General features: G+C 74.1%; 50 protein-coding genes and 1 riboswitch. Of the genes, 31 read left to right on the top strand and 19 right to left on the bottom strand.

Going from position 1 to position 41,031, the window contains the following annotated elements:
- The 6 genes from QWY28_RS21510 to QWY28_RS21485 all read left to right on the top strand — a co-directional run.
- The coding region (locus QWY28_RS21510) for a formate/nitrite transporter family protein (RefSeq protein WP_300954916.1) at nt 1-681 on the top strand (681 nt) is incomplete at its 5' end.
- Nucleotides 678-1,958, top strand: coding sequence for a hypothetical protein (locus QWY28_RS21505; RefSeq protein ID WP_300954915.1), 1,281 nt, complete (start codon nt 678-680; stop codon nt 1,956-1,958). The genes QWY28_RS21510 and QWY28_RS21505, both read left to right, overlap by 4 nt.
- Before the next feature lie 137 nt (nt 1,959-2,095).
- The gene (locus tag QWY28_RS21500) at nt 2,096-3,223 is read left to right on the top strand and encodes an ABC transporter permease (RefSeq protein WP_300954913.1); all 1,128 of its coding nucleotides are present in this window, start codon (nt 2,096-2,098) and stop codon (nt 3,221-3,223) included.
- Nucleotides 3,220-3,903, top strand: coding sequence for an ABC transporter ATP-binding protein (locus tag QWY28_RS21495; RefSeq protein WP_300954912.1), 684 nt, complete (start codon nt 3,220-3,222; stop codon nt 3,901-3,903). The genes QWY28_RS21500 and QWY28_RS21495 overlap by 4 nt, the downstream gene beginning before the upstream one ends.
- A gap of 83 nt (nt 3,904-3,986) precedes the next feature.
- A complete protein-coding gene (locus QWY28_RS21490) occupies nt 3,987-4,595 on the top strand; it encodes a TetR/AcrR family transcriptional regulator (RefSeq protein ID WP_300954910.1) in 609 nt (202 codons plus the stop codon).
- A 9-nt stretch (nt 4,596-4,604) separates the two neighbouring features.
- Nucleotides 4,605-4,946 (top strand): DUF2200 domain-containing protein, encoded by a 342-nt coding sequence (locus QWY28_RS21485; RefSeq protein WP_300954908.1) that lies wholly within the window; start codon nt 4,605-4,607, stop codon nt 4,944-4,946.
- A gap of 54 nt (nt 4,947-5,000) precedes the next feature.
- On the opposite strand, the gene QWY28_RS21480 is transcribed toward QWY28_RS21485, so the two are convergent.
- Nucleotides 5,001-5,552, bottom strand: coding sequence for an AAA family ATPase (locus tag QWY28_RS21480; protein ID WP_300954907.1), 552 nt, complete (start codon nt 5,550-5,552; stop codon nt 5,001-5,003).
- Between the two features lie 103 nt (nt 5,553-5,655).
- Between QWY28_RS21480 and QWY28_RS21475 the strand changes: the two genes are divergently transcribed.
- Nucleotides 5,656-5,901 carry a hypothetical protein gene (locus QWY28_RS21475; protein ID WP_300954906.1) on the top strand — a complete coding sequence of 82 codons (246 nt, stop codon included), beginning with the start codon at nt 5,656-5,658 and terminating at the stop codon, nt 5,899-5,901.
- A 5-nt stretch (nt 5,902-5,906) separates the two neighbouring features.
- Here the strand turns inward: QWY28_RS21475 and QWY28_RS21470 are convergent, their stop codons facing one another.
- Nucleotides 5,907-6,470, bottom strand: coding sequence for a dihydrofolate reductase family protein (locus QWY28_RS21470; RefSeq protein ID WP_300954904.1), 564 nt, complete (start codon nt 6,468-6,470; stop codon nt 5,907-5,909).
- A 139-nt stretch (nt 6,471-6,609) separates the two neighbouring features.
- Here QWY28_RS21470 and QWY28_RS21465 point away from each other — a divergent pair, with 139 nt between their 5' ends.
- The 4 genes from QWY28_RS21465 to QWY28_RS21450 all read left to right on the top strand — a co-directional run bounded on the left by QWY28_RS21465 (nt 6,610) and on the right by QWY28_RS21450 (nt 9,647).
- Nucleotides 6,610-7,263, top strand: a complete 654-nt coding sequence (locus QWY28_RS21465) for an RNA polymerase sigma factor (RefSeq protein WP_300954903.1) — start codon at nt 6,610-6,612, stop codon at nt 7,261-7,263.
- A complete protein-coding gene (locus QWY28_RS21460) occupies nt 7,260-8,252 on the top strand; it encodes a CU044_5270 family protein (RefSeq protein WP_300954901.1) in 993 nt (330 codons plus the stop codon). Before QWY28_RS21465 ends, QWY28_RS21460 begins: the two co-directional genes overlap by 4 nt.
- Nucleotides 8,253-8,338: 86 nt before the next feature.
- The gene (locus QWY28_RS21455; protein WP_300954899.1) at nt 8,339-8,905 is read left to right on the top strand and encodes a dihydrofolate reductase family protein; all 567 of its coding nucleotides are present in this window, start codon (nt 8,339-8,341) and stop codon (nt 8,903-8,905) included.
- A gap of 13 nt (nt 8,906-8,918) precedes the next feature.
- A complete protein-coding gene (locus tag QWY28_RS21450; RefSeq protein WP_300954897.1) occupies nt 8,919-9,647 on the top strand; it encodes a DinB family protein in 729 nt (242 codons plus the stop codon).
- 55 nt (nt 9,648-9,702) lie between these two features.
- On the opposite strand, the gene QWY28_RS21445 is transcribed toward QWY28_RS21450, so the two are convergent.
- Both QWY28_RS21445 and QWY28_RS21440 read right to left on the bottom strand, forming a co-directional pair.
- Nucleotides 9,703-9,966, bottom strand: a complete 264-nt coding sequence (locus tag QWY28_RS21445) for a hypothetical protein (RefSeq protein WP_300954896.1) — start codon at nt 9,964-9,966, stop codon at nt 9,703-9,705.
- Between the two features lie 19 nt (nt 9,967-9,985).
- On the bottom strand, nt 9,986-10,879 hold the full coding sequence (locus QWY28_RS21440) for an alpha/beta fold hydrolase (protein WP_300954895.1): 894 nt from the start codon (nt 10,877-10,879) through the stop codon (nt 9,986-9,988).
- 83 nt (nt 10,880-10,962) lie between these two features.
- On the opposite strand from QWY28_RS21440, the gene QWY28_RS21435 reads away from it, so the two are divergent.
- The 6 genes from QWY28_RS21435 (at nt 10,963) to QWY28_RS21410 (ending at nt 16,677) form a co-directional block, all read left to right on the top strand.
- Complete coding sequence (locus tag QWY28_RS21435; protein WP_300954893.1) at nt 10,963-13,182, top strand: acyl-CoA dehydrogenase family protein; 2,220 nt, start codon at nt 10,963-10,965, stop codon at nt 13,180-13,182.
- Nucleotides 13,179-13,697 (top strand): FAS1-like dehydratase domain-containing protein, encoded by a 519-nt coding sequence (locus tag QWY28_RS21430; protein ID WP_300954891.1) that lies wholly within the window; start codon nt 13,179-13,181, stop codon nt 13,695-13,697. The genes QWY28_RS21435 and QWY28_RS21430 overlap by 4 nt, the downstream gene beginning before the upstream one ends.
- Nucleotides 13,694-14,104 carry a Zn-ribbon domain-containing OB-fold protein gene (locus tag QWY28_RS21425; RefSeq protein ID WP_300954889.1) on the top strand — a complete coding sequence of 137 codons (411 nt, stop codon included), beginning with the start codon at nt 13,694-13,696 and terminating at the stop codon, nt 14,102-14,104. Before QWY28_RS21430 ends, QWY28_RS21425 begins: the two co-directional genes overlap by 4 nt.
- A gap of 1 nt (nt 14,105) precedes the next feature.
- Nucleotides 14,106-14,507 (top strand): MaoC/PaaZ C-terminal domain-containing protein, encoded by a 402-nt coding sequence (locus tag QWY28_RS21420; RefSeq protein WP_300954887.1) that lies wholly within the window; start codon nt 14,106-14,108, stop codon nt 14,505-14,507.
- Entirely contained in the window at nt 14,507-15,673 is a 1,167-nt protein-coding gene (locus QWY28_RS21415; RefSeq protein ID WP_300954885.1) for a lipid-transfer protein, read from the top strand. The genes QWY28_RS21420 and QWY28_RS21415 overlap by 1 nt, the downstream gene beginning before the upstream one ends.
- A gap of 86 nt (nt 15,674-15,759) precedes the next feature.
- Nucleotides 15,760-16,677, top strand: coding sequence for an aminoglycoside phosphotransferase family protein (locus tag QWY28_RS21410; RefSeq protein ID WP_300954883.1), 918 nt, complete (start codon nt 15,760-15,762; stop codon nt 16,675-16,677).
- 32 nt (nt 16,678-16,709) lie between these two features.
- Here the strand turns inward: QWY28_RS21410 and QWY28_RS21405 are convergent, their stop codons facing one another.
- On the bottom strand, nt 16,710-18,170 hold the full coding sequence (locus QWY28_RS21405) for an MFS transporter (RefSeq protein WP_300954881.1): 1,461 nt from the start codon (nt 18,168-18,170) through the stop codon (nt 16,710-16,712).
- 74 nt (nt 18,171-18,244) lie between these two features.
- Between QWY28_RS21405 and QWY28_RS21400 the strand changes: the two genes are divergently transcribed.
- Nucleotides 18,245-18,754 (top strand): MarR family winged helix-turn-helix transcriptional regulator, encoded by a 510-nt coding sequence (locus QWY28_RS21400; protein ID WP_300954879.1) that lies wholly within the window; start codon nt 18,245-18,247, stop codon nt 18,752-18,754.
- A 15-nt stretch (nt 18,755-18,769) separates the two neighbouring features.
- Here the strand turns inward: QWY28_RS21400 and QWY28_RS21395 are convergent, their stop codons facing one another.
- The 3 genes from QWY28_RS21395 to QWY28_RS21385 are packed head-to-tail and all read right to left on the bottom strand — an operon-like array spanning nt 18,770 to nt 20,948.
- Nucleotides 18,770-19,372: a nucleotidyltransferase domain-containing protein gene (locus QWY28_RS21395; RefSeq protein ID WP_300954877.1), complete on the bottom strand. Its 603-nt coding sequence runs from the start codon at nt 19,370-19,372 to the stop codon at nt 18,770-18,772.
- Between the two features lie 33 nt (nt 19,373-19,405).
- Nucleotides 19,406-20,587 (bottom strand): WD40 repeat domain-containing protein, encoded by a 1,182-nt coding sequence (locus QWY28_RS21390; protein WP_300954875.1) that lies wholly within the window; start codon nt 20,585-20,587, stop codon nt 19,406-19,408.
- 4 nt (nt 20,588-20,591) lie between these two features.
- On the bottom strand, nt 20,592-20,948 hold the full coding sequence (locus QWY28_RS21385; protein WP_300954873.1) for an ArsR/SmtB family transcription factor: 357 nt from the start codon (nt 20,946-20,948) through the stop codon (nt 20,592-20,594).
- A 56-nt stretch (nt 20,949-21,004) separates the two neighbouring features.
- Here QWY28_RS21385 and arsM point away from each other — a divergent pair, with 56 nt between their 5' ends.
- From arsM to QWY28_RS21370, 3 genes are read left to right on the top strand one after another with little or no spacing between them, the layout of a single operon-like run.
- Entirely contained in the window at nt 21,005-21,829 is an 825-nt protein-coding gene (gene arsM / locus QWY28_RS21380; protein WP_300954872.1) for an arsenite methyltransferase, read from the top strand.
- Nucleotides 21,826-22,905: an ACR3 family arsenite efflux transporter gene (gene arsB / locus QWY28_RS21375; protein ID WP_300954870.1), complete on the top strand. Its 1,080-nt coding sequence runs from the start codon at nt 21,826-21,828 to the stop codon at nt 22,903-22,905. Before arsM ends, arsB begins: the two co-directional genes overlap by 4 nt.
- Nucleotides 22,902-23,360: an arsenate-mycothiol transferase ArsC gene (locus tag QWY28_RS21370; RefSeq protein WP_300954868.1), complete on the top strand. Its 459-nt coding sequence runs from the start codon at nt 22,902-22,904 to the stop codon at nt 23,358-23,360. Before arsB ends, QWY28_RS21370 begins: the two co-directional genes overlap by 4 nt.
- A 21-nt stretch (nt 23,361-23,381) precedes the next feature.
- Here the strand turns inward: QWY28_RS21370 and QWY28_RS21365 are convergent, their stop codons facing one another.
- Entirely contained in the window at nt 23,382-23,696 is a 315-nt protein-coding gene (locus QWY28_RS21365) for a DMT family transporter (RefSeq protein ID WP_300954867.1), read from the bottom strand.
- Nucleotides 23,697-23,707: 11 nt separating this feature from the next.
- A riboswitch (guanidine-III (ykkC-III) riboswitch) is annotated at nt 23,708-23,772 on the bottom strand.
- A 66-nt stretch (nt 23,773-23,838) separates the two neighbouring features.
- On the opposite strand from QWY28_RS21365, the gene QWY28_RS21360 reads away from it, so the two are divergent.
- Both QWY28_RS21360 and QWY28_RS21355 read left to right on the top strand, forming a co-directional pair.
- Nucleotides 23,839-24,669, top strand: a complete 831-nt coding sequence (locus QWY28_RS21360; protein WP_300954865.1) for a sulfurtransferase — start codon at nt 23,839-23,841, stop codon at nt 24,667-24,669.
- 15 nt (nt 24,670-24,684) lie between these two features.
- A complete protein-coding gene (locus tag QWY28_RS21355) occupies nt 24,685-25,110 on the top strand; it encodes a VOC family protein (RefSeq protein ID WP_300954864.1) in 426 nt (141 codons plus the stop codon).
- A 192-nt stretch (nt 25,111-25,302) separates the two neighbouring features.
- On the opposite strand, the gene QWY28_RS21350 is transcribed toward QWY28_RS21355, so the two are convergent.
- The 3 genes from QWY28_RS21350 to QWY28_RS21340 form a co-directional block, all read right to left on the bottom strand.
- Nucleotides 25,303-26,079 carry an SDR family NAD(P)-dependent oxidoreductase gene (locus QWY28_RS21350; protein WP_300954863.1) on the bottom strand — a complete coding sequence of 259 codons (777 nt, stop codon included), beginning with the start codon at nt 26,077-26,079 and terminating at the stop codon, nt 25,303-25,305.
- A 92-nt stretch (nt 26,080-26,171) separates the two neighbouring features.
- The gene (locus tag QWY28_RS21345) at nt 26,172-26,927 is read right to left on the bottom strand and encodes an SDR family oxidoreductase (RefSeq protein ID WP_300954861.1); all 756 of its coding nucleotides are present in this window, start codon (nt 26,925-26,927) and stop codon (nt 26,172-26,174) included.
- 106 nt (nt 26,928-27,033) lie between these two features.
- Complete coding sequence (locus tag QWY28_RS21340; protein ID WP_300954860.1) at nt 27,034-27,450, bottom strand: nuclear transport factor 2 family protein; 417 nt, start codon at nt 27,448-27,450, stop codon at nt 27,034-27,036.
- Between the two features lie 71 nt (nt 27,451-27,521).
- Here QWY28_RS21340 and QWY28_RS21335 point away from each other — a divergent pair, with 71 nt between their 5' ends.
- The 3 genes from QWY28_RS21335 to QWY28_RS21325 all read left to right on the top strand — a co-directional run bounded on the left by QWY28_RS21335 (nt 27,522) and on the right by QWY28_RS21325 (nt 28,436).
- Complete coding sequence (locus QWY28_RS21335) at nt 27,522-27,692, top strand: hypothetical protein (protein ID WP_300954858.1); 171 nt, start codon at nt 27,522-27,524, stop codon at nt 27,690-27,692.
- A gap of 80 nt (nt 27,693-27,772) precedes the next feature.
- Nucleotides 27,773-28,162 (top strand): hypothetical protein, encoded by a 390-nt coding sequence (locus QWY28_RS21330; RefSeq protein ID WP_300954857.1) that lies wholly within the window; start codon nt 27,773-27,775, stop codon nt 28,160-28,162.
- A gap of 37 nt (nt 28,163-28,199) precedes the next feature.
- A complete protein-coding gene (locus QWY28_RS21325) occupies nt 28,200-28,436 on the top strand; it encodes a hypothetical protein (protein ID WP_300954856.1) in 237 nt (78 codons plus the stop codon).
- 36 nt (nt 28,437-28,472) lie between these two features.
- Here the strand turns inward: QWY28_RS21325 and QWY28_RS21320 are convergent, their stop codons facing one another.
- Nucleotides 28,473-29,207, bottom strand: coding sequence for a dienelactone hydrolase family protein (locus QWY28_RS21320; RefSeq protein ID WP_300954855.1), 735 nt, complete (start codon nt 29,205-29,207; stop codon nt 28,473-28,475).
- A 27-nt stretch (nt 29,208-29,234) separates the two neighbouring features.
- Between QWY28_RS21320 and QWY28_RS21315 the strand changes: the two genes are divergently transcribed.
- Entirely contained in the window at nt 29,235-30,731 is a 1,497-nt protein-coding gene (locus tag QWY28_RS21315; protein WP_300954853.1) for a cryptochrome/photolyase family protein, read from the top strand.
- Nucleotides 30,731-31,234, top strand: coding sequence for a 2'-5' RNA ligase family protein (locus QWY28_RS21310; RefSeq protein WP_300954851.1), 504 nt, complete (start codon nt 30,731-30,733; stop codon nt 31,232-31,234). Before QWY28_RS21315 ends, QWY28_RS21310 begins: the two co-directional genes overlap by 1 nt.
- A 203-nt stretch (nt 31,235-31,437) precedes the next feature.
- On the opposite strand, the gene QWY28_RS21305 is transcribed toward QWY28_RS21310, so the two are convergent.
- The gene (locus QWY28_RS21305) at nt 31,438-31,641 is read right to left on the bottom strand and encodes a cold-shock protein (protein ID WP_300954850.1); all 204 of its coding nucleotides are present in this window, start codon (nt 31,639-31,641) and stop codon (nt 31,438-31,440) included.
- A 223-nt stretch (nt 31,642-31,864) separates the two neighbouring features.
- The gene (locus tag QWY28_RS21300) at nt 31,865-32,935 is read right to left on the bottom strand and encodes an SPL family radical SAM protein (RefSeq protein WP_300954848.1); all 1,071 of its coding nucleotides are present in this window, start codon (nt 32,933-32,935) and stop codon (nt 31,865-31,867) included.
- A gap of 51 nt (nt 32,936-32,986) precedes the next feature.
- On the opposite strand from QWY28_RS21300, the gene QWY28_RS21295 reads away from it, so the two are divergent.
- Entirely contained in the window at nt 32,987-34,213 is a 1,227-nt protein-coding gene (locus QWY28_RS21295; protein ID WP_300954846.1) for a DUF480 domain-containing protein, read from the top strand.
- 3 nt (nt 34,214-34,216) lie between these two features.
- Here the strand turns inward: QWY28_RS21295 and QWY28_RS21290 are convergent, their stop codons facing one another.
- The 3 genes from QWY28_RS21290 to kstD all read right to left on the bottom strand — a co-directional run bounded on the left by QWY28_RS21290 (nt 34,217) and on the right by kstD (nt 38,310).
- A complete protein-coding gene (locus QWY28_RS21290; RefSeq protein WP_300954844.1) occupies nt 34,217-35,548 on the bottom strand; it encodes a dicarboxylate/amino acid:cation symporter in 1,332 nt (443 codons plus the stop codon).
- Nucleotides 35,549-35,656: 108 nt separating this feature from the next.
- Nucleotides 35,657-36,538 (bottom strand): enoyl-CoA hydratase ChsH3, encoded by an 882-nt coding sequence (chsH3, locus tag QWY28_RS21285; protein WP_300954841.1) that lies wholly within the window; start codon nt 36,536-36,538, stop codon nt 35,657-35,659.
- Entirely contained in the window at nt 36,538-38,310 is a 1,773-nt protein-coding gene (gene kstD, locus QWY28_RS21280; protein WP_300954839.1) for a 3-oxosteroid 1-dehydrogenase, read from the bottom strand. Before kstD ends, chsH3 begins: the two co-directional genes overlap by 1 nt.
- A 71-nt stretch (nt 38,311-38,381) precedes the next feature.
- Here kstD and QWY28_RS21275 point away from each other — a divergent pair, with 71 nt between their 5' ends.
- Both QWY28_RS21275 and dmpG read left to right on the top strand, forming a co-directional pair.
- The gene (locus QWY28_RS21275) at nt 38,382-39,290 is read left to right on the top strand and encodes an acetaldehyde dehydrogenase (acetylating) (protein WP_300954837.1); all 909 of its coding nucleotides are present in this window, start codon (nt 38,382-38,384) and stop codon (nt 39,288-39,290) included.
- A 1-nt stretch (nt 39,291) separates the two neighbouring features.
- On the top strand, nt 39,292-40,380 hold the full coding sequence (dmpG, locus tag QWY28_RS21270; RefSeq protein ID WP_300954835.1) for a 4-hydroxy-2-oxovalerate aldolase: 1,089 nt from the start codon (nt 39,292-39,294) through the stop codon (nt 40,378-40,380).
- A gap of 366 nt (nt 40,381-40,746) precedes the next feature.
- On the opposite strand, the gene QWY28_RS21265 is transcribed toward dmpG, so the two are convergent.
- The coding region (locus QWY28_RS21265) for an HNH endonuclease signature motif containing protein (protein ID WP_300954833.1) at nt 40,747-41,031 on the bottom strand (285 nt) is incomplete at its 5' end.

Raw genomic sequence — 41,031 nt, 5'->3', positions numbered from 1 at the left:
TTCACGCTCGGCCTGATCCTCGTGGTCGTGGCCGGCTCGGACCTGGCGACCGGCAACATGATGCTGGTGCCGCTGGGCGCCCTCGAGGGCAAGCTGTCGATCGGCGACGTCGCCCGCAACCTGACCTTGGTCCTGCTGGGGAACCTGCTCGGCGCGCTGTTCGTGGCGTTCTTCCTCGCCGTGCAGAGCGGCGTCATCGGCAGCTCCTCGGCCGACCCCGGCAGCGCGGCGGCGATGACCTTCGACCGGCTGGCGGGCATCGCCCACGGCAAGGCGACCGACCACACCGCCTGGGAGACCTTCCTGCGCGCGGTGGGCTGCAACTGGCTGGTCTGCCTGGCGGTGTGGATGTCCATGGCCGCCACCTCGGTCGGCGGCAAGATCCTGGCCATCTTCTTCCCGATCATGGCCTTCGTGGCGATGGGGTTCGACCACGTCGTGGCGAACATGTTCTTCCTGCCCGCCGCGATGTTCGCCGGTGTCCCCGACCTCGGCTGGGGCGACGTGCTCCTCAACTGGCTGCTGGCCGGCGCCGGGAACCTCGTGGGCGCGGTCGTGTTCGTCTCGACCTCCTACTGGTACCTCTTCCTCCGCGACGCACCCGACCCCGGCAGCACCGCCGGCGGAGGGGGCGCCGAGGCCCACGGCAAGCCGCAGGGAGAGCCGGCGGAACGAGGATGAGCGGTCGGCTGACCCGCGCGGCCGCGCTGGTCGTCGGGGCAGGTCTGCTGCCCGTCGTACCTTCCGGGGCGGCGGCGACCGCGGACGCCGAGAGCTGCTTCGGGCTGGCGCCGACGATCGTCGCCGGGCCCGGGGACGCGAGCGTCCTGGGCACCGAGGGCGACGACGTCATCCTCGCCCAGGACGTCACGAACGTGACCGCGCTCGGCGGGGACGACGCCCTGTGCCTGAGCGGCGTCGGGTGGGCCGACGCAGGGGAGGGCGACGACCGGGTCGACGTGAGCACGCCGGGGCGCGGCTGGGTCGTGCTGGGGTCCGGGTCGGACCTGTTCGAGGGGTCCCCGGAGCGCGACCGGGTCCAGGCCGACGAGTTCGACGGCGAGGACAGCTTCCCGGGCGAGGGGCCCGACAACACCGACGTGGTGCGGACGTACGGCGGCGGCGACGCGGTCTACCTGGCGGACTCCTCTGCGGCACCGTCCCCGGACCGGGTGAGCCTCGGCCCGGGGAACGACCGGCTCACCTCGGACGGCGGCGTGACCGGTGACCGCAGGCTGCACGGTGGGTCCGGGCGCGACGTCGTCCACCTGCGGTTGTTCGGCACGCGCGACGGTGAGGTCGTGCTCGACCTGGAGACCGGACGGGCCACGTCCGACGGAACGACGTTCGCCGTCGTGGCGGACTTCGAGGACGCCGACGTCCACGGCACGAGTGGACCCCTGACCGTCCGCGCCACCGACGGTCCGAACGAGCTCCGGGTCACTGGCGGCGCCGCGATCGACGCCCGCGGCGGCGCCGACCGGATCACGCTCCACGGCACGCCGCGCGAGGTCCTCGGTGGTCCCGGGCGCGACTCGGTCGCGGTGCTGGGCTACAGCGACCTCGAGGACCTGCCCGTGCTGTACGACCTGCGCCGGCGCACCTTCACCCGCGGGGACGCGGTCGCGCCGTTCGCGGTCGAGAACCTCACCGTCTGGTCCACCGGTGCGCTGCGCGAGGACGTCGTCGTGCTCGGCACCCCGGGTGCCGACGTGGTCACCATGCGGGCGTGCGGCGGGACCGTCCGCGGCGCCGGCGGCGACGACGTGCTGCGCTCGGACGCCGAGCAGTGCGAGGGGACACCCGTCACGCTGCGCGGCGGCCCGGGCGACGACCGGCTGCGCGGCGGCGACGAGGTCGACGTGCTCGTCGGCGGCGTGGGGCACGACCGAGCCGTCGGCCGGCGCGGCAGCGACCGGTGCCGGGCCGAGGTCGAGCGCGGCTGCGAGCTCGACTGACGAGGTCGGGACGAGGTGCTCGACACCGTCGAGCACGGTGCCCCGGCGTGCTGCGGGCCGCCGTATGTTGTCCCGACACCCTGTCGGTATAGTTGACGACAGGGTGTCGGCAACATGTCGCGGATCGGCGGTGGGCTGTGTTCCTCGCCCGTCGTGAGCTCGTCTTCGCGCGGGGACGCTTCGCGCTCATGGGCGTCGTCGTGGCGCTGATCGCGTTGCTGATGGTGCTGCTCAGCGGACTGTCCGTGGGCCTGGTCGACGACGGCGTCTCCGGCCTGCAGCGCCTCCCCGTGACGTCCCTGGCCTTCCAGGACGGGGTGAGCAAGGACTCCGCCTTCTCCCGCAGCGTCGTGTCCGAGGACGCCGTCGCGCAGTGGGCCGACCAGCCCGGCGTGGCGGAGGCGGAGCCGTTCGGCAACACGCTGGTCAACGCCCGCACCGACCGCGACGTCGAGATCGACCTCGCCCTGTTCGGCGTCGAGCTCGGCGGCTTCCTCGACCCCGAGCCCGCCGAGGGGGAGCGGCTGGCGGGCGTAGGTGAGGCCGTGGTCAGCGCGACCGCGCACGAGGCCGGCGTCGACGTCGGCGACACGCTCGTGCTCGAGCCCGCCGGCACCGAGATCCGCGTCGTCGGCATCCTGGCCGAGCAGCACACCTACGGCCACGTCGACGTCGCCTACGTCCAGCTGAGCACGTGGCAGGAGGCCAAGGCCGGCGTGCGCGAGGGCGACGTCGTGGCGGACCGGGTCTACGACGAGGTCACGGCCGTCGCGGTCCGCGGCGACGGGTCGGGACCCGACCTGGCCGCCGGCGACGACGCGGCCGGCACGACGTCGATGACGCTGGAGGAGTCGTACGCCGCGTCGCCCGGCTACAGCGCGGAGACCTCCACGCTGCAGCTCATCCAGGGCTTCCTCTTCGCCATCTCCGCACTGGTCGTCGGTGCGTTCTTCACGGTGCTGACCGTGCAGCGCACCGGCGAGATCGCCGTGCTGCGGGCGCTCGGTGCCGGCACCGGCTACCTGGTCCGCGACAGCCTGCTCGAGTCGCTGTTCCTGCTGGTCGTCTCCTCCGCGGTCGGTGTCGGCCTCGGGGTGGCCGCCGGCGCGGCCATCGGCTCCACGCCCATGCCGTTCGCGCTGGAGGCGGCGCCGATCGCCACCGCGATCGGCCTGCTGGTCGCCCTCGGGGTGCTCGGCGCGGCCGCCGCCGTGGTGCGCATCACCCGCGTCGACCCCCTGACCGCCCTGGGAGGCAACCGATGACTGCGGCGCTCCGCCTCGACGAGGTCACGCTGGTCCACAGCGACGGCGACGAGGCGGTCACCGCCCTCGACCGGGTGGACCTCGCGGTCGACGCCGGCGAGCTCGTCGCGGTCGTGGGGCCGTCCGGCGCCGGCAAGTCCAGCCTGCTCGCCGTCGCCGGCGCGCTGGCCCCGCCGACCTCGGGCAGCGTGCACCTCGGCGACGTCGCGCTCGGCGACCTCCCGCCGAGGGCGCTGACCGCCCTGCGCCGCCAGCACGTGGGCTTCGTCTTCCAGAGCGGCAACCTGGTGCCCGCGCTGACCAGCCTGGACCAGGTGCGGCTGCCGCTGACCTTCGGCAGGGTCGCGGATCCTCGCGACCCGGCCGAGCTGCTCGCCCGGGTGGGCATGGACCACAAGGCCGCCAGCCGGCCGCACCAGCTCTCCGGCGGCGAGCGCCAGCGCGTCGGCATCGCCCGCGCGCTGGTGACCCGGCCGAAGGTGCTGCTGGTCGACGAGCCCACCGCCGCGCTGGACCGCCAGCGCAGCCAGGAGGTGGTCGAGCTGCTGGCCCGGGAGGCCCACGAGCACGGCGTGGCTGCGGTGATGGTCACCCACGACCACGACGTGCTGCACCACTGCGACCGGGTGCTCGAGATGGTCGACGGCAGGCTCGAGGTCGCGGCCCCCGCAGCCGGCTGACCGGGGCGGGTGGTCCAATGGCGGCCCGTCCGCCCGACGCCACCCGTCACCCGGCTGGTTGGCCCCGAACCCGAGGAGAGCCGGTGCCACGCATCCAGGCCGCCACGGTCGCCGAGCACCGCGAGCAGCAGCGTCGCGCGCTGCTCGACGCGGCCCGCGCGATCCTCGGCGAGACCGGCCGGGCGCCCTCGGTGGGAGCGGTCGCCGCCCGGGCCGGCCTGGCGCGCACCAGCGTGTACCAGTACTTCCCCTCGGCCGAGGAGCTCCTGGCCGCAGTCGTCGCCGACGTCTTCCCCCACTGGGCGCGGCAAGTCCTCGACCGGGTGGCCGCCGCGTCGTCGCCGGGGGAGCGGGTGTGGGCCTACGTGCAGGCGAACGTCGCCCTGTTCGCCAGCTCCGAGCAGGCCGTCGCCGGCGCCCTCACGAAGGTGGTCGAGCCGCACGTGCTCCAGGGACCGATGCGGGAGTTCCACGCCCGGTTGCAGGGGCCGCTGCTCAGCGCGCTCGAGGACCTCGGGGAGCCCGAGCCGGCGGAGATGGCCGAGCACGTCGACTCCCTCGTCCACCAGGCCTCGCGCCCCTTCGGCGACCTGGACGCCGCGGACCGGCCCGCGGCCGAGGCCGTCGCGCTCGCCCGGTTGCGGCGGCTCCTGGGCGGCTACCTCCAGCTGGACGCGCGCCCGTCGGACTAGCGTGCTCGCATGCACCGCATCTTCACCACCAGCGTCGCCTCGGTGTACCCCCACTACCTCGCCAAGGTCGAGCGGAAGGGCCGCACCAAGGCCGAGCTCGACGAGGTCGTCGCGTGGCTCACCGGCTTCGACGCCGCCGAGCTGGCGCGGCACCTCGAGACCGGCACGACGTTCGAGGACTTCTTCGCCGCCGCCCGGCTCAACCCGCTCGCCTCGCAGATCACCGGCTCGGTCTGTGGGGTCAAGGTGCAGGAGGTCGAGGACCCGCTGATGCGGCAGATCCGCTACCTCGACAAGCTCGTCGACGAGCTGGCCCGCGGCAAGGCGATGGAGAAGGTGCTGCGGTCCTGACGGACGCTCGGCCACCCTGGTGGCGGGTCGAACCGGGAGCTCGCTCCACGGCCGTCACGGCAGCGAGTCGACGAGTGCCCGGTAGGTCTCGTCGACGGCTCCGTCGACGCTCGGGACCACCACGGCGCCGGGCCGGTCGGCGAGCAGCCGGCGGAGGGAGTCGTGGTAGCGGAGCAGCAGGTCGTCGCCGCCCTGCGCGGTCACGATCGTGCGGACCCGCTCGTGCCACGGGTCGGGGTCGCTCCCGCAGCCGCGTCCGTGGAAGCGACGTACGGCGCCGTCCGGTGTGTCCATGAGCCAACGCTCGACGAGGTGCGCCCCGGCATCGACGGCGCAGCGCTCGAAGCGGGCGAGCTCGGCCGGGTCGACCAGCATCTGCGGCAGCACCACGTCGCGGCCCTGCGCGAGGTAGGCGCCGATCATCGCCAGGGCCGCCGGGCGGATGAGTGCGCCGGCCTGCGCGAAGTCGGCGGTCCAGCCGCCGACCATGGTCCGCAGGACGTCGATGTCGCAGTTCAGGACGCCCGGATGGGCATCCGCGTACCGGCGCGCGATCGTGGACTTGCCGATCCCCGGCGGGCCGTTGAGGTGGAGGAGCCGGGCCACCGTCCGGACGCTAGCCGGTCGCAGCCGGTCGCAGCCGGTCGTGGGGCGGGCCTGTCGCAGGCCGGCGTCGGACCCGTCACGGGTGTCGCGCCGTCCGAGGCGCATGCGGACCTCCGCCGCCACGGCGCTCCTGTGCTCCTCGCTGGTCCTGGGGTGCAGCGCGGGCGGCGCGCCCGAGGCGGAGCCGGTGCCGGCCGTCGGCGGGACCGGCCCGGGGCACGTCGTCCCGCCCGTCGACCTGGGGGTGGCCCGCGGGGAGGACACCCTGACGACGCCCGTGCGACTCCTCGGGTGCCCGCCGCTGGGAGGACGATGTTCATCCACGACCGGTGCGACTCCTGATCGGTGACGCCGTCAGCGCTTCGTCTCGTACCTCGTCAGCACCGTCCCGCCGGGGAACGTGCGGGTCTCGGTGAGCTCGAGGTCGACCCAGCCGTCCAGGGCGGCGAAGAGCGGTGCGCCGCCGCCGAGTAGGACCGGGTGCGTGACGACGGTGTACTCGTCGACCAGGCCGGCCCGCACGACCGAGGCGGCGAGCGTCGCGCCGGCGACCCTCATCGGCCCACCGTCCTCGGCCTTGAGCCGGGCGATCTCCGCGACCGCGTCTCCGGCGACCAGGCGGGTGTTCCAGTCGACCTCCTCGACCGTGGAGGAGAACACCAGCTTGGGGGTGTCCCGCCAGTTCCGCGCGAAGTCGACCTCCGCGGGGGTGGCACCCGGCTGCTGGTCGCCGGTGGGCCAGTAGGAGCTCATCGACTCCCACAGCCCCCGCCCGTAGAGCAGCAGGTCGATCGCGCGCTCCTCCTCGAGCCACCACTCGAACAGCTCGTCGCTCGGCTCGCTCCACCCGAGGTCGCCGCCCGGCGCGGCGACGTACCCGTCGACGCTCGCGTTCAGCCCGTAGGTCAGCTTCCTCATCCGTCGTGCCTCCGTCAGGTGTCCAGGTGGTCGCCGACGGTCGGACCGCCCGAGCGCGCGAGAATCATCGGCCGTGGCACCCGGTCCCGACCGGCAGCAGCTCCGGGAACCCGCACGCGACCGCGGACAGGTAGAGGGCATGAGCAACGAACCCGACGTCGACCGTCCCGCCCGGGTGGTGCGCCGAGCCCTGCGTGCGGGCGACCAGGATGCCTTCGCCGAGCTGTTCCGGGTCGACGCGGACGCGGTCTTCACCCTCGCGCACCGGCTGACGGGCAGCTGGAGCGCGGCAGAGGACGTGACGTCGGAGACCTTCCTGGCCGCCTGGCGCGGGAGGCTGCGGATCGCCGACGACGACCGCCCGCTCCGCCCGTGGTTGCTCGGCATCGCCGCCCACCAGTCGATGAACGCACGCCGCGGCGCCCGGCGCCGGCTCGGCTTCCTCGCCCACCGCCAGGGCCCCGGGGCGGGCGTCGTCGAGGACTTCGCCGACGAGGCCGCCAGCCGCCTGGACGACGCCGCCGCGCTCGCCCGGGCGGCGGAGGCGGTGCGCCTGCTCCCGGCGCACGAGGCGACGGTGCTGGGCCTGTGCGTGTGGTCGGGGCTCAGCTACGCCGAGGCCGCCGAGGCCCTCGGCGTGCCGGTCGGCACCGTCCGGTCCCGCCTCTCGCGCGCCCGGACCCGGCTGCGCGCACCCACCGAGCCGGGGAAGCTGCCGGGGGAGCCGCCGGGGGACCCCGCTGCGGCGACGACGGCCCGCGGCACCCATGACTCCCGAGGAGGCCAGCGATGAACCGGCACGACACCCACCTGCTCGAGCTGCGCGACGAGCTCCCGCCGCCGCAGCCGATCGTCCTGTCGCGGGAGCACCGGCGGGCGCTGGAGCTGCGGACGCGTGCCGCCGTCGCGCGCTCGGACCGCCGCCGCGCCGTGGCCGCCACCGCGGGGCCCCTGGCACTCGTCGCCGCGTGCGTCGCCACGGTCGTGGCCCTCCTGGCGACGGCCCTGCCCGGCGGTACGTCGACGGCGACCGAGCCCGAGCGGCGACCGGTCGCCGCGGCTCCGGCAGCGGCCGCGCGCCTGCTCTCCATCGCCGACGTCGCGGGCCGGGCGGCCGCCCCGGTGGTCGGCCGCGACCAGTTCGTCTACGTCCGCAGCGCGGTGATCTCCAACGTGGGCGCTGTCGGCCACGCGCCCCGGCTGGGCGAGGCGCACGAGCGGGAGGTGTGGTCCGGCCAGGACCCGAGCAGCGCCGGCGGTCGCGACGACGTCATCCGCGAGCACGGCCAGGACTGGCCGATCGTGACCGTCGGGCCGGACCCGGCGGGCGCCGGCCGGCCGACGTACGCCTGGCTCGCCTCCCTCCCCACCGATCCCGACCGGCTGCTCGACGAGCTCGAGGGGCTCGCCGTGCCCGTCGGCGGCCAGGAGCCGGAGCAGGCGGTGTTCGACCTGATGACCGCGCTGGTGCGGGAGACGATCCTGCCGCCCGAGCTCGCGGGCGCGCTGCTCCGCGCGGCGCGGCTCCTGCCGGGCGTCGTGCTGGAGCCGGGTGCGACGGACGCGCTGGGCCGCCGCGGCGTCGGCATCAGCCGCACCGACGAGCGGTTCCGGGCGCGCGTGCCGTGGGTGCTGGAGCCAACGACGGGGGAGCTGCTCGGGACGCGGGACTACCTGCTCGGCGCCGACGGGGAGCCCGCGCTGTTCGGCGCCACGGCCGTCCTCGAGCGTGCGGTGGTCGACCGCGCCGGCCAGGAGCCGACGGGCGGCGGGCGCGCCTGACCCCGTCGCGGGTCGGGACCGATGAGGATCGGACGCGGCCGCGGTCGAAGCGGTCGAACCGTCACCGACCCCCGCAGGAGCCCACCGTGCGCACGCTCATCGTCACCGCCTTCATGTCCCTCGACGGCGTCATGGAGGCACCCGGGGGAGAGCCCGGCTACCGCAACACCGGATGGACGTTCACCGACATCGAGTTCGACCCGGCGGCCTACGAGCTCAAGGGCCGCGAGCAGGACGAGGCCGGCGCGATGCTGCTGGGCCGCCGCAGCTACGAGGCGTTCGCGCCGGTGTGGCCGACGATGACCGAGGACTTCGCGGGCTACAACGCCATGCCGCGGTACGTCGTCTCCACCACGCTCACCGGTGACGACCCCCGCTGGCCGGCGACCGTCCTCGGCTCGCTCGACGACGTCGCCGCCCTCAAGGAGACCGAGGGCGGGCCGCTCATCGTCCACGGGAGCGCCACCCTCGGCCACGCCCTGGCCGAGGCCGGGCTGGTCGACCGCTACCACCTGCTGGTGTTCCCGGTCCTCCTGGGCGCGGGCAAGCGGCTCTTCAGCGACGCCGACCAGGACAAGACGATGCTCGAGGTCCGCGAGACCGAGACCTACGGCAACGGCATCACCAAGATCGTCGCCGACGTGCGCCGCTGAGCTGGCGCCTGCGATGACGACCTTCTCCGGCACCGACGAGCTCGAGGGTGCGACCTTCGTCCGGGCCAGCCTCAGAGGCGCCACCCTGCGGTTCTCCGACGTCCGCGGCGTCGTGATGCGCAGCGTCGACGTGGACGGCCTCGACATCGACAGCCACGACCTGTTCTCCGGCAGGCTGCTCGTCAACGGGGTCGACGTGGTGCCGCTGGTCGAGGCCGAGCTCGACCGGCGGTTCCCGGGGCGCGAGCTCCAGCGGGCGCAGACGCCCGAGGGCCTGCGCGAGGGCTGGGTCGCGGTCCAGGCCGCGTGGGCGGAGACCGTGGCCGGCACGCCGCCGAAGCTGGTGGACGCCCACGTGCCGGACGAGTGGTCGCTGGCGCAGACGCTGCGCCACCTCGTGCTGGCGACCGACGCGTGGGTCCGGGGCGCCGTCGTGGGGGTGCCGCAGCCGTTCCACGAGATCGGCCAGCTCTTCACCGGGGCCGCCGAGATGGGCGTCGACACCTCGGCCTTCCGCACCGACCCGCCGTCGTACGACGAGGTCCTCGCGGTCCGCGCCGAGCGCCAGCAGGTGGTGACCGACGTCCTGGCCACCGTGACGCCCGAGCTCCTGGCCGAGGAGCGCGCGGACCCGTGGGGCGGGGACTGGACGCCCACCGTCGGCGACTGCCTCCGCGTGGTCCTGGAGGAGGAGTGGGCGCACCTGCGCTACGTCCGGCGCGACCTCGACCGGCTGCGCTGAGCGCAGGGACGGCGTCCCGGCGGCTGGTGCGGGCGCGGCCGGGCAGCAGCTCGGGTCACGTCCGGTCCGGTCGCACCGTCCGCTCACGCAGCCACGTCGTCGTGCCGGGTGCCAGCCCGCGCAGCTTGGGGGTCTCGTGGAGCGGCACGACGACGAGGGCGGTGTCGTCGGGGAGGGACCACTTCAGCGCGTGGTAGACCGCCGAGAGGTGCTCGGTGCTGTCGATGAGGAAGAGGCCGGGGCCGGCCGAGCGGGCCTCGGTCCAGGGGCCTTCGAGGTCGACGGGCGGCGCGGCGGTCCAGGCGAGGTAGGCGGGCACGCCCGCATCCTGGCGGGTGTCAGCGGCTGAAGTCGCGCCGGCGGGCGTCGACCGTGGCGGCGGCCTCGAGGAACCGGGGGACGAAGACCTCCGCCTGGAGCACGCAGCCGGCGTGCCCGGTGGGGACCTCGTGGACGGTCGCGCCGGGGATGCGGCGCGCGAGCGCGAGCTGGCGGTCGACCGGGATCACCCGGTCACCGAGGGTCGCCACCACCGCGGTGGGGACGTCGATGCGGCCCAGCCACGGCTGGGAGTGATGGTTGCCGAGCGCGCTGAGCGCCTGGCCGACCGCCCAGGGACTGGTGCTGCGCAGCTCCCGCAGCGCCCAGTCGTGGATGTCGGTGGGCCGGAGCCCGGTCGCGTTCCGGGCGGCGCGGACGGCGGTGCGGGAGCGCGAGATGCCGCGGGCGGCGAGCATCGTGGCGCCCATCCCGGCGAAGAACCCCTGCTCGACCGGGTTGTTGCGGAACCGGTCGCTCGTCGCGGCCAGCACCAGCCCGGCCACCAGGTCCGGATGCTGGCGCCAGACCCGCTGGGCGACGACGCCGCCCATGGAGTAGCCGCCGACGACGACCCGGTCCAGGCCCAGCACGTCGCACAGCGCGGCGACGTCGTCGGCGCAGTCGCGCAGGGAGAACTCGTCGCTGCGGATGCCCTGGCCGTGCCACCGCTGGTCGAGGGTGATCACGCGGAAGCGGCGGGAGAGCGCCTCGACCGCCGGATACCAGGTGAGCAGCCCCGTGCAGCCGAGCGCGTGGAGCAGCACCAGCGGCGTCGAGCCCGCCGACGGGCCAGGCGTGTCGGTGACGTACGTCGAGCCGCGGCCGGGCAGCTCCACGACCCGCCCGTCCGGGATCCGGGCCCACGGCATGTAGACCCGGCGGAGCGCGCTGCGGGGAGAGGGCAGAGCCACGACGATCGCCTCCTCGCGACTCGGTCGACCTGTGCTAGAACACGTTACAGTTTCGTGGGGAACCGAGGACGAGGAGACGCGGCGTGGGCACGGACGGCTACACCGAGATGGACGCGGAGCGGGCGGAGTCGCTCGACGCGGTCCGGTCGGTCATCACCGAGGCGCTCGAGCGCGGCGGCGGCGGCTGGCGGGAGGACTGGGCGGCGCTCGCGGCCAACGGCCTCACCGCGCTGCCGGTGCCGACCGAGCACGGCGGCGAGGGCCTCGGCCTCGCCGAGGTCGCGGTGCTCCTGCGCGAGACCGGGACCCGCGCCCGCCACCTCCCGGTCTGGGAGACGCTGTGCTGCGGCGCGCTCGTCCTGGCCGCCCACGGCACCGACGAGCAGCGCCAGGCGCTCCTCCCGGGCGTCGCCGCCGGCGAGGTCCTGCTGACCCCGGCGATCCGCGAGGTCGGGGCCGCGCTCGGCTCGGCCGCCGCCCCCGCCACGACGTACGCCGACGGCTCGGTGAGCGGCCGCAAGGTCGGCGTCACGTACGCCGACGCCGCGGGCCGCCTGCTCGTGACCGCCAGCGGGCCCGGCGGCGAGCCGGTCCTGGTGCTCGTCGACCCGCAGGGCCCCGGCGTCGAGCTGGTCGAGTCACCCTCGTCGGCCCGGATCCCCGAGCACACCGTCGTCCTCGACGGCGCACCGGCCGAGCTCGTCGGTGGGGCGGACGCGGCCCGGGCGCTGCGCGAGCACGCCGTGGCCGGCCTGGTGCTGACCGCCGCGGGCGTCGTCGCCGGCGCGCGCGACCTGACCGCGGCGTACGTCAAGGGCCGCACGCAGTTCGGCCGCTCCCTCGCGGAGTTCCAGGCCGTCGCGATGCAGGTCGCCGACGTCTACATCACCTCGCGGCTCGCCGACCTGGCGGCGGCCAACGCCGCCTGGCGGGTCGAGCAGGGCCTCGACGTCACCGACGACCTCGCCGTCGCGGCGTACTGGATCTCGGCCGAGGCGCCGCGCGCGATGCGCACCTGCCACCACCTGCACGGCGGGATGGGCGTCGACGAGACCTACCCGATGCACCACTACTTCTCGTGGGTCATGGACGTCGTCCACGCCCTCGACACGCGGCCCGAGGCGGTCCGGGTCGAGGACCCGACCACCAAGAACCTCGAGCTCAGCGCGGACCAGCGCTCGCTGAAGGCCGAGCTGCGGGCCTACTTCACCAACCTCGCCGACCAGGACGCCCACCTCGACATGGGCAAGGACCGGCACGGGCCGACCTACCAGCGCGTCGTGCGGCAGATGGGCACCGACGGCTGGATGGGCATCGGCTGGCCGCGGGAGTACGGCGGCCACGGGCTCGGCGAGGTCGAGCAGACGATCTTCGCCAACGAGGCGCAGCGCGCCGACGTGCACCTGCCGGCCGTGACGCTGCAGACGGTCGGGCCGACGCTGATCCGCTACGGCACGCAGAAGCAGAAGGACCTCTTCCTCACGCGGATCCTCGAGGGCGACGTCCACTTCGCGATCGGCTACTCCGAGCCCGACGCCGGCACCGACCTCGCCTCGCTGCGCACGACCGCCCGCCGCGACGGCGACCACTACGTCGTCAACGGGCAGAAGCTGTGGACCACGGGCGGGCACCAGGCCGACTACGTGTGGCTGGCGGTGCGCACCGATCCCGACGCCCCGAAGCACAAGGGCATCTCGATCCTCATCGTCGACACGACCGACCCCGGCTACTCCTTCACGCCGATCATCACCGCCGACGGCAGCCACCACGTCAACGCGACGTACTACAACGACGTCCGCGTGCCCGTCGACATGCTGGTGGGCGAGGAGAACCGGGGCTGGAAGCTGATCACCACCCAGCTCAACCACGAGCGGGTCATGCTCGGCCCGGCGGGGCGCATCGAGGGGCTGCGCGACCGGGTCCTGGACTGGGCCACCAAGGCAGGCGTCGCCGACCACCCCGACGTGGTGGAGGCGATGGGCCGGGCGACCGCGGTGTTCCGCGTCAACGAGCTGCTCAACTGGGAGGTCGCGCGCGCCGCGGCCACCGGCGAGATCTCCGTGGGCGACGCGTCGTCGTCGAAGGTCTTCGCCGCCGACCAGGTCCAGCACCTCGCCGACGACCTGACCCGGATCGTGCACCGGTACGGCGACCCGTCGGAGGCCGAGACCCGCCACCTGGTGGAGTACCTCGACGCGCAGGCCAAGCGGAACCTCGTACTCACCTTCGGTGGTGGGGTCCAGGAGGTGCAGCGCGAGCTGATCGCGATGTTCGGCCTCGGACTGCCGCGGGTGCCCCGATGAGCGGGGGCGAGGCGGCGCACGACCGGATCATGGCCGAGGCCGAGCGGATCAAGGCGCTCGGCGAGGCGGCCGAGCGCGGGGCGCGCGACCCGGTCAACCAGCCGACGATCAACAACTGGCTCGAGGCGATGGGCAACACCAACCCGCGCTGGCAGGCCGGTGAGGCGCCGCCGTCGATGGCGCAGGTCTGGACGATGTACGGCCTCGGCGGCAGGCCGCCGGCGGACGACCCGCTGCACGGGATGATGAAGGTGCTCACCGACGAGGGCTTCACCGCCGTCCTCGGGACGAACTGCGAGCAGGAGTACCGCCGTACGTTGCGGGTCGGCGAGCAGGTGCGCGTCACCACCGCCCTGGACTCCGTCGTCGGCCCCAAGCGGACGGCCATGGGCGAGGGCTACTTCGTCACCTCGCGCAACACCTGGTACGTCGACGGGCCGGACGGCCAGGACGAGGTCGTCGCCACCATGCTGTTCCGGGTGCTGAAGTTCGTCCCGAAGGGGGCGGCGTCGTGAGCGCGGCCGGGGGTGCCGCCGTCATCCGGCCGATGGTCGGCCGCGACAGCGCGTTCTTCTGGGAGGGCACCGCCGCGGGGGAGCTGCGCGTCCAGGAGTGCCGCGGCTGCGGCGCGCTGCGGTTCCCGCCCGGCCCGTCCTGCCCGCGGTGCCACTCCTTCGACCAGGGGCACGTCGTCGCCGTCGGCACCGGCACCGTCTTCTCCTACGTCGTCCACCGGCACCCGCCCGTGCCCGGCAAGGAGCTGCCGATCGTCATCGCGCTCATCGACCTCGACGAGGGCGTCCGGATGGTCGGCGAGGTCGCGGACGTGGGCGCCGAGGAGATCGAGATCGGCATGCGCCTGCGCGTCGACTTCCACCGCATCGACGACGACCTGACCCTCCCGAGCTGGCGGAAGGCCTGACATGACCACGATCACCGCCGGTGACCGCATCCCGACCTGGGAGCTGCCGATCACGCCCACCCTCGTGGTGAGCACCGCGATCTCGACCCGCGACTTCCAGGACGTCCACCACGACCGCGACATCGCCCAGGCGGCCGGGTCGAAGGACATCTTCGTCAACATCCTGACCTCGACCGCGCTCGTCGAGCGGTACGTCACCGACTGGGCCCACGAGGTGACGGGGCACTGGGACACGGAGGTGCAGGGGATCGCGATCCGCCTCGGTGCCCCGGCCTACCCCTACGACACCCTCACCTTCACGGGCTCCGTCGCGTCGGTCGAGGACGGTCTCGCCACGCTGACCGTGACCGGGTCGGTCTCGCTCGGCGACCACGTCATCGGCACCGTGAAGGTGGCCGTCTGATGGCGGGCTTCTCGCGCGAGGCGGCGATCGTCGGCATCGGGGCGACCGAGTTCTCCAAGGAGTCCGGCCGCTCGGAGCTGCAGCTGTCGGTCGAGGCGGTCCTCGCGGCGCTCGCCGACTGCGGGCTCACGCCGGCCGACGTCGACGGCCTGACGACGTTCACGATGGACACCTCCTCGGAGATCGCGGTCGCCCGCGAGCTGGGGGTGCCCGAGCTGCGGTTCTTCTCCCGGATCAACTACGGCGGCGGCGCGGCCTGCGCGACGGTGCAGCAGGCGGCGATGGCGGTCGCGACCGGGGTCGCCGACGTGGTGGTCTGCTACCGCGGCTTCAACGAGCGCTCCGGCAGCCGCTTCGGCCAGGTCTCGGTCGCCGCCGCCACCCAGGTCAACACCAATGGCCTCGACAACGCCTGGACCTACCCCATGGGCCTCGGCACGCCCGCGGCCACCGTGGCGATGCAGGCCCGGCGCTACATGCACGAGTACGGCGCGACGTCCGAGGACTTCGGCCGCGTCGCCGTCGCCGACCGGCGGCACGCCGCGACCAACCCGCACGCCTTTTTCTTCGAGCGGCCGATCACCCTCGAGGACCACCAGGCCTCCCGGATGATCGCCGACCCGCTCCACCTGCTCGACTGCTGCCAGGAGTCCGACGGTGCGGTCGCCCTCGTGGTGGTCTCCGCCGAGCGCGCCCGCGACCTGCCGCAGCGGCCGGCGTACGTCGCCGCGGCGGCGCAGGGGAGCGGCAGGGACCAGTTCGTGATGACCTCCTACTACCGCGACGACATCGGCATCCCCGAGATGGGCGTCGTCGGCCGGGAGCTGTGGCGCCAGTCCGGCCTGCGGCCCGACGACATGCCGGTGGCGGTCCTCTACGACCACTTCACGCCGTACGTCCTCATGCAGCTCGAGGAGCTCGGGTTCTGCGGCCGTGGCGAGGCGCCGGGCTTCGTGGCCGACGGGGCGATCGAGATCGGCGGCCGGCTGCCGGTCAACACCCACGGCGGCCAGCTCGGCGAGGCCTACATCCACGGCATGAACGGCATCGCCGAGGGCGTCCGCCAGCTGCGCGGCACCTCGGTCAACCAGGTCGACGGCGCCGAGCACGTGCTCGTCACCGCCGGCACCGGCGTGCCCACCAGCGGACTGGTGCTCTCGGCCTGACCCGGCCTACCGACGTGCCGACGAGGTCGGTACGTCGGTGGGTAATCCGGTGGCCCGCACCTCGGCCGCCCGCCGAGGATGACGGCGTGCGGCGCCTCCACGACGACGAGCTGGCCGTCGACGTCGACCTCGTCCAGCGGCTGGTCGCCGACGCCTTCCCCGCGCTCGCGGGCCGGGAGCTGGTGCCGGTCGCGACGTCGGGGTCGTCGAACACGATGTTCCGCCTGGGGCGCGACCTGGTCGTCCGCCTGCCGCGCCAGCCAGGCGGGGGAGCGAGCATCACCAAGGAGGCGCGCTGGCTGCCGTACGTCGCCGGGCGGCTGCCCGTCGCGGTGCCGGAGGTCGTGGGCGTCGGCGAGCCGGCGCTCGGCTACCCCGAGCGCTGGTCGGTCACGTCCTGGCTGCCCGGTGCGGTCCCGCGGCCGCCCGTCTCCGGTGCCGCGTCGGTGCGGCTGGCGCGCGACCTCGCGGATCTCGTCGCCCACCTGCGGGCGATGGTGGTGCCCGCCGGGGTCGCGACCGACGCCTCCCTGAGCTGGTACCGCGGTGGCCCGCTGGCGGCCCTCGACGCCGACGTCCGCATGTCGGCGACCGCGTGCGCGGGTCTCGGGCTCCCGCTCGACCTCCGAGCGGCCCTGCGGGTGTGGGACCTCGCGGTCGCGGCCGAGGAGACCGTCGAGCCGTCGGTGGGCTGGTACCACGGCGACCTCGTGGCCGAGAACCTGCTGGTGGACCGGGCCGGCCGGCTCTCCGCCGTCCTCGACCTCGGCGGCCTGGGTGTGGGGGACCCGACGGTGGACCTGGTCGTGGCGTGGGAGGTGCTCGACGCCGAGGGCCGCGCGGTCTTCCGGCGGGCCCTCGACGTCGACGACGCCACCTGGACGGTCTCCCGGGGCTGGGCCGTGCTCATCGGCCTGGTGACCTTCCCCTACTACGGGGCCACGATGCCGCAGCGCTGCGCCGATCGTGTCGCGATGGTGCAGGCGGCGACCAGGGGCGACTGAGCCGGGGCTCAGGCGCTCGGGAGGCCTGCGGCTCAGCGCGAGCCGGGGTGCACCTCGCGGCGTCCGGCGACTAGGCAGACGACGGCTGCCACGAGCAGCAGGGCGACGTTGGTGACCAGCGCGGCCGCGAAGGCGTCCTCGGGCGTCGCGCCGCCGGCGAGCTCGTGGCTGAAGACCACGCCCAGGATGGCGGGCCCGAGCGCGGCGCCGTACTGGCGCAGGACGGTGTTGGTCGCGGCGGCCATCCCGGCCATCCGGAGCGGCGCGGAGTTGATCGCCGCGGTGGTCACCGCGGTCATCATCGTGGTGTTGCCGAGCCCGAAGATCGCCAGCCGCCACCCGAGGTCCCACACGCCCGTCTCCGCGGTGATGAAGGTCAGGGAGTACAGGCCGGTGGCGCCGACGACCAGGCCGAGGGCCAGGACGTGGAGCGCCTTGAGCCGCTGCATGAGCCTGGCCGCCAGAGGACCGACGGCGACGCCGAGGCCGGTGGCGAAGAGCAGCCGCAGCGCGATGTCGAGCGCGCCGAGACCCTGCACGAAGCCCAGGAAGAGGCTGAGCAGGAACATCCCGCCGACGATCGAGAACATCGCGATCACGCCGGCGAAGCCGGACGCGGAGAAGGCCGGCGACCGGAAGATGCCGAGGTCCATCAGCGGAGCGGCGCTGCGGTGCTCGATGACCAGGAACGCCAGGACGGAGGCGGCGCCGACGCCGAGGCCGAGGAGCGCCTGCCACGACGTCCAGCCCTGCTCGCCGCCCTCGATGATGCCGAAGATCGAGAAGGCGATGGCGATGGTGGCCGTGACCTGGCCGGACCAGTCGAGCCGGCGGCCCTCCACCGGGACGGACTCGGGGAGGAGGCGCAGGGCGACCAGGGTCGCGACGACCGCGAGGGTGGTCGACGGCGCGTAGATCCAGTGCCACGCGGCGACCTCGAGCACGGTGCCGGAGAAGATCGGGCCGAGCGCCAGACCGGCCATCAGGCCCATCGACCAGAAGCCGATGAACTTCCCGCGAGCGCGGAGGTCCGGCACCGCCTGGGCGATGAGGGCCAGGGTGGTCGGGATCAGCAGGCCCGCGCCGAGCCCGGCGACCGCCTGGCCGGCCCACACCAGGCGCAGGGGGTGCTCGTCGAGGAGCGCGGAGCCCAGGCCGGCGGTGACGCCGCCCAGGACGGTGAGCAGGAGGCCGGAGAGGAAGACCCGGCGCCGGCCCAGGATGTCGCCGAAGACGCCGGCGGAGAGCACGGCCGCCGCCATCGGGATGACGTAGGCGTCCGAGACCCACTGCAGACCCGCGGTCGAGGCGCCGGTGTCGGTGCCGATGGTGGTGAGCGCGACGCTGACGGCGGTGATGGGCACGTAGGTCACGAAGATGCCGACGATCGCCAGGGCGATGGTCGCCCTCGCGTGAGCGGCGTGGTCCGGGTGGTCCGGGTGGCCGACCGGGGGAGCGGCCGGAGCGGGCGCGGACGGGGTGGGTGACGACATGAGTGTGCAGGACCTCCGGTTGACTTGGTGCTGAGATAGTCGCACCATTGAGACAACTTCGCCAAAGGAGACCGATGGCCGACGAGCGCCGGGACCGCGTCGACGCGATCCTCGACCACGTCCGCGTCCGCGCGCCGGACGTCGACCTGACCACCAAGGCGGTCCACATCCGCCTGCGCCGCCTCGCCCACCACCTCGACACGGAGGCGCGCCGCCGACTGGCGCCCCAGGGGATCGAGTTCTGGGAGCTGCCCGTGCTCTCCAGCCTCCTGCGCTCGGACGGCCCGCTCAGCGTCGGTGCGCTGCAGGACCTGGCCCAGGTCACCTCGGGTGCCATCACGCACCGCATCGCCAAGCTGGAGGAGGCCGGCATGGTCCGGCGTGCCTTCGACGCCCGCGACCGGCGGCAGGTCAACGTCGAGATCACCGATGCCGGCCGGCAGCGCCTCGATCAGCTCATGGCCGCCGTCGGCGAGGTCGAGGCGGATCTCTTCGGAGGCGTCGACCGGGACCTCCTCGAGCGCCTCGCGGAGGACCTGCGCCTGCTCACGCTCGCGACCGAGGGCCCGGACCCGACCGCCTGACCCGCGACCGGGGCGTCAGAGCCGGGCCGTCCACGGATGGTCCGGGTCCACGACGAGGAGCGCCTCGCGGAGCCACCCGCGCCGCGAGGCGTCGAGGGAGGGGAGCAGCGTCACGAAGTCGGCCTCGTCCTTGGGGCGGCGCGGGGCCTTGCTCTTGTGCAGCAGCTGCACCTCCGGCGCGAGCACCGGCAGTCGTGGCGTCGACGCGGGTCCGCGCAGCTGCGTCAGGGGTCGGCCGACCCGGCGGTCGCGCCGGTAGACCCACCGGTCGCCCACCCGGTCGACGACCATCAGCTGGAGCGCCCAGGCCTCCGCGCCGGCCGGGCGGCACCACACGTCGTGCACGTGCGCGGGCAGGTGCTCCTCCTCGATCCAGGTCCGCAGTCGTCCCGGCGGGTCCGCTGCCATCAGGGTCCACCCGGCCAGGTGCTGCTGGACGTCACCGGGGTCGTCGCGGAGGACGACGACGTCGACGTCCTCGTGGTGGCGGGTCTGTCGGCCCAGGTGGAGGTCGAGGGCCCAGCCGCCGGCGAGCCACCACTGCCACGGGACGCCGGCCAGCGCCGTGGCCACCTCGTCGGGCGTCATCGGCGACCAGGGCCGCTCCTCCTCCCGCACGGACGCGATCCTCGCGCGCGCCGCGCAGGACGGTCAGTCGGCGCGCCGCTCGAGCAGCCGGTCGGCGATGCTGACGACGGTGGCGCGCTGCTCGATCGCCATCACGCTGCGGAGCTCGGCGGCGACCGGGTCCCACGCCACCAGCCCTCCGTCGGGGCCCGACGGGGAGTGGAGCAGCAGCCAGCGGTCGCCGAGCACGCCCTCGACCGAGGTCCAGGCCAGCTGCCGTGGTGACATCTCGAGGAGTCCCACCAGCTCACCGCTGCGGAGGTCGACCGCGGACACGCCGGGGATCGTCCGCCGGCCCTCGGGGTCGTGTCCGTGGGCCACGCCGAGCAGGTCGCCGGCCCGGTGCCCCACGTGCGCGTCGTGGGGGAGGGCGTGGCTCAGCGGCGTGGTCGCGTCCGGGGCGCGGCCGCCGGACGAGGCTCGCAGACCGGTGAAGGGAGCGTGGGCCGGGCGGGTCGAGCGGCCCGGCGAGGCGATGTTCGGCACGAGCTCGACCACCCCGCCGGACGGCCCGACCGCGGACGACCAGCCGTGGTGGTCGTGCGGCGTGGCCGTCCGCTCCGGCAACCGCACCTCCCAGGTGTCCCGCTGCCGGCGACGGTCGCTGAGCACGACCGCCGAGCCGTCGGGGTCCCACCAGTGCAGGACGGGCTGCTGGAAGGGGGTGGCCACGCGGACGGCGCGGCCCGTGGCGAGCCGGACGAGCACGATCCCGTGGTCGTCGCCCAGTGCGAGCATGCGGCCGTCGGGGCTGAGCAGGAACTGCTGCTCGACGATCGCGTCGTCGCGCATCCCGAGCGTCGAGCGGTCGACCAGCCGCCACCCGCCGTCCCGGCCGAGCACGGCCACGTCGTCCATGCCGTACGGGCGAGCGCCGATGCCGACCGCGAGGACCGCGGCGTCGACGGGCGCCTCCGACAGCGTCCGGGACACGTCGATCGCGTCGAGGTCGAGGGAGGCCGGCAGCGTGGTCGCCAGCGTGCCGAGCTCGGGCACGGGTCGCCACAGGTCCTGGACCAGCGGGTCCGAGCGCCGGAGCGCAGGCGGCTCGACGGCCGGAGCGGCAGGAGGGGCGGTGGGAGACGCGGTGGACGAGCGCTCGTCGGCGCGCGGGAGCCCCGGTGCGGGGGACCCGTCGCACCCGGTCAGCAGCAGCGCGAGGGCGGCCACCGTCGCGGCCGCGGGGCTGACGGACCGGGGGCGCATCGGGCTAGGGCCGGAGTGCGTCGCCGAGCGCGGCGAGGGTGTCCTCGACGAGCCGGTAGAACGCCCACCGGCCGCGCTGCTCGCGGACGACCAGCCCTGCCTCGACGAGCTGCTTCATGTGGTGGGAGACCGTCGGCTGCGAGAGGCCGACGGGCTCGGTGAGGTCGCAGACGCAGGCCTCCCGGTCGGGCTGCGCGGCGATGAGGGACAGCAGGCGGACGCGCGTCGGGTCGCCCAGCGCCTTGAACATTCGGGCCAGCCGCTCGGCGTCCGCGGCCTCCAGCACCCCGCCCGTGACGGTCGAGCAGCACGCGGACGTCTGCTCGACGGTCGGGGCGGTCGGGGCGGTGGGGGAGGCCATGCCCGCAGTCTGCCAGACTGATTGACAATCGTCGATGCATCGACAAGGCTCGATGCATGACCACCGCTCCCCAGGCGTCCCCGACCCCCGACCAGCTCCGTGAGGAGGTCCGCAGCCGCTACGCCGACGCCGCGGCCGCGGTGACCCGTGGCACGACCAACGCGGACCTCAACGACGCCCTGCAGGTCGTCGACGCCGGCGACGGCGCGGCGTCTCCGTGCTGCGGGGGCGACGTGACCGTGGGGGAGTCCTTCGGTGCGGGGCTGTACGCCGCCGAGGACCAGCGCGGTCTGCCGGCCGAGGCGGTCGCCGCCAGCCTGGGCTGCGGGAACCCGACCGCGGTCGCGGACCTCCGCCCCGGCGAGCGGGTCCTTGACCTGGGCTCGGGCGGCGGGATCGACGTGCTGCTCTCCGCTCGACGGGTGGGGGCGAGCGGCTTCGCCTACGGCGTGGACATGACCGACGAGATGCTCGATCTCGCGCGCGCCAACGCGGCCAAGGCCGGCGCCGAGAACGTGGAGTTCCGGCGGGGGACCATCGAGGACGTGCCGCTCCCGGACGCGTCGGTCGACGTCGTGATCTCCAACTGTGTCATCAACCTCTCGGCCGACAAGGCGCGGGTCATGGCGGAGATGCACCGGGTGCTGGTGCCCGGCGGGCGGATCGGGATCTCCGACGTCGTCGCCGAGGACCAGCTCACGGTCGCCGAGCGCGCCGAGCGCGGCTCGTACGTCGGCTGCATCGCCGGTGCGCTGTCGCGAGCGGAGTACCTCGCGGGTCTCGCTGCCGCCGGCTTCGTCGACGCCGAGGTCGAGTTCACCCACGAGGCGGCGCCGGGCATGCACGGGGCGATCGTCCGAGCCTCGAAGCCGGGCGCATGACGGCGACGACCGCGCCGGAGGCCCCCGTCGCGCAGCGGCTCTCCCGGCTGGACCGGTACCTCCCGGTCTGGATCGGCGTCGCGATGGTCGTCGGCCTGCTCGCGGGGCGCTGGGTACCCGGCATCGCCGACGCCCTGGACGCCGTGAGCGTCGGGTCGGTCTCGCTCCCGATCGCCCTCGGCCTGCTCGTGATGATGTACCCGGTGCTGGCCAAGGTCCGCTACGACGAGGTCGGCGCGGTCGCCCGCGACACCCGGATGATGGTGCTGTCGCTGGTGCTGAACTGGGTCCTCGGCCCGGCGCTGATGTTCGCCCTGGCCTGGATCTTCCTGCCCGACCTGCCGGAGTACCGCACCGGCCTGGTCGTCGTCGGCCTGGCCCGCTGCATCGCGATGGTGATCGTCTGGAACGACCTGGCCTGCGGCGACCGTGAGGCCGCCGCCGTCCTGGTCGCCGTCAACTCGGTGTTCCAGGTCCTCGCCTTCGCGCTGCTCGGCTGGTTCTACCTCGACCTGCTGCCCGGCTGGCTCGGCCTGTCGACCACGGGGCTCGAGGTGTCGCCGTGGGAGATCGCCGGCAGCGTGGTGGTCTTCCTGGGCGTCCCGCTCGCGGCGGGCTACCTCAGCCGCCGGCTGGGGGAGCGACGCCGGGGCCGTGACTGGTACGAGCAGCGGTTCCTGCCGCGGATCGGGCCGTGGGCGTTGTACGGCCTCCTGTTCACGATCGTGGTCCTCTTCGCCCTCCAGGGCGACACCATCACCAGCCGGCCGCTCGACGTCGCCCGCATCGCCCTTCCTCTGGTCGTCTACTTCGCGCTGATGTGGGCGGGCTCGCTGCTGCTCGCCCGCCGCGCGGGGCTCGGGTACGCCCGCGCCACCACCGTCGCGTTCACCGCGGCCGGCAACAACTTCGAGCTGGCCATCGCCGTCGCGATCGCCGTCTTCGGCGTGACCAGCGGCCAGGCGCTGGCCGGCGTCGTCGGGCCGCTCGTCGAGGTCCCCGTCCTCGTCGGCCTGGTCTACGTCAGCCTCTGGGCGCGACGCTTCTTCCCCGACACCGCTGGAGCACCCTCGTGACCGAGCCCCCCAGGACCGCCACCCGCGTCCCGCAGGTCGTCTTCGCGTGCGTCCGCAACGGCGGCCGCTCGGTCGTCGCACGCGTGCTCACCGAGCACTACGCGCGGGGCCGCGTGGTCGCCCTGTCCGCCGGCACGAAGCCCGGCGAGCACATCCACCCCGAGGTCGCCGACGCCCTCGGGCGGCTCGGGCTCGACACCTCCCGCGAGCAGCCGCGGCGCCTGACCACCGAGATGGTCGCCGCGAGCGACCTCGCGATCACCCTCGGCTGCGGCGAGGAGTGCCCGTACGTCGCCGGCGTGACCTACCGCGACTGGCCGGTCGACGACCCCGGCGGGCAGGACCCGGCCACGGTGCGCCGCATCGTCGCCGACCTCGACACCCGCGTCCGGGGCCTGCTCGGCGAGCTCGCGCCCGACCTCGAGCTGGCCCCGTCGGTGCTCGACCGGGGGTGAGGCCGGGGGCCGCCGCGCACCTCAGTGCGTGAGCTTCAGCCCGACGACGCAGCCGACGAGGCCGGCCAGGAGCAGCACCCGGACGAGGTTGACCGGCTCCGCGCCCGTGGCCATGCCGTGCGCGACGGTGAGGGCCGCGCCGATGCCGACCCACACGGCGTACGCCGTGCCGACCGGGAGGGTCCGCATCGCCAGCGCGAGGCCGGCCATGCTCAGGACGAGCGCCGAGACGAAGACCAGCGAGGGCACGAGCCGTGTGAGGCCCTCGGTCCGGCCCAGCGCGACCGCCCAGACCGCCTCGAGACCCCCGGACACCACCAGCAACCACCACGCCACGACGACTCCTCGGTGGCCGTCTTGTCGCTGTCCGGGTACGGCTCCGTCGTCCGGCGGACCGGTCGTGGTCCGCTCTCGAGGCTAGCAAGCCCGTCGCCCGCGCCGAGCGGGTCCCGGGCGCGGCCGTGGGTACCGACGACCCATGAGCGCCGTTCCCCGCCATGTGTCCGTCGACTGGCTCCACGAGCACCTCGCCGACCCCACGCTCCGCGTGCTCGACGGGACCGTGCACCTGACCTTCGACGAGGACGGCGCGCACATCGAGTCGGGACGGGCGACCTACGAGCACGAGCACGTCCCGGGCGCGGCGTTCGTCGACCAGGTCACCGCCCTGAGCGACCCCGACGGCGAGGCGCCGTTCGCCGCGGTGGACAGCGCCCGCTTCGGTGCCGTGGTGGGCGAGCTCGGCGTGGGGGACGACCACCGCGTCGTCGTCTACGACTCCGTCAACGGGATCTGGGCGACGCGCCTGTGGTGGCAGTTCGGGCTGGAGGGCAGCGACCGGGTCTCGGTGCTCGACGGTGGCCTCGACGCGTGGCGGGCGGCGGGCTTCGAGACGACCACCGGCACCGAGACGTACCCGCCGACGACGTTCACCGCCCGTCGCCGGCCCGAGCGGATCCGGTCGACCGCGGACGTCGAGTCCGCCGTCGACGACCCGGACGTGCTGCTCGTCAACGCGCTGGCCCGCGAGGACTTCGAGCGCGGCCGCATCCCGGGCAGCGTGAACGTCCCGTTCCCGGAGCTCGTCGGCCCCGACGGGCGGATGCGCCCGATCGAGGAGCTGCGTGACCTCTTCGGGTCGGTCGGTGCCCTCGACCCGGGCAGGCGGCCGGTGACCTACTGCGGCGGAGGGATCGCCGCCACGGCGGCCGCGCTGGCGCTCATGGAGCTCGGCCGCGACGACGTCGCCGTGTACGACGGCTCCATGAACGCCTGGACCGCCGACCCGGGCCGCCCGCTCGAGCGCTGAGGCCCGGGAGAACGCATGTCCGACCACCCCGTCGTGATGCACACCGTGGTCGACGCGCTGGCGTGCCGCCCGCTGGCGGAGTTCTACCGCGAGCTGCTCGGGCTGCGGTACCGCCCCGGCGACGAGCCGCCGACTGACGGCTCGCCCGACGACGCCGACTGGCTGGTCCTCCTCGACGACGCGGGCCGGCGGGTGCTGGCCGTGCAGGACGTGCCGTCGATCCAGCGGCCGGACTGGCCGGAGCACTCGGTGCCGGCCCAGCTGCACCTCGACCTCGCGGTGCCTGACGTCGCCGCGCTCGAACGGCACCGGCGACGGGCCGAGGAGCTCGGCGCGACACTGCTGCTGGACCGGACGTACGACGCCGAGGAGCCGCTCTACGTGCTCGCGGACCCCACCGGCCACCCGTTCTGCCTGCTGGTCGCCTCGTCGAGGGCGTGACCCGGCGCAGCCGCCGGCGGCGGTGCGGACCCGCGCGGTGACCCGCTCCTCGACGGAGTCGATCCCACGCGACGAGCGCGGAGGAGACCGGCCACGGCTCGCCGTCGTCGACGGCCGCGTCGTCCTGGAACCCGATCGTGGCGTAGCGGGCCTCGAACCTGCGCGCCGACGCGATCCGGTCGAGGACGGCCCTCAGCGGCGCTTCCAGCCGGTCCACGCCGCGAGCCGGTCGATGAGCGGTCCGGGCGTCGTGCGCACCACCAGGGCGGCCTGCCGCGGCAGGATGGCCGTGCGGCGGTCGGCCTCGATGGCGTCCGTGCACTGCCGGGCGATGGACGCCGTCGTGCTGGCGCCGCCCATGAGCGCGGTCGCCCGCGGGACCCGCTCGCGCGTGCCGGGGTTGTGCTCGAAGTAGGGCGAGTCGACCTCGGCCGGCGCCAGGAGCGTGACCCCCACGCCGGTCCCGCGCAGGTCCGCGCGGACGAGCCCGGCCAGCGCGCGCACCGCCCACCGGGCGGCGGAGTAGCCGGCGGCGCCGGGGATGTGGAGGTACGCCGCGACCGAGGTCATGTAGACCAGCTGGCCGCTCCCGCGCTCCACCATCGCGGGGGAGATCGCGCGGGTCAGCTCGAAGGCGGCGAGGTACGGCACCGCCATCATCGCCGTCGCCTCGCCCTCGGCCGTCTCGTCGACGGCGAGCCAGCGCCCGGCGCCGGCGTTGTTGACCAGCACGTCCGGCACACCGCCGGCCAGCACCTCCGCCGCGACCCGGCTGCACCCCTCGGCGGAGGACAGGTCACCGGCGACCACGGTGGAGCCCGGGAGGTCGGCGGCGAGCGCCTCGAGCGCCTCACGGCCCCGGGCGACCAGCACGACCGCCGCTCCGCGGCCGGCCAGCTCGCGCGCCAGCGCGGCACCGATCCCGCTCGACGCTCCCGTCACCACGACCCGCTTGCCCTCGACCCTCATCCACCCATCGTGCCGCCGCGCGGGCCGGCTGTCCGTCCGATGGCCGACAGAGGGCCGACGACCCGCGACCCTGGACCGGCGGGTGCCGCAGCTCAGCGAGCCGGTCGCCGGTCTGCTCCGGCGAGCCAGTCGTCGAAGGTCGTGGCGCCGTGGCGGGCGTCCTCGGCGGGCAGCAGCCCTCCCGAGACCATGGCCCGCCCGCCCGCGCCGGGCAGGCGCACGCCGACCACCGGCCGCCGCTGCCCCCTGACCCGGACCACCCTGCGGGCCAGGTCGACCAGCTGGTGCTCCTCGGGTCCGGCGAGCTCGGCGGCGAGGCCGCACGGCTCGCCCTGCACGAGGCGGACGAGCTCGGCGGCGACGTCGGCGGCCGCGACCGGCCGGATCCGCTGCCGCGGGAGGACCGCCACGGGCCCCGGGACCCGGTCGAGCAGCTGGCCCGCGAACTCGTGGAACTGGGTGGCGCGGAGCACGGTCGCGGGGATCGGGCCGGCCAGGGCCAGCTGCTCCTGGCGCAGCTTGCCGTCGTAGTAGCCGAACCTCACCCGGTCGATGCCGACGATCGACAGGACGACGTGGTGCCCGACCCCCGCGGCGCGACCCGCGTCGAGCAGGTTGTCGGTCGCGGTCCCGAAGAACCGCACGGCCGCGGCTCGCCGCATGGTGACGACGTTGCTGACGTCGATGGTCGCGTCGACCCCGGTCAGCGCCTGCCCGAGGCCGCTCCCGGTGAGGAGGTCGACGCCGCTGCCGCGGCTGAGCACCACCGGGGTGCATCCCCGCTGGCGCAGCTCGTGGACGACGTGGGTGCCGACGAGGCCGGTGCCCCCGGCTACTGCAACGCGCATGGTGCTTCTCTCCTGGCTGGCGGGTGGGTTCGTGTGCCCTGGAGACACCGCGTGGCCGGTCGGTGTGACACCGGACGGTCGCCGGACTGGACCACCGCGGTGCCGGTCAGAGGAGCAGGTGCTGGCTGAGGTCGCCGGTGAGGTCGAGGTGCATGGTCCGGGAGGCGAACCACCAGCGTCCGTCCACGCGGGTGAAGGTGTCGACGTAGCGGCCGGCCGCGACCGGCTGGAGCGGCAGCGCGTCGGTCGCCTGCAGGACGGTGAAGCGGGACCGGCACCCAGCCGTCCCCGCGGACTCGTCGACCTCGACGATCGGGTTGGTGACGACGTGGTGGGTCAGGGGCGTCCCGGCCGGTTCGTGGATGCGCGTCGTGGCGGCGTACAGCTCCCGGACGGCGGCAGGCCCGTGCTGCCCCATGACGCTGCCGTGCTCGAACAGCGCGGCCACGCCGTCGAGGTCGCCCGCGTCGATCAGCTCGGCGTAGCGGTAGAGGAGGTTCTCGATCGCGCGGGCGCTGTCCACGCCGGCAACCTAGCCCTGCCGGACGGGGCGGGGCGGGTATGGCGAGCGGGCCCGTGCGGAACCGAGCCCCCATGACCGCCTGGATCGTCCTCGCCGTGGTGCTGGTCGCGCTCGCCCTCGGCTACGTGCTCGCCAGCACCCGTGCCGTCAAGAAGGAGCAGCACCGCCTCCACGACGGCGTCGCCGGCGGGCACCTCGACACCAAGCTCGACCCGCACCCGGGCGCACCGCGGGAGGACTGATCGCGGGACCTGGCGGACCTGCACAGGACCTCCACATCTCCTCGACGCCCTCCGTCCGCGCGGGGGCCTAGCGTCGGAGCATGACCACGTCGACCGCACACCGTCTCGGCCTCGCCTGCGCCCTCGGCGCTGCCGTGGCCCTCGTCCTCGCCGCCGGCGCGCTCGGCATCGTCGGCGCTGGCGGCCGCCCGGACCGGGCGTACGTCGCCGTCCTCGCCGTCCTGCTCGTCGGCTCCGCCCTCGCCCGCCTGCGCCCGGCGCCCATGTCGCTCGTGCTGGCCGCCACCACCCTCACCCAGGTGGTGGTGTCCGCCGCCCTGCTGCTCTCCGGTGCGGCCGCGGGAGCCTCGGCCGCCGACGTCGTGATGGTCACCGCCGGCTTCGCGGGGCTGTTCGCGGCCGCTGCCTGGCTGTTCGGGGTCGCCGCGTCCGGTGGCGTGGTTTCCCCGCTGGGCGGCCGGGCACCCTGACGAGCATCAACCGAACAGCAACCGTAAGGGGTCCGTCGTGCTCGTGCTCGCCGGCATCGGTGTGGTCGTCGTCGGAGCGGTGGTCTGGGACCTCCGCACCAGCTCCCGCCTGAAGCGGGCACTGAGCCGGGGCGCCTCCCCGGACGACGCCGACCACGCCTCCTCGGCCGCGGCCGCCCGCGCCGGCGAGGCGGCCCGGGAACGGGCGCGGGGCAGCGCCGTCCTGCCGCCGGTCAGCGGCACCTACCTGCCCGGCGAGCGCCGCACCGACTGAGCCCGCCCCGACCGACCTGCCCCGACCGAGCCCGCGCTAGCGGCGCAGCCGGTCCTCGAAGAACCCGAGCACCGCGTCGACGGCGTCCTGGTGGCGGTGGAGGGTGAGCGTGGCGTGCTTCGAGCCGGGCAGGTCGACCCGGAGGAACGCGTCACCGAGCTCCCGGGTGAGCGTCTCGAACCGGGTCCCGACCATCCGGTCGCCGCGGTAGCGCAGGCCGAGCACCTGGCAGCCGCCCGCTGCCCGCGCCTTGACCCGGTCCAGGTCGGCGGGGGAGAGCCCGAGGTCCCCGGCGCGGCGCCGACCGAGCGGGAACGGCGTCGAGGGCTGCGCGAGCACCGGCGCAACGACGGCGTCGTCGACCATCATCGCGAGCGCGAAGCCACCCGTGAAGCACATGCCGAGCGCCCCGACGCCCGGCCCGCCGAGCTCCGCGTGCAGGTCGCGCGCCAGGGACCGCAGCCACCCGGCGACCGGCGTGGTCTCCCCGGCGGCGAGCATCGACATCTCCCGGCTGACGCAGATCTGCGCCATCGCACGCGCCACCGACGCGGCGCCCACCGGCGCCTCGGTCCGCCCGAACAGCTCGGGCATGACGACGGTGTACCCGGCGGCGACCAGCTCCTCGGCGTACCCGATCACGTCCGGTGAGATGCCGGGGATCTCGTGGACGAGGACGATGCCGGGCCCTTCGCCCCTGCGGTACGTCGGGTGGCCGGTGCCGGTCTCGTCGACGTGCTCGCCGCGGGTCCAGGTGTCGAGGAGCGCCATGTGCGGAGTATGGGTACCGGCCCGCCCGTGACGGAACGGCGTGTCCAGCTGGTGATGCCCCACCAGCTCTTCCTCGACCACCTCGAGGCGCCGAGCGGCACGACGTACGTCCTGGTCGAGCACGACCTGCTGTTCCGGCAGTACCGCTTCCACACCCAGAAGCTCGTCCTCCACCGCGCCTCGATGCGGCGCTTCGCCGACCGGCTGCGCGAGGCCGGGCGGGACGTCGAGGTGGTGGAGACCTCCGCGGACCGCTCGAGCCGCGAGGGCCTGGTCGAGGTGCTGCGGCGGCTGCGGGCGACCGAGGTGGCTGTCTACGACGTCGTCGACGACTGGCTCTCCCGCGACCTCACCGCCGCGCTGGCCGAGGCCGGGCACGAGCTGCGCCCCGAGGAGGTGCTCGAGACACCGATGTTCCTCACCTCGCGCGCCGAGCTCGCCGCCCACTTCGACGGGGTCGCCGGGCCGCGCGGTCGGGCCGCGCGGATGCAGCACTTCTACTCGTGGCAGCGCAAGCGCCTCGACGTGCTCGTCGAGGGTGACGGCGAGCCGGTCGGCGGGCGCTGGTCCTTCGACGAGGAGAACCGCAGGAAGCTGCCGCGCGGCCACCCGGTCCCGGACGTGCCGCGGCCGGGCCGGCACCCGGCGGTCGAGGAGGCGATCGCCTGGGTGGCCGAGGAGTTCCCCGACAACCCCGGGGACGCCGACGCCTTCGCCTGGCCGACCTCGCACGAGGAGGCCGAGGCGGCGTACGACGTGTTCCTGGCCGAGCGGTTCCCGCAGTTCGGTCCGTACGAGGACGCGGTCTCCACCGAGCACCCCTACCTCTTCCACTCCCTGCTGACCCCCGCGCTCAACACCGGCCTCGTCACGCCCGCGCACGTCCTCGAGCGGGCGCTCGAGGCGGGGGAGTCCGCCGACGTGCCGCTCGCCTCGCTCGAGGGGTTCGTGCGGCAGGTGATCGGCTGGCGGGAGTACATGCGCGCCTCCTACGTCCTGTGGGGCCGTGCCCTGCGCAGCCGCAACCACCTCGGCCACACCCGCCCGCTCGCCGAGGGCTGGTGGGACGCGAGCACCGGGATGGAGCCGGTCGACCACGTGCTGCGGTCGGTGCTGCGCACCGGCTACGCCCACCACATCGAGCGGCTGATGGTGCTCGGCAACGCGATGTGCCTGCTGCGGACCGAGCCCGACGCGGCGTACGAGTGGTTCATGGAGATGTTCATCGACGCCTACGACTGGGTGATGGTGCCGAACGTCTACGGCATGTCGCAGTTCGCCGCCGGCGAGGCGATCGTGACCAAGCCGTACGTCTCCGGCTCGAACTACCTGCGCAAGCTCACCGACTTCGGGCCCGGCGAGTGGCGCGCGGACTGGGACGCGCTCTACTGGACCTTCGTGAGGGACCACCAGGACGTGTTCGCGCGGAACCCGCGCTCGCAGATGATCGCCCGGCTCTACGACGGCATGGAGCCGGCGACGAAGGCCGGCCACACGCGTCGCGCGAAGGCGTGGCTCGGCTGATGCCGCTGCACGCGCTGGAGCTGGTGCCCGACGAGGCCGGCCAGGAGGCGGTCCGCCATGACTGGCAGCGGCTGCGCGACGCGGGCCTGCCCTCGCAGCTGGACCACCCCGGCGCCACCAACGCGCCGCACCTGACGGTCGTGTCCGCGCCGGAGCTGCCCGACGCCGCGATCGACGTCGCCTCCGCCCGGCTCGGCTCGCTGCTGCCGTTCCGCGCCCGCTCGGCCGGGCTGCTGCTGCTCGGCGGGGAGCGGCTGACCGTGGCGCGTGCGTTCGACATCGACGACGACGTCGTACGTCGCGTGCTCGCCGTGCGGGTGCAGGTGCCCGACCGGGCCCACCTGGGCTGGCTGCCGCACGTGACGCTCGCCCGCCGGCTCGACCGTGCCGACGCCCAGCGGGCCGTCGACGTGCTCGGTCACGAGGACGTCGTGCTCACCTTCACCCGGCTGCGCCGCTGGGACCCCGACGCCGGCCGCGTGACCACCGTCGCGGGGTGGTGAGCCGGCGGGGGAGCCGGGATGTTTCATCGGCCGACCGCTGGATCTCACGGTTGGACGATGAAACTTCAGCGTCCAACCGACAGTTTCATCGGCCGGCCGATGAAACGTCGCGCCGCGTCCGCCACCAGACCCCCGAAATCGCCGGACGGCGGCCACCGATGCGTGATCGGTGAGCCGCCGTCGGACGGAGTGCGGGGTGGGACTCAGAGAGCCCGGACGTTCTCGGCCTGCGGGCCCTTGGGGCCGGCGACGACGTCGAACTCGACCTTCTGGTCGTCCTTGAGGGACTTGTAGCCGTTGCCCTGGATGTTGCTGTGGTGGACGAACACGTCCGCGCCGCCGCCCTCCTGGGCGATGAAGCCGAAGCCCTTGTCGTCGCTGAACCACTTCACGGTGCCGTTGGTCATGATGTTCCTTCGTGTCGGTTGCGGCGGGCGACCTGTTGCCCGCTGCGGGGCTGAAGACAAAGCCAGGCGCCTGATGCCGACGTACGGGACGAAGAAGACCAAGGACAAGCGATGAGCTCGGCGGCCGGATCGGCCGCCAGGTGGGGAGAACCCCCTTCAACTCCCTCGACCGTAGCAGGGTCGCGCCGCGAAAGCCCGTCCTCGACGCGGCGGGACCGCCGGCTCAGGTCCAGTAGAGCAGCGGCGCGCCGGGCAGCCGGGTCGCCAGCGCGTCGGTGAACCACGCGCGCATCTCGGCCATGGTCTCGCGGGGATAGACGTGCTTGACGCCACCGAACTTGTTCCGCTTCGCGGTGCGCACCGACGGGTCCATCTCGAGCTGCGTGCGGGGGTACCACCCGAGCAGCACCTCGCGGCTGCCCGGCGTGAAGCGGTGCGTGATCACCTCGGTGGTGAGGTCCAGGTCGGGCACGTCGGCCAGCGCGCCGGCGACGGCGTCCAGCAGGGCGGCGTACTGCTCCTGCCAGCCGTCGACCGGCATGACCGGCGCGATGGTGAGCCCGACGCGGTAGCCGGCGAGCGCGACCCGGCGAAGCGCGTCGATGCGCGCCGACACCGGTGACGTGCCGCCCTCGAAGCGCCCCGCGACCTCCTCGGCGTTGACCGACACCCGCATCCGGGTGCGGCGACCGTGGGGGAGGGCGAGCAGCCCATTCACGGCGTCGAACTTCGTGGTGAACCGCAGCGACACGTCGTCGCCGTACGCGCCGGTCCCGACCCGGCGCACGGCCTCGGCCAGCGAGCCGGTGAGGTGCTCGATGCCGAGCGGGTCGGTGTAGCAGGACAGCTCGTACGTCGTGCCCTCGTGGCCGCGCTCCGTGGTGCCGCTGGTGACCGCGCCGCGCCCGGCGTGCGTCCCGATGCCGGCCAGCACGTCGTCGAGGTTGGCGTACGCCCGGGTGATCGGCGGTCCGGTCAGCGAGCCGGCGAGGTAGCAGTACTGGCAGTGCGCCGGGCACCCCTTCGCCAGGTCGATCCGCCAGTCGGCGCTCGGCGGGATGGGCTGCGGCTTCAGCACGCTCGGCGGCGCGACGACCAGCGCGAGCGTCGCCTTGGCGCGGGCGTAGACCTCGCGCTCGCTGCCCTCGTTCAGGCCGGTCAGCCGGTTGCTCGTGAGCAGGCGTACGTCGTCGACGCCGGCCGCCTCGATGCGGCGCAGCATCTCGGCGGTGTGCGGCTGCTCGGCGGCCGCGGCGGTGACCAGGACGTGGCGGGGGACCCAGGGACGTGGCATCACCTGGTCGAACAACCCGTGCCGCCGGGGCGTTCCCCTATGGTCGGCCGCGTGACCGAGACCCCGCCCACGTCGGACCTCCAGCTCGACCACGAGGAGCAACGGGTGCTCGGCGCGCTGATGGAGAAGCAGGTGACGGTGCCGGCGTCGTACCCGATGACGCTGAGCGGCCTGCGCACCGCCTGCAACCAGACGAGCAGCCGCGAGCCGGTCACCGACCACGACGAGCAGCTGGTCGAGCAGGTCGCCCGGCGGCTCAAGGAGCGCGGGCTGCTGCGGATCGTGTGGTCCGACACCGGCCGGCGCACCCTGAAGTACCACCAGGTGCTCGACGAGGCGCTGGACCTGGCCGCCGACGAGCGGGCGCTGCTGACCGTGCTGCTGCTGCGCGGGCCGCAGGCGCCGGGCGAGCTGCGGGCGCGGACCGAGCGGCTGCACGCCTTCGCCGACCGGCAGGCCGCGGAGGACACCCTGCGACGGATGGCCGGGCGCGGGCTGGTCGAGGAGCTGCCGCGCCGGCGCGGCGACCGGGACGCCCGCTGGCGGCACCTGCTCGGCGCGCCCGAGGACACGCCCGCCGCAGGCGGCGGACCCGCGGCGGACGGGCCGGTCGTGCTGCCCGCGGACCGCGACGACCGGGTGCGCGCCGGCTACGCGGCGATCGCCGCGGACTACGCCGACGCGCTCACCGGCGAGCTGGCGGGCCTGCCGTTCGAGCGCTGGCTGCTCGACCGGGTCGCCGAGCACGCGGTCGCCTCGGGCCGGCCCGTGGTCGAGGCGGGCTGCGGACCGGGCCACGTGACGGCGTACCTCGCCGCGGCGGGTGCCGACGCCACCGGCATCGACCTCACGCCGGGGATGGTCGAGCAGGCGCAGGCGCGCTTCCCCGACGCGACGTACGCCGTCGGCGACCTGCGCCGCCTCGTGCGACCGCCCGCGGCGGTCGGGTGGGCCGCGGTGCTGGGGTGGTACTCGCTCATCCACCTCGCCCCCGACGAGCTGGCCGGGGCCGTGGCCGCGCTGGCCCGCCCGCTCGCGCCCGGCGGGCTGCTGGTGCTCGCGCTCCACACCGGCGGCCCGGAACGGGTGCGCCACGTCGGGGAGTGGTTCGGCCAGGAGGTCTCGCTCGACGTCGTCACGCACGACGTCGCCGAGGTCCGCACCGCCGTGGAGGCGGCCGGGCTCGGCGACGTCGAGTGGTACCGGCGCGGCCCGGTCGCCTCGCGGGGCGAGACGACCGAGCGGCTCTACCTGCTGGCGAGCAGGGCCGAGGCCTAGGAGCTAGGCGGCGACCGTCGCCCGCTCGTCGCGCTGCTCGACCGCCGGCTCGTCACCGAGGACGTCGCCGCGGGGAGCGTCGTACGCCGCCTGGTCCAGCAGGCCCTCGCGCTTGGCCACGATCGTCGGCACGAGCGCCTGGCCGGCGACGTTGGTCGCGGTGCGGATCATGTCGAGGATCGGGTCGATCGCGAGCAGCAGCGCGACGCCCTCGACCGGCAGGCCCAGCGTGGACAGGGTCAGGGTCAGCATGACCACCGCGCCGGTGAGGCCGGCGGTCGCGGCGGAGCCGATGACCGAGACGAACGCGATGAGCAGGTAGTCCTGGATGCCCAGCGAGATGCCGAAGACCTGCGCCACCGTGATCGCCGCGAGCGCGGGATAGATCGCCGCGCAGCCGTCCATCTTGGTGGTGGCGCCGAAGGGCACGGCGAAGGAGGCGTACTCCTCCGGGACGCCCAGGTTGCGGGTCGTCACGCGCTGGGTGAGCGGCATGGTGCCCACCGACGAGCGGGAGACGAAGGCCAGCTGGATCGCGGGCCATGCGCCGGTGAAGAACTTGACCGGCGAGAGCCCGTTGAGCCGCAGGATGACCGGGTAGACGAGGAGCATCACGACCAGGCAGCCGACGTAGACGTCGACGGTGAAGGTCGCCAGCGGACCGACCAGGTCCCAGCCGTAGGTCGCGACGGCGTTCCCGATCAGGCCGAGCGTGCCGAGCGGCGCGAGCTTGATGATCCACCACAGCACCTGCTGGATGACGGCGAGGGCGGAGCGCATGAAGCCGAGGAACGGCTCGGCGGCGTCGCCGGCCTTGAGCGCGGCCGCGCCGATCGCGAGGGCCACGACGACCAGCTGCAGCACGTTGAACGACAGCCCGCCGTCGTCGGCGGAGAGGCCGAGGAAGTTCGCGGGGACCAGGCCGGTGAGGAAGTCCAGCCAGGAGCCGGTGCCGCCGTCGTACGACGCGCCCGCGGGGGCGACCTCGGCGGCCTCGCCCGGGTCGGTGAGGATGCCGAGGCCCAGGCCGACGCCCACGGCGACCAGCGAGGTGACCATGAACCACAGCAGCGTCTGGGTGGCGAGGCGGGCGGCGTTGGCGACCTGCCGCAGGTTGGCGATGCTGACGATGATCGCGGTGAGGACCAGCGGCGGGACCGCGGCCTTGAGCAGGCCGACGAAGACGTCGCCGACCGTGGCGAGCGTGGTCGTCAGCCACTCGGAGCCGGTGCTGCGGGCGACCAGGCCCAGCAGCACGCCCAGCACGAGGCCGGCGACGATCTGCGCCCAGAACGGCACCCTGCGCACGACGCGCAGGGCCGAGGAGTTCGACATGGCAGGAGCCTTTCGGGGAGGGACTCCTGCCCAACACGTCCCGTCCGGGCGCCATGCCCCGGGGCCGGGTGAGTCGGGTCACCCCGCGGTGCGACCGCGGCCGGCCGGTCAGGCCAGGTCGAGCACCACGTCGCCGAGCACGGGTGAGCCGTCCCGGTCGCCGCCGGCGATCTCGGCCGCCGCGAGGACCCGCCCGTCCTCGCGCCACGCGCGGGTGCGGATGGTCTCGCCCGGGAACACGACCCCGGCGAACTTCGCCGCGAACCCGCCGACCCGCGTCGCGTCGCCGTCGAGCAGCTCGTCGGTCAGCGTGCGCAGCACGATCCCGTAGGAGCACAGCCCGTGCAGGATGGGCGCCGGGAAGCCGGCCGCCTTGGCGAAGTCAGGGTCGGCGTGCAGCGGGTTGCGGTCGCCGCAGAGCCGGTAGAGCAGCGCCTGCTGCGGGGTCACGTCGTACGTCGCGTCGGCGTCGGGCGCGCGGTCGGGGAGCACCACCGGGCTCGACGAGCCGCGGTCACCGCCCCAACCGCCCTCGCCGCGCACGAAGATCGACGAGCGCACCCGCCACAGCTCCTCGCCGGCCGGGGACGTCGCGACGCCTTCTTGCCAGATCACCGCGGCCTTGCCCTTGTCCCACACGTCGGTGAGCGTCGTGCTGACCGTCGCCGTGCCGCTGGTCGGCAGCGGACCGCCGGTGACGGTGATCGCCTGCGACCCGTGCACGACCTGCGCGAGGTTGATGTCGCAGCCGGGCAGGTCCAGCGGCGGCGGGTCGGTCTCGTGGAAGGTCGGTGCGACCACGCCGAACGAGGGCAGCACCTGCAGGCCCGGGCCGTCGAGGGTGTAGGCCAGCGCCGCGGGGGAGAGGTTGTCGCCCGGTCGCGAGCCGGCGCCGATGCCGAGGTGGTAGAGCAGCACGTCGCTCTCGGACCAGCTGAACTCGCGGGAGCCGAGGTCGGCGCCGATGGCCACCGAGGGGTCGATGGGCATCAGGCTGTCTCCTTCTCGGCCACGGCGGGCTCGGTGGGTGCGGTCGCTGCTGTCGTCGCGGGGCTCGCGGAGGTGGTCCCGGCCGACGCGAGGTCCTCCGCGGCGAGGTAGCCGAAGACGAGCGCCGGGCCGATCGTGCCGCCGGGGCCGGGGTAGGTGTGGCCCATCACCGCGGACGACACGTTGCCGGCGGCGTACAGGCCCTCGATGACCGAGCCGTCCTCGCGCAGCACCCGGGCCCGCTCGTCGGTGACCAGGCCGCCCTTGGTGCCGAGGTCGCCGGGGACGATCTGGACGGCGTAGAACGGACCCTCGTCGATCGTGTGCAGCGACGGGTTCGGCTTGACGGTCGGGTCGGAGTAGTACTTGTCGTAGGCCGACTCGCCGCGGTGGAAGTCCGCGTCGACGCCGGTGCGCGCGAAGCCGTTGAACCGCTCGACCGTGCGCTCGAGGGTCGCGGCGGGGACGCCGATCTCTGCGGCCAGCCCGGCCAGGGTGTCGGCCTTCTTGACCACACCCTCCTTGAACCACTTGCCGGGGAAGGGCTGGCGCGGCATGAGGCCGGCGAAGACGTAGCGGTTGCGGTAGCGCTGGTCGATGACCATCCACGACGGCACGTGCCCCACGCCGGTCTGCTCGCCGCGGTAGATCTCGTGGACGGCCTCGACGTAGGGGAGCGCCTCGTTCATGTACCGCTCGCCGGCCTGGTTGACGATGATCGAGCCGGGCAGGTTCCGCTCCGCCAGGCAGAACCACGGGCGGCCCGGCAGCGGGATGGTCGGGCCCCACCAGCCGTCGTCCATGAGGTCGGTGCGGGCGCCGGCCTCGATGCCGGCGAGGAGGCCGGCGCCGGTGTTGTTCTGGGACCCGGTCGTCCAGTCGACGGAGGTCGGCCGGGGGAGGTAGCGCTCGCGCAGCTCGGCGCTGCGCTCGAAGCCGCCGCTGCCCAGCACCACGCCGCGGCGGGCCCGGACGACCTGCTCGACGCCGTCGCGCAGCACCCGGACGCCGGTCACCCGGCCGTCCTCGACGAGCAGGTCGCGCAGGTCGGTCTCGTAGTGGACCGGGACGCGAGCGTCGGCCAGGCCCTTGCGCAGCCCGATCGCGATCGCGTTGCCCATGGCGTACATCCGGCGCCGCAGCAGCCCCGCGACGATCCGCCTGATCGTCACCTTCACCATCGTGATCGGCCCGCGCAGCGTGCGCAGCCCGAGGCTGATCTTCCGGAAGTCGGCCTGGGTGACGATCATGTTCGCCGGCGCCTTGGTGTACGGCGGGTGCAGCCGCTCGAGCTCGCGGCCGAGGAAGCTCGCGTCCAGCGGGATCGGCTCGACGGTCCGCCCCTTCGGCCGCCCACCGGGCTGCTCGGGGTGGTAGTCGGCGTAGTCGGGCACCCAGGTGAACCGCACCGGCGTGCGGGCCTTGAGCCAGTCCATGACCTCGGCGCCGCGGTCGACGTAGGTGTCGCGGCGGACCTTCGGGACCACGTCGCCGACGATCGAGTCGAGGTAGAGCTTGGAGTTCTCCAGCGGGTCGTCCTGACCGGCCGCCTTGAGCGCGTAGTTGCCGGGGATCCACACGCCGCCGCCGCTGCGGGCGGTCGAGCCGCCGAACCACGGGCTCTTCTCCAGCAGGATCGTGTCGAGGCCGCGATCGGCGGCCGCGAGCGCGGCGCTCATGCCGGCCGCGCCGGCGCCGACCACGACGACGTCCACCTCGCTGGGCAGGTCGGTCGGCGAGCCGCTGGAGGTGGCGTGAGGAGACCCCGTCATGGCGCGAAACTGTAACAGGTTCTAGCATGGTGGCCTGCCGTCCGACCCACCCCTGAGAGGTCCACCCAGACATGACCAAGCTGACCGCGGCCATCGTGGGGCCGGGCAACATCGGCACCGACCTGATGTACAAGCTGCTCCGCTCAGACGTCGTCGAGCCGCGCTGGATGATCGGCGTCGATCCGGCCTCGGAAGGGCTGAAGCTGGCCGCGCAGCAGGGCCTCGAGGCCTCGCACGAGGGCGTCGACTGGTTGTTGAAGCAGGACGAGCTGCCCGACCTCATCTTCGAGGCGACGTCCGCCTACGTGCACCGCGAGTACGCCCCCCGCTACGAGGAGGCCGGCATCCGCGCGGTCGACCTGACGCCCGCCTCGGTCGGCCCCGCCGTCATCCCGCCGGTCAACGGCGAGGAGCACGTCGGCGCGATGAACGTCAACATGATCACCTGCGGCGGCCAGGCCACCATCCCCATGGTCGCGGCGGTCTCCCGGGTCGCGCCGGTGCCGTACGCCGAGATCGTCGCGTCGGTCTCGAGCGTCTCCGCCGGGCCCGGCACCCGGGCCAACATCGACGAGTTCACGCGGACGACGGCGGCCGGCGTCGAGCGGATCGGCGGTGCCGAGAGGGGCAAGGCGATCATCATCCTCAACCCGGCCGAGCCGCCGATGATCATGCGCGACACGATCTTCTGCGCGGTGCCGCCCGACGCCGACCGCGACGCCATCGTGCAGTCGGTCTTCGCCATGGAGAAGGCCGTCCAGGAGTACGTCCCGGGCTACCGGCTGCTCCAGGAGCCGCAGGTCGACGAGCCGTCGGCCGCGACCCAGGGCCAGGTGAAGGTCTCGATCTTCGTCGAGGTGGAGGGCGCCGGGGACTACCTGCCGCCGTACTCCGGCAACCTCGACATCATGACCGCCGCTGCGACGCAGGTCGGCGACAACATCGCGCGGTCCGTGCTCGCCGGCCGCAAGGAGGCCTGACATGACCGACGCAGCCCAGCGCGACACGTTGACGCGCACCTGGAAGGACGCCCACGGCGGCGACCTGGACCTGCGGCTGACCGACACCTGCCTGCGCGACGGGTCGCACCACAAGCGGCACCAGTTCACCGCGCAGGAGGTCCACGACATCGTCGAGGCGCTCGACTCCTCCGGCATCCCGGTCATCGAGGTGACCCACGGCGACGGCCTCGGCGGCTCGTCGTTCAACTACGGCTTCTCCCGCACACCCGAGCAGGAGCTGATCCGGATCGCGGCGGAGACCGCCAAGAACGCCAGGATCGCCTTCCTCATGCTCCCGGGCGTCGGCACCAAGGACGACATCCGCGCGGCGCAGGACAACGGCGGCCAGATCTGCCGGATCGCCACGCACTGCACCGAGGCCGACACCTCCATCCAGCACTTCGGGCTCGCCCGCGAGCTCGGCCTGGAGACCGTCGGCTTCCTCATGATGAGCCACACCCAGCCGCCGGAGGTGCTGGCGAAGCAGGCCCGGATCATGGTCGACGCCGGCTGCCAGTGCGTGTACGTCGTCGACTCCGCCGGCGCGCTCGTCATGGAGCAGACCGCCGACCGGGTCTCGGCGGTCGTCGCCGAGATCGGCGCGCAGGCCGACGTCGGTTTCCACGGCCACGAGAACCTCGGCCTCGGCGTCGCCAACACCGTCATCGCCGCCCGCGCGGGCGCCACCCAGATCGACGGCTCGGTCCGCCGCTTCGGCGCCGGCGCCGGCAACACGCCGCTCGAGGCTTTCATCGGCGTCTGCGACAAGCTCGGCTGGCGCACCGGCGTCGACTTCCTGCAGATCGTCGACGCCTCCGAGGACGTCATCAAGCCGGCCATGCCGGAGGAGTGCCAGCTGGACCGGATGACGCTGATGATGGGGTACGCCGGCGTCTACTCCTCCTTCCTCAAGCACGCCGGCAACGCCGCCGACCGGTACGGCGTCTCCGGCGCGAAGATCTTGCTCGAGGCCGGCCGCCGCAAGCTCATCGGCGGCCAGGAGGACCAGCTCATCGACATCGCACTCATGCTGAAGGCCGAGCAGGACAAGGCCGCCGCCAACGCCTGACCGCTCGTCGGGCGACGTCCCGCTGGTCGAGCAGCGAGCCTCGGCGAGCGTCGTCGAGACCCGGTGAGGTGCACAGGGCCTGACACGCTGGTCGAGACCCGGTGGGGTGCGCGGGGCCCGACTTCGCTGGTCGAGCAGCGAGCTTTGGCGAGCGTCGTGGAGACCCGGTGAGGTGCGCAGGGCCTCCGGGGTGGTCGTCGGGCCGTCGGGTGGCGCCGTGCAAGGAGATTCAAAGGAAGGCGTGGTTGCGCGCTGCTGTGGTCGAGGTGCTTGGTCGCGGTCGCTGTTCGGGTTGCGGGCGGGCGGGGGTCGACCGCTGTGGTGGCGGTGGTCGAAGGACGTCTGTGAGATGACCGGGCCAGCGGTCTATGTCCGCATGTGGAAGGCGACGCGGCCGTTGGGCAGGTGGGTGGTCTCGTAGGCGGGGTCGTGGATGCGTGCGTGGTGGCGGGGGCAGAGGTTGCGGGCGTTGCTCAGGTCTGTCGTCCCGCCGTGCGACCAGGGTTGGTCGTGGTGGGCGTGGCAGAGGTGGGCGGGCCAGTCGCAGCCGTCGGCGGTGCAGGTCGGTTGGGTGATGTTGAGCCCGCGGCGTTGCGCGCCGGAGAACAGTCGGGATCGTCGGCCGAGGTCGAGGAGCTCGGACTTCGAGCC

Origin of the sequence: Nocardioides oceani, from assembly GCF_030412965.1 — a bacterium.
Classification (GTDB): domain Bacteria; phylum Actinomycetota; class Actinomycetes; order Propionibacteriales; family Nocardioidaceae; genus Nocardioides; species Nocardioides oceani.
This window is presented reverse-complemented; position numbering and strand designations above follow the sequence as displayed.

Excerpts from the sequence above, each read along its gene's own strand:
- QWY28_RS21495 (WP_300954912.1), top strand. The coding sequence starts at position 3,220 with ATGACTGCGGCGCTCCGCCTCGACGAGGTCACGCTGGTCCACAGCGAC.
- QWY28_RS21300 (WP_300954848.1), bottom strand. The coding sequence starts at position 32,935 with ATGCCACGTCCCTGGGTCCCCCGCCACGTCCTGGTCACCGCCGCGGCC.
- QWY28_RS21415 (WP_300954885.1), top strand. The coding sequence starts at position 14,507 with ATGGCGGGCTTCTCGCGCGAGGCGGCGATCGTCGGCATCGGGGCGACC.
- QWY28_RS21390 (WP_300954875.1), bottom strand. The coding sequence starts at position 20,587 with ATGCGCCCCCGGTCCGTCAGCCCCGCGGCCGCGACGGTGGCCGCCCTC.
- QWY28_RS21505 (WP_300954915.1), top strand. The coding sequence starts at position 678 with ATGAGCGGTCGGCTGACCCGCGCGGCCGCGCTGGTCGTCGGGGCAGGT.
- QWY28_RS21400 (WP_300954879.1), top strand. The coding sequence starts at position 18,245 with ATGGCCGACGAGCGCCGGGACCGCGTCGACGCGATCCTCGACCACGTC.
- QWY28_RS21350 (WP_300954863.1), bottom strand. The coding sequence starts at position 26,079 with ATGAGGGTCGAGGGCAAGCGGGTCGTGGTGACGGGAGCGTCGAGCGGG.
- arsM (WP_300954872.1), top strand. The coding sequence starts at position 21,005 with ATGACCACCGCTCCCCAGGCGTCCCCGACCCCCGACCAGCTCCGTGAG.
- QWY28_RS21470 (WP_300954904.1), bottom strand. The coding sequence starts at position 6,470 with ATGAGGAAGCTGACCTACGGGCTGAACGCGAGCGTCGACGGGTACGTC.
- dmpG (WP_300954835.1), top strand. The coding sequence starts at position 39,292 with ATGACCGACGCAGCCCAGCGCGACACGTTGACGCGCACCTGGAAGGAC.
- QWY28_RS21430 (WP_300954891.1), top strand. The coding sequence starts at position 13,179 with ATGAGCGGGGGCGAGGCGGCGCACGACCGGATCATGGCCGAGGCCGAG.
- QWY28_RS21320 (WP_300954855.1), bottom strand. The coding sequence starts at position 29,207 with ATGGCGCTCCTCGACACCTGGACCCGCGGCGAGCACGTCGACGAGACC.
- QWY28_RS21405 (WP_300954881.1), bottom strand. The coding sequence starts at position 18,170 with ATGTCGTCACCCACCCCGTCCGCGCCCGCTCCGGCCGCTCCCCCGGTC.
- QWY28_RS21450 (WP_300954897.1), top strand. The coding sequence starts at position 8,919 with ATGACGACCTTCTCCGGCACCGACGAGCTCGAGGGTGCGACCTTCGTC.
- kstD (WP_300954839.1), bottom strand. The coding sequence starts at position 38,310 with ATGACGGGGTCTCCTCACGCCACCTCCAGCGGCTCGCCGACCGACCTG.
- chsH3 (WP_300954841.1), bottom strand. The coding sequence starts at position 36,538 with ATGCCCATCGACCCCTCGGTGGCCATCGGCGCCGACCTCGGCTCCCGC.
- QWY28_RS21385 (WP_300954873.1), bottom strand. The coding sequence starts at position 20,948 with ATGGCCTCCCCCACCGCCCCGACCGCCCCGACCGTCGAGCAGACGTCC.
- QWY28_RS21475 (WP_300954906.1), top strand. The coding sequence starts at position 5,656 with ATGCGGACCTCCGCCGCCACGGCGCTCCTGTGCTCCTCGCTGGTCCTG.
- QWY28_RS21330 (WP_300954857.1), top strand. The coding sequence starts at position 27,773 with ATGACCACGTCGACCGCACACCGTCTCGGCCTCGCCTGCGCCCTCGGC.
- QWY28_RS21485 (WP_300954908.1), top strand. The coding sequence starts at position 4,605 with ATGCACCGCATCTTCACCACCAGCGTCGCCTCGGTGTACCCCCACTAC.
- QWY28_RS21465 (WP_300954903.1), top strand. The coding sequence starts at position 6,610 with ATGAGCAACGAACCCGACGTCGACCGTCCCGCCCGGGTGGTGCGCCGA.
- QWY28_RS21305 (WP_300954850.1), bottom strand. The coding sequence starts at position 31,641 with ATGACCAACGGCACCGTGAAGTGGTTCAGCGACGACAAGGGCTTCGGC.
- QWY28_RS21335 (WP_300954858.1), top strand. The coding sequence starts at position 27,522 with ATGACCGCCTGGATCGTCCTCGCCGTGGTGCTGGTCGCGCTCGCCCTC.
- QWY28_RS21460 (WP_300954901.1), top strand. The coding sequence starts at position 7,260 with ATGAACCGGCACGACACCCACCTGCTCGAGCTGCGCGACGAGCTCCCG.
- QWY28_RS21310 (WP_300954851.1), top strand. The coding sequence starts at position 30,731 with ATGCCGCTGCACGCGCTGGAGCTGGTGCCCGACGAGGCCGGCCAGGAG.
- arsB (WP_300954870.1), top strand. The coding sequence starts at position 21,826 with ATGACGGCGACGACCGCGCCGGAGGCCCCCGTCGCGCAGCGGCTCTCC.
- QWY28_RS21275 (WP_300954837.1), top strand. The coding sequence starts at position 38,382 with ATGACCAAGCTGACCGCGGCCATCGTGGGGCCGGGCAACATCGGCACC.
- QWY28_RS21355 (WP_300954864.1), top strand. The coding sequence starts at position 24,685 with ATGTCCGACCACCCCGTCGTGATGCACACCGTGGTCGACGCGCTGGCG.
- QWY28_RS21345 (WP_300954861.1), bottom strand. The coding sequence starts at position 26,927 with ATGCGCGTTGCAGTAGCCGGGGGCACCGGCCTCGTCGGCACCCACGTC.
- QWY28_RS21290 (WP_300954844.1), bottom strand. The coding sequence starts at position 35,548 with ATGTCGAACTCCTCGGCCCTGCGCGTCGTGCGCAGGGTGCCGTTCTGG.
- QWY28_RS21420 (WP_300954887.1), top strand. The coding sequence starts at position 14,106 with ATGACCACGATCACCGCCGGTGACCGCATCCCGACCTGGGAGCTGCCG.
- QWY28_RS21360 (WP_300954865.1), top strand. The coding sequence starts at position 23,839 with ATGAGCGCCGTTCCCCGCCATGTGTCCGTCGACTGGCTCCACGAGCAC.